Origin of the sequence: Stenotrophomonas sp. MYb238 (genome assembly GCF_009496535.1) — a bacterium.
GTDB lineage: Bacteria > Pseudomonadota > Gammaproteobacteria > Xanthomonadales > Xanthomonadaceae > Stenotrophomonas.
In genome coordinates, this window is the sequence record NZ_WIDL01000018.1 from 1 (window position 1) to 57,126 (window position 57,126).

Annotated in this window: 50 protein-coding genes, 1 other RNA gene and 1 riboswitch (1 of these 52 only partly in view); of the genes, 40 read left to right on the forward strand and 11 right to left on the reverse strand. The window is 70.6% G+C overall.

Going from position 1 to position 57,126, the window contains the following annotated elements; translation table 11 throughout:
- Positions 1-181: 181 nt before the first annotated feature.
- The 12 genes from pncB to CQ393_RS12675 all read left to right on the forward strand — a co-directional run bounded on the left by pncB (position 182) and on the right by CQ393_RS12675 (position 17,428).
- On the forward strand, positions 182-1,369 hold the full coding sequence (gene pncB, locus CQ393_RS12620; RefSeq protein WP_153191911.1) for a nicotinate phosphoribosyltransferase: 1,188 nt from the start codon (positions 182-184) through the stop codon (positions 1,367-1,369).
- Between the two features lie 353 nt (positions 1,370-1,722).
- On the forward strand, positions 1,723-2,910 hold the full coding sequence (wecB, locus tag CQ393_RS12625; protein ID WP_343199957.1) for a UDP-N-acetylglucosamine 2-epimerase (non-hydrolyzing): 1,188 nt from the start codon (positions 1,723-1,725) through the stop codon (positions 2,908-2,910).
- A complete protein-coding gene (locus CQ393_RS12630; protein ID WP_153191913.1) occupies positions 2,907-5,108 on the forward strand; it encodes a hypothetical protein in 2,202 nt (733 codons plus the stop codon). Before wecB ends, CQ393_RS12630 begins: the two co-directional genes overlap by 4 nt.
- Positions 5,109-5,114: 6 nt before the next feature.
- The gene (locus CQ393_RS12635) at positions 5,115-7,262 is read left to right on the forward strand and encodes a glycosyl transferase family protein (protein WP_343199958.1); all 2,148 of its coding nucleotides are present in this window, start codon (positions 5,115-5,117) and stop codon (positions 7,260-7,262) included.
- A complete protein-coding gene (locus CQ393_RS12640; protein WP_153191914.1) occupies positions 7,259-10,081 on the forward strand; it encodes a hypothetical protein in 2,823 nt (940 codons plus the stop codon). The genes CQ393_RS12635 and CQ393_RS12640 overlap by 4 nt, the downstream gene beginning before the upstream one ends.
- A gap of 21 nt (positions 10,082-10,102) precedes the next feature.
- Positions 10,103-11,131: a twin-arginine translocation pathway signal gene (locus CQ393_RS12645; protein WP_153191915.1), complete on the forward strand. Its 1,029-nt coding sequence runs from the start codon at positions 10,103-10,105 to the stop codon at positions 11,129-11,131.
- Positions 11,132-11,135: 4 nt separating this feature from the next.
- Positions 11,136-12,260: a cell division protein FtsQ gene (locus CQ393_RS12650; protein WP_228114521.1), complete on the forward strand. Its 1,125-nt coding sequence runs from the start codon at positions 11,136-11,138 to the stop codon at positions 12,258-12,260.
- Between the two features lie 13 nt (positions 12,261-12,273).
- On the forward strand, positions 12,274-13,854 hold the full coding sequence (locus tag CQ393_RS12655) for an MBOAT family O-acyltransferase (protein WP_153191916.1): 1,581 nt from the start codon (positions 12,274-12,276) through the stop codon (positions 13,852-13,854).
- 16 nt (positions 13,855-13,870) lie between these two features.
- Positions 13,871-14,104, forward strand: coding sequence for a phosphopantetheine-binding protein (locus tag CQ393_RS12660; protein ID WP_153191917.1), 234 nt, complete (start codon positions 13,871-13,873; stop codon positions 14,102-14,104).
- Between the two features lie 27 nt (positions 14,105-14,131).
- Positions 14,132-15,610 (forward strand): AMP-binding protein, encoded by a 1,479-nt coding sequence (locus CQ393_RS12665; RefSeq protein ID WP_153191918.1) that lies wholly within the window; start codon positions 14,132-14,134, stop codon positions 15,608-15,610.
- Positions 15,607-16,290, forward strand: coding sequence for an alginate O-acetyltransferase AlgF (locus tag CQ393_RS12670; protein WP_153191919.1), 684 nt, complete (start codon positions 15,607-15,609; stop codon positions 16,288-16,290). The genes CQ393_RS12665 and CQ393_RS12670 overlap by 4 nt, the downstream gene beginning before the upstream one ends.
- A gap of 4 nt (positions 16,291-16,294) precedes the next feature.
- A complete protein-coding gene (locus CQ393_RS12675; protein ID WP_153191920.1) occupies positions 16,295-17,428 on the forward strand; it encodes an acyl-CoA dehydrogenase family protein in 1,134 nt (377 codons plus the stop codon).
- Between the two features lie 6 nt (positions 17,429-17,434).
- On the opposite strand, the gene CQ393_RS12680 is transcribed toward CQ393_RS12675, so the two are convergent.
- From CQ393_RS12680 to ettA, 3 genes are all read right to left on the reverse strand, one after another.
- On the reverse strand, positions 17,435-18,433 hold the full coding sequence (locus tag CQ393_RS12680) for a DUF4434 domain-containing protein (RefSeq protein ID WP_153191921.1): 999 nt from the start codon (positions 18,431-18,433) through the stop codon (positions 17,435-17,437).
- A gap of 55 nt (positions 18,434-18,488) precedes the next feature.
- On the reverse strand, positions 18,489-19,805 hold the full coding sequence (locus CQ393_RS12685) for an NCS2 family permease (protein WP_153191922.1): 1,317 nt from the start codon (positions 19,803-19,805) through the stop codon (positions 18,489-18,491).
- A gap of 373 nt (positions 19,806-20,178) precedes the next feature.
- A complete protein-coding gene (gene ettA / locus CQ393_RS12690) occupies positions 20,179-21,843 on the reverse strand; it encodes an energy-dependent translational throttle protein EttA (protein ID WP_153191923.1) in 1,665 nt (554 codons plus the stop codon).
- Between the two features lie 216 nt (positions 21,844-22,059).
- Here ettA and CQ393_RS12695 point away from each other — a divergent pair, with 216 nt between their 5' ends.
- From CQ393_RS12695 to thiL, 11 genes are all read left to right on the forward strand, one after another.
- Positions 22,060-22,539, forward strand: a complete 480-nt coding sequence (locus CQ393_RS12695) for an RcnB family protein (protein ID WP_153191924.1) — start codon at positions 22,060-22,062, stop codon at positions 22,537-22,539.
- 140 nt (positions 22,540-22,679) lie between these two features.
- Positions 22,680-23,933: a serine hydroxymethyltransferase gene (gene glyA / locus CQ393_RS12700; RefSeq protein ID WP_153191925.1), complete on the forward strand. Its 1,254-nt coding sequence runs from the start codon at positions 22,680-22,682 to the stop codon at positions 23,931-23,933.
- A gap of 93 nt (positions 23,934-24,026) precedes the next feature.
- Positions 24,027-24,446 carry a four helix bundle protein gene (locus CQ393_RS12705; protein ID WP_153191926.1) on the forward strand — a complete coding sequence of 140 codons (420 nt, stop codon included), beginning with the start codon at positions 24,027-24,029 and terminating at the stop codon, positions 24,444-24,446.
- Positions 24,446-24,970: a transcriptional regulator NrdR gene (nrdR, locus tag CQ393_RS12710; protein ID WP_153191927.1), complete on the forward strand. Its 525-nt coding sequence runs from the start codon at positions 24,446-24,448 to the stop codon at positions 24,968-24,970. Before CQ393_RS12705 ends, nrdR begins: the two co-directional genes overlap by 1 nt.
- Positions 24,971-25,011: 41 nt before the next feature.
- Positions 25,012-25,443, forward strand: coding sequence for a GNAT family N-acetyltransferase (locus CQ393_RS12715; protein WP_343199962.1), 432 nt, complete (start codon positions 25,012-25,014; stop codon positions 25,441-25,443).
- A gap of 34 nt (positions 25,444-25,477) precedes the next feature.
- Entirely contained in the window at positions 25,478-26,572 is a 1,095-nt protein-coding gene (gene ribD, locus CQ393_RS12720; protein WP_153191928.1) for a bifunctional diaminohydroxyphosphoribosylaminopyrimidine deaminase/5-amino-6-(5-phosphoribosylamino)uracil reductase RibD, read from the forward strand.
- A 231-nt stretch (positions 26,573-26,803) separates the two neighbouring features.
- A riboswitch (FMN riboswitch) is annotated at positions 26,804-27,035 on the forward strand.
- A gap of 135 nt (positions 27,036-27,170) precedes the next feature.
- Entirely contained in the window at positions 27,171-27,773 is a 603-nt protein-coding gene (locus CQ393_RS12725; RefSeq protein WP_153191929.1) for a riboflavin synthase, read from the forward strand.
- Positions 27,770-28,870, forward strand: coding sequence for a 3,4-dihydroxy-2-butanone-4-phosphate synthase (gene ribB, locus CQ393_RS12730; RefSeq protein ID WP_153191930.1), 1,101 nt, complete (start codon positions 27,770-27,772; stop codon positions 28,868-28,870). The genes CQ393_RS12725 and ribB overlap by 4 nt, the downstream gene beginning before the upstream one ends.
- A 172-nt stretch (positions 28,871-29,042) precedes the next feature.
- Complete coding sequence (ribH, locus tag CQ393_RS12735) at positions 29,043-29,510, forward strand: 6,7-dimethyl-8-ribityllumazine synthase (protein WP_153191931.1); 468 nt, start codon at positions 29,043-29,045, stop codon at positions 29,508-29,510.
- Positions 29,507-29,986 carry a transcription antitermination factor NusB gene (gene nusB, locus CQ393_RS12740; protein WP_153191932.1) on the forward strand — a complete coding sequence of 160 codons (480 nt, stop codon included), beginning with the start codon at positions 29,507-29,509 and terminating at the stop codon, positions 29,984-29,986. The genes ribH and nusB overlap by 4 nt, the downstream gene beginning before the upstream one ends.
- Before the next feature lie 97 nt (positions 29,987-30,083).
- A complete protein-coding gene (gene thiL / locus CQ393_RS12745; protein WP_153191933.1) occupies positions 30,084-31,058 on the forward strand; it encodes a thiamine-phosphate kinase in 975 nt (324 codons plus the stop codon).
- A gap of 37 nt (positions 31,059-31,095) precedes the next feature.
- Here thiL and CQ393_RS12750 read toward each other — a convergent pair whose 3' ends face one another.
- The 5 genes from CQ393_RS12750 to CQ393_RS12770 form a co-directional block, all read right to left on the reverse strand.
- Positions 31,096-31,473 (reverse strand): nuclear transport factor 2 family protein, encoded by a 378-nt coding sequence (locus CQ393_RS12750; RefSeq protein ID WP_153191934.1) that lies wholly within the window; start codon positions 31,471-31,473, stop codon positions 31,096-31,098.
- A gap of 169 nt (positions 31,474-31,642) precedes the next feature.
- Complete coding sequence (locus CQ393_RS12755) at positions 31,643-33,022, reverse strand: FAD-linked oxidase C-terminal domain-containing protein (protein ID WP_153191935.1); 1,380 nt, start codon at positions 33,020-33,022, stop codon at positions 31,643-31,645.
- Positions 33,019-33,561, reverse strand: coding sequence for a metal-dependent hydrolase (locus CQ393_RS12760; protein ID WP_153191936.1), 543 nt, complete (start codon positions 33,559-33,561; stop codon positions 33,019-33,021). Before CQ393_RS12760 ends, CQ393_RS12755 begins: the two co-directional genes overlap by 4 nt.
- Positions 33,561-33,935: a YraN family protein gene (locus tag CQ393_RS12765; RefSeq protein ID WP_153191937.1), complete on the reverse strand. Its 375-nt coding sequence runs from the start codon at positions 33,933-33,935 to the stop codon at positions 33,561-33,563. The genes CQ393_RS12760 and CQ393_RS12765 overlap by 1 nt, the downstream gene beginning before the upstream one ends.
- Positions 33,925-35,652 carry a penicillin-binding protein activator gene (locus CQ393_RS12770; RefSeq protein WP_153191938.1) on the reverse strand — a complete coding sequence of 576 codons (1,728 nt, stop codon included), beginning with the start codon at positions 35,650-35,652 and terminating at the stop codon, positions 33,925-33,927. Before CQ393_RS12770 ends, CQ393_RS12765 begins: the two co-directional genes overlap by 11 nt.
- Before the next feature lie 81 nt (positions 35,653-35,733).
- Here CQ393_RS12770 and rsmI point away from each other — a divergent pair, with 81 nt between their 5' ends.
- On the forward strand, positions 35,734-36,558 hold the full coding sequence (gene rsmI, locus CQ393_RS12775; protein WP_153191939.1) for a 16S rRNA (cytidine(1402)-2'-O)-methyltransferase: 825 nt from the start codon (positions 35,734-35,736) through the stop codon (positions 36,556-36,558).
- A 248-nt stretch (positions 36,559-36,806) separates the two neighbouring features.
- Positions 36,807-37,238, forward strand: an RNA gene (gene rnpB, locus CQ393_RS12780) — RNase P RNA component class A.
- Between the two features lie 224 nt (positions 37,239-37,462).
- Here the strand turns inward: rnpB and tet are convergent.
- A complete protein-coding gene (tet, locus tag CQ393_RS12785) occupies positions 37,463-38,701 on the reverse strand; it encodes a Tet(A)/Tet(B)/Tet(C) family tetracycline efflux MFS transporter (RefSeq protein WP_153191940.1) in 1,239 nt (412 codons plus the stop codon).
- An 84-nt stretch (positions 38,702-38,785) separates the two neighbouring features.
- The gene (locus CQ393_RS12790) at positions 38,786-39,544 is read right to left on the reverse strand and encodes an NRDE family protein (protein ID WP_153191941.1); all 759 of its coding nucleotides are present in this window, start codon (positions 39,542-39,544) and stop codon (positions 38,786-38,788) included.
- A gap of 329 nt (positions 39,545-39,873) precedes the next feature.
- Here CQ393_RS12790 and mraZ point away from each other — a divergent pair, with 329 nt between their 5' ends.
- The 14 genes from mraZ to lpxC all read left to right on the forward strand — a co-directional run bounded on the left by mraZ (position 39,874) and on the right by lpxC (position 56,305).
- A complete protein-coding gene (mraZ, locus tag CQ393_RS12795; protein ID WP_343199959.1) occupies positions 39,874-40,320 on the forward strand; it encodes a division/cell wall cluster transcriptional repressor MraZ in 447 nt (148 codons plus the stop codon).
- 14 nt (positions 40,321-40,334) lie between these two features.
- Entirely contained in the window at positions 40,335-41,366 is a 1,032-nt protein-coding gene (gene rsmH / locus CQ393_RS12800) for a 16S rRNA (cytosine(1402)-N(4))-methyltransferase RsmH (protein ID WP_343199963.1), read from the forward strand.
- A complete protein-coding gene (gene ftsL / locus CQ393_RS12805) occupies positions 41,363-41,626 on the forward strand; it encodes a cell division protein FtsL (RefSeq protein ID WP_054667605.1) in 264 nt (87 codons plus the stop codon). The genes rsmH and ftsL overlap by 4 nt, the downstream gene beginning before the upstream one ends.
- A complete protein-coding gene (locus tag CQ393_RS12810; protein WP_153191943.1) occupies positions 41,623-43,482 on the forward strand; it encodes a penicillin-binding protein 2 in 1,860 nt (619 codons plus the stop codon). Before ftsL ends, CQ393_RS12810 begins: the two co-directional genes overlap by 4 nt.
- On the forward strand, positions 43,479-44,966 hold the full coding sequence (locus tag CQ393_RS12815; RefSeq protein ID WP_343199960.1) for a UDP-N-acetylmuramoyl-L-alanyl-D-glutamate--2,6-diaminopimelate ligase: 1,488 nt from the start codon (positions 43,479-43,481) through the stop codon (positions 44,964-44,966). The genes CQ393_RS12810 and CQ393_RS12815 overlap by 4 nt, the downstream gene beginning before the upstream one ends.
- Positions 44,963-46,402, forward strand: coding sequence for a UDP-N-acetylmuramoyl-tripeptide--D-alanyl-D-alanine ligase (gene murF, locus CQ393_RS12820; protein ID WP_153191944.1), 1,440 nt, complete (start codon positions 44,963-44,965; stop codon positions 46,400-46,402). The genes CQ393_RS12815 and murF overlap by 4 nt, the downstream gene beginning before the upstream one ends.
- Positions 46,392-47,477, forward strand: coding sequence for a phospho-N-acetylmuramoyl-pentapeptide-transferase (mraY, locus tag CQ393_RS12825; protein ID WP_057640648.1), 1,086 nt, complete (start codon positions 46,392-46,394; stop codon positions 47,475-47,477). Before murF ends, mraY begins: the two co-directional genes overlap by 11 nt.
- Positions 47,477-48,784, forward strand: a complete 1,308-nt coding sequence (gene ftsW / locus CQ393_RS12830; protein WP_153191945.1) for a putative lipid II flippase FtsW — start codon at positions 47,477-47,479, stop codon at positions 48,782-48,784. The genes mraY and ftsW overlap by 1 nt, the downstream gene beginning before the upstream one ends.
- A gap of 89 nt (positions 48,785-48,873) precedes the next feature.
- Positions 48,874-50,094, forward strand: a complete 1,221-nt coding sequence (murG, locus tag CQ393_RS12835; protein ID WP_228114524.1) for an undecaprenyldiphospho-muramoylpentapeptide beta-N-acetylglucosaminyltransferase — start codon at positions 48,874-48,876, stop codon at positions 50,092-50,094.
- Positions 50,091-51,527, forward strand: a complete 1,437-nt coding sequence (gene murC / locus CQ393_RS12840) for a UDP-N-acetylmuramate--L-alanine ligase (protein ID WP_153191946.1) — start codon at positions 50,091-50,093, stop codon at positions 51,525-51,527. The genes murG and murC overlap by 4 nt, the downstream gene beginning before the upstream one ends.
- Positions 51,528-51,627: 100 nt before the next feature.
- The gene (locus tag CQ393_RS12845) at positions 51,628-52,356 is read left to right on the forward strand and encodes a cell division protein FtsQ/DivIB (protein ID WP_153191947.1); all 729 of its coding nucleotides are present in this window, start codon (positions 51,628-51,630) and stop codon (positions 52,354-52,356) included.
- On the forward strand, positions 52,353-53,588 hold the full coding sequence (gene ftsA, locus CQ393_RS12850; protein WP_054667596.1) for a cell division protein FtsA: 1,236 nt from the start codon (positions 52,353-52,355) through the stop codon (positions 53,586-53,588). The genes CQ393_RS12845 and ftsA overlap by 4 nt, the downstream gene beginning before the upstream one ends.
- 176 nt (positions 53,589-53,764) lie before the next feature.
- Entirely contained in the window at positions 53,765-54,994 is a 1,230-nt protein-coding gene (gene ftsZ, locus CQ393_RS12855; protein WP_153191948.1) for a cell division protein FtsZ, read from the forward strand.
- Positions 54,995-55,393: 399 nt separating this feature from the next.
- On the forward strand, positions 55,394-56,305 hold the full coding sequence (lpxC, locus tag CQ393_RS12860) for a UDP-3-O-acyl-N-acetylglucosamine deacetylase (RefSeq protein ID WP_153191949.1): 912 nt from the start codon (positions 55,394-55,396) through the stop codon (positions 56,303-56,305).
- A gap of 181 nt (positions 56,306-56,486) precedes the next feature.
- On the opposite strand, the gene CQ393_RS12865 is transcribed toward lpxC, so the two are convergent.
- A complete protein-coding gene (locus tag CQ393_RS12865) occupies positions 56,487-56,924 on the reverse strand; it encodes a DciA family protein (protein ID WP_153191950.1) in 438 nt (145 codons plus the stop codon).
- Positions 56,925-56,936: 12 nt separating this feature from the next.
- Between CQ393_RS12865 and CQ393_RS12870 the strand changes: the two genes are divergently transcribed.
- Positions 56,937-57,126, forward strand: the beginning of a protein-coding gene (locus CQ393_RS12870; RefSeq protein WP_153191951.1) for a M23 family metallopeptidase. The gene runs 761 nt beyond the window's last position; 190 of the gene's 951 nt are visible here — the first part of the coding sequence; its start codon is at positions 56,937-56,939; the stop codon falls past the right edge of the window.

A 57,126-nucleotide genomic window follows, 5' to 3' on the forward strand; every position in this document is an offset into this window, starting at 1 on the left:
CGGGGCGAAGGGGCGGCAAGACGGGCCGCCGCAGCCCGGCGAGGGTCGACGGGCGCCGCGGCCGGGCCGCGCGCCGGCATTCGAGCCGCAGGTCCGTCGGCGCTTACCGCCCCGATACGTGCAGTGCCTGGCGGCATCCGCCTGCACACGCCCGCCGGGACCGCCGGCGCATAATGCCGGCATGATCATCCAGTCCCTGCTCGATACCGATCTCTACAAATTCACGATGATGCAGGCGGTGCTGCACCAGCACCCCGGGGCGATCGTGCAGTACCGCTTCAAGTGCCGCACGCCGGGCATCGACCTGGCCCGTTACATCGACCAGATCGATGCCGAGATCGACCACCTGTGCAGCCTGCGCTTCGGCGCGGACGAGTTGGACTACATGCGCGGGCTGCGCTTCGTGAAGCCGGACTTCGCCGATTTCCTCGGCCTGTTCCACCTGGACCGCAAGTACATCGACCTGCGTGCCTCGGCCACCGTGCCGGGCGAGATCGAACTGGACATCTCCGGCCCGTGGCTGCACACCATCCTGTTCGAGGTGCCGCTGCTGGCGATCATCAACGAGGTCTGGTTCCGCAATACCAGCACCGCGGATTTCGCCGAGGGTGAACGCCGCCTGCGCGCCAAGACCGCGCTGCTGCGCGATACCCCGGGCTTCGGCGACTGCCGCATCGCCGACTACGGCACCCGCCGCCGTTACTCGCACGATTGGCACGCGCACATGCTGCCGCTGCTGCGCGACGCGCTGGGCACGCAGTACGTCGGCACCAGCAACGTGTATTTCGCGCGCCGGTACGGCATGACCCCGCATGGCACGATGGCGCACGAATACCTGCAGGCATTCCAGGCGCTGGGCCCGCGCCTGCGCGATTCGCAGGTGGCCGCGCTCGAGTCCTGGGCGCGCGAGTACCGCGGCGACCTGGGCATCGCCCTGTCCGACGTGGTCGGGCTGGATGCCTTCCTGCGCGATTTCGACATGTATTTCTGCAAGCTGTTCGACGGCGTGCGCCACGACTCGGGCGATCCGTTCGTGTGGGGCGACCGCATGCTGGCGCACTTCAAGGCCAACCGCGCCGATCCCTCCAGCAAGATCCTGGTGTTCAGCGACGGCCTGAACATCGAGAAGGTGATGCGCCTGTACGACTATTTCCGCGGCCGCTGCCAGGTGGCCTTCGGCGTGGGCACCCACCTGACCAACGACCTGGGGCCGACCCCGCTGAACATCGTCATCAAGATGGTGCGCTGCAATGGACAACCGGTGGCCAAGCTCAGCGATTCGCCGGGCAAGAGCATGTGTGACGATCCGGGTTATCTGGCTTACCTGCGGCAGGTATTCCAGGTGAACGCCCCTCCTGCGGCGGACTGAGGGGCCGGGGAAAAGAGCGTGGGTGAGCGAGTGTCATCCCCTCTCTTACGATGATGGAATAGGATCGGCGCCGCCCGGGAGGACCGGGCGGGGCCGAGCCTGCCTCTGTCCGTACCTGACGTGAGCGTCCGCGATCCGCGGCGATGATCCCCCGCAGGGTTCTGTTCATGCTCTGAACGAGTGCCGGTGCCGGGGTGCCGTGGACGGGCGCGCGCTACGTACTGCAAGTGACGATTTACGTCACACCGTCCTCCGGATCGGGCCTGCATCCTCCCGATGTGGTGCCTGTTACGGTACTTGGCCTAGAATTTGCGTGACGGATGTCACATTAATCAACCGCATGGAGTTGGCTGGTGAAGGTTCTTTCCGTTTTTGGTACCCGCCCTGAAGCGATCAAGATGGGACCACTGGTCCGGGCGCTGGGGCAGGCACCGGGCATCGAATCGATCGTATGCACCACCGGCCAGCACCGGGCGATGCTGGACCAGGTGATGGCGCTGTTCGACATCGTTCCGGATCACGACCTGGACGTCATGGTCGCCGACCAGACCCTCAACGGCCTGTGCGCGCGCCTCTTCGAGCGCCTGGACGCGCTCTACGCACAGGTACAGCCGGACCGCGTGCTGGTGCATGGCGATACCTCCACCGCGATGACCGCCGCCGTGGCCGCTTTCCAGCGCCGCATTCCGGTCGGCCATGTCGAGGCCGGCCTGCGCACCGGCGACCTGCAGCGTCCCTGGCCGGAGGAAATGAACCGGCGGGTGATCGACGTGGTCGCGGACCATCTGTTCGCGCCGACCGCCAGTTCGCGCGCCAACCTGGAACGCGAGCATCTGGCCGGGCGGACGGTGGTGACTGGCAATACCGTCATCGATGCCCTGCAGCAGACCGTGGCGCGGCTGGACCAGGACCGCGCCCTGCGCCAGGCGGTGGATGCGCCGCTGCACATGCTCGATCCGCATCGCCGCCTGCTGCTGGTGACCGGGCACCGCCGCGAGAGTTTCGGTTCCGGTTTCGAGAACATCTGCCGTGCGCTGGCCGAGCTGGCCAGGCGCCCGGACCTGCAGATCGTCTATCCGGTGCACCTCAATCCCAACGTGCAGGGGCCGGTCAACGCGCACCTGGGCGGGCTGGACAACGTCCACCTGATGCCGCCGCAGGACTACCTGAGCTTCGTGCGCCTGATGCAGCGCGCCGACGTGATCCTCACCGACTCCGGCGGCGTGCAGGAGGAGGCGCCGGCGCTGGGCAAGCCGGTGCTGGTGATGCGCGACGTCACCGAGCGGCCCGAAGCGGTGGAAGCCGGCGTGGTGCGCCTGGTCGGCACCGAGCCCAAGCGCATCGTCGATGCGGTGGCGGCCGCCTGCGCCGCGCCGCACGCGGCCGCCGGGTTCAACCCGGACGCCAGCCCCTATGGCGACGGCCGCGCCAGCGAGCGCATCGTGGCCGCGCTGCTGGGCCAGCCCTTCCAAGAGTTCCGGCCCGCGCAGTGCGCCGTTGCCGATCGTCGATCCCTTTCCCTGCAAGAAGTGACGCCATGACCCCGAACGGCCGACATTTCCTCCTTTCCCTCCTCGCCACGCCGCTGCTGGCCACCGCGCCGGCCGGCTTCGCCGCCGACAGCGCGGCCGGGCAGTTCGGCGAGTGGGCCGGCGATGCCATGGTGACCCGGCAGATGACCCTGCGCGACCTGGGGTTCCGCCAGCCGTTGACGCTCAGCGGCCAGGAGGACCGGCGCGAGATCTACCTGCCGGTGCCCGCAGGCGTGCCGACCCGCGATGCGCAGCTGCAGCTGGACGGGCGTTACGTGCGCGGCCACACCGGCCGCACCTCGGGGCTGTGGTCGGTTGATGGCGACCCCATGGCCGCGCGCACGATCACCGATGCGCAGGGCGATGCCAGCCAGCTGCTGGGCATCGACGGTTCGCCGCGCGAGAACGGCTTCGTCCGCGTCGGCGTGGGCTGGTGGTCGGTGGTGTCCGACTACCGTTGCGCCGACCAGAGTGCGCCGGCCAACGTGCTGCGGCTGTCGCCCGATTCGCGTTTCACCTACCGCTTCGACAGCCGCGCCGTGGATACCGTGGCCAAGGCATGGGGAGCGCTGCCGCCGCGCGTACGCGTGCTGGTGGAGGGCAAGGCCATGCCGGCGCCCGCTTACGACGCGGCCTGGCGCGTGGGCACCGCGCTGCGCAACGGCGGCAAGCGCGTGGACGTGGTGGCGTTGCCGGCGGTCGGCGCCAGCGTGGACCTGGGCGGCGTGGCGATCCCCGCCAGCCTGCGCGGCATTCCCGCGTATGCCGCCCTCGCCGGCGCCGAACGCAACCACCGCATCGCCGACCTGGCCGAAGTCGGCGCGCTGCTGTCGCTGCGCGACAGCGGTCCGCTGGCGGCGGACGTGGTGATCGACAGCGAGCCGTTGCGCGCGGCCGTGCGCAACGCGCTGGATGCGCTGGCCGCGCAGGCCACCGCCGCGGGCAGCGACACCGCCGCCGCGTTCGCGGCCTGGCGCGCGGCGTCCATGGCGCCGCTGGAAAAGGGCCTGGGCAAGGACTCGGTCGGCGTCGCGCCGGTCGCCGGCAGGCCGGTCCTGCTGGTGGCCCCGGCCGCCGGCGCCAAGGTGGCCGGCCTGCTGGGCGAGCAGTGGCGCAGCTATGCGCTGGGCCGCACGCTGCAGGTCGAGCAGGCCTCGACGCCGCCGGTATCGGAGGACACCGTCCTGCTCAGCCGCCTGGGCAACATGTCCGGGACGCTGGACATCGTCGTGCGCGGCGACCGCACCGCCGCCTTCGAACTGGGCGCGCTGTCGGCCGACGGGCGCCTCCCCGAGCAGGTGGTGATCGACGTCTCGGCCGCGCCCAACGCGGCCGGCCAGGGCGCGGTGGCGACGATCTACTTCAACGATTTCCTGCTTGGCGCGAAGATCCTGAGCGCCGATGGCAAGCCGCAGCGGCTGGTGGCGCAGGTGCCGGCCTACGCGCTGGCCGCGCGCAACGAGGTGCGGGTGAGTTTCCTGCGCCAGCCGGCGCGCCCGTACTGCCACGACCCGGCCACCGCCTTCCCGGTCTCGATCCTGCCCAGCAGCCACCTCAAGCTGGCCAGGCGCAGCCTGGGCACCAGTTTCGTCGCCGCCGCGAGCCAGCTGGCGCACGCCAACGATGTGTTCGTGCCCGGAACCTGGCTGCAGGACGCGCCGGCCTCGCTGGCCAAGGTGATCGCCGTCGCCAGCGCGGTGGGCGCCTCGCCCGAAGCCGCGCGCCTGCAGGTGGTCGATGCCGGCAAGGCGGTCGCTCCGGGCAATCCCTTCCTGGCGTTCGCGCTGGCGCCGTCGGGCGTGACGCCGGCCGCGCTCAAGGACGGCCGCCTGGTGGTGGCCGGCAAGCCGCAGCCGCTGCTGGACGTGAGCGGCCTGGATCGCGCCGCCGCCGTGCAGGTGGTGGATGCCGGCGGCCATGTCGGCGTGCTGTACAACGATCTGGGCGCCCATGCGCCCACCCTGGATGAACCGTTCCGGCTGGTGCGCGGCGACCTTGCGGTGCTCGACGGCCGCGGCGTGGTCACCGATTTCGACAGCCGCGATCCCTACGGCGCGCGCGTGGCCGCCGAAGGCAACCCGCAGCCGTGGTGGCGCCAGCACATGGTGTGGCTGCTGCTGCTGGTCGGCGTGGTCGTGTTCATGCTGCTGGCCGCACGCGTGGCCCAGGTCCGCCGCCGCCGCGCGACCGCCGCACAGGGACACTGACCGGCAGTGGACGGCCTGTTCTGGAACGTCTGGCTGGGCAACTACTACGCCGTCCTCGAGTCGGTGGCGGTGGCCGTTGCCGTGCTGATCCTGATTTCCAGCCTCGATGACCTGTTCATCGACGCCTGGTACTGGATCCGCGAGACGTGGCGGACCCTGACCATCAAGAAGCGGGCGGGTTACCGCCCGCTGACCCAGCAGGACCTGCTGCAGCGGGCCGAACAGCCGCTGGCGATCATGGTGCCGGCGTGGATGGAGTACGACGTCATCGCGCAGATGGTCGAGAACATGATCGACGTGCTCGACTACCAGGACTATGTCGTCTTCGTGGGTACCTATCCCAACGACGCGCAGACCATCGGCGAGGTCGAACGCATGCAGCGGCGTTACCGCCGCCTGCAGCGGGTGGAAGTGCCGCATGCCGGGCCCACGAGCAAGGCGGACTGCCTCAACTGGCTGGTCCTGTCGATCTTCGACTACGAGCAGCGCCACGGCATCGAGTTCGCCGGCGTGATCCTGCACGACAGCGAGGACGTGCTGCATCCGATGGAGTTGAAGTTCTTCAACTACCTGCTGCCGCGCAAGGACATGATCCAGCTGCCGGTGACCTCGCTGGACCGCGAGTGGTACGAACTGGTGGCCGGCGTGTACATGGACGAGTTCGCCGAGTGGCATGCCAAGGACCTGGTGGTGCGCGAGAGCGTGTCGGGCATGGTGCCGTCGGCCGGCGTGGGTACCTGCTTCTCGCGCCGCGCGCTGCTGGCGCTGAGCGAGCAGACCGACAACCAGCCGTTCAACACCGACAGCCTGACCGAGGACTACGACGTCGGCGCGCGCCTGGCGGCGATGGGCATGCAGTCGATCTTCGCCCGCTTCCCGGTGCAGTTCCGCGTGCGCCGCCCGTCGTGGTTCGGCTGGGGACCGGTGCGCGAACGCACGGTGAGCATGGCGCTGTGCGTGCGCGAGTATTTCCCGGACAACTTCCGCGCCTCCTACCGACAGAAGGCGCGCTGGGTGCTGGGCATCGGCCTGCAGAGCTGGGAGTCGCTGGGCTGGCGTGGTTCACTGGCGACCAAGTACCTGCTGGCGCGCGACCGCAAGGGCATCGTCACCTCGTTCGTGAGCATCGTGGCCTATGTGATCTTCCTGCAGCTGCTGTTGTTCTGGGTGCTGCGCGCCACCGGCCTGTGGAGCCTGCAGTTCCCGACCGTGTTCCAGGCCGGCACCTGGCAGATGAACATCGCCCTGTTCACCACGGCAGCGCTGGCCATGCGCGTCGTGCAGCGCTTCTATTTCGTCAACCGGCTGTACGGCTGGGAACACGCGCTGATGTCGATCCCGCGCATGGTGGTCGGCAACGTGGTCAATTTCATGGCCACCGCCCGCGCCTGGCGCATGTTCCTGCTGTATCTGCTGTTCGGCAAACGCATGGTGTGGGACAAGACCATGCACGATTTTCCCGACGCCACCCAGCTGGTGCATACGCGCAGGCGCCTGGGCGAACTGCTGACCACCTGGCAGGCGGTCGAGCCCGAGCGCGTCGAACAGGCGCTGCAGCAACAGCAGCGGGGGCGCCAGCAGCCGCTGGGGAGGATCCTGGTGTCGCAGGGCTGGCTGGACGACGAGACCCTGGCCGAGGCCATCGCCTTCCAGGGCGACATGCAGCGCGCGGCGATCGACGTAGATTACCTGCGCGCGGGCGTGTTCCCGGTCAGCATCGACGCCTGCGTGCAATGGCGCATGTTGCCGCTGCCGCCGCTGCAGGAGGGCACCTTGCGCCTGGCCGTGGCCAATCCGCTTTCCGACGCCGCCCTGGCCCTGCTCCAGCAGGAAACGGGCAGCGCGCACATCGAGCAGGACATCGCGCGCGAAAGCGAGATCAATGCGGGCCTGCGCATGATCGGCGGCGCCGAACAGTGGCGCGTTGACACCGTGCCGCTGCTGGGCGACCTGCTGGTGGAGATGCACCTGATCGACCATGCGCGCTTCGAGATCGCGCTGGACGAATACCGCCCGCAGCGCGATGGCCGCATCGGCGATTACCTGGTGAGGAAGGGCATCGCCACCGAGGCCGCCATCGCCCAGGCCATGCAGGAGCAGCGCCAGCGCGCGGCAACGCTGCAGTCGCCGTCCGCCGGAGCCGTACCTGCATGAAGACCGTGCTGCTGTCCACCGTCATCGCCGCCGTCCTGGCAGTGGCCGCCGCGCCGGCGCAGGCGCAGGCCGATGCGCCGCTGCCGCTGTCCGGCCCGGCTTACCGGCTGGCCGAGCAGGCGTTCGCCGCCTACGACCGTGGCGACTACGCGGCGGCTTACCGGCAGGCCGGCGAAGCGGCGCGCCTGCGCCCGGACGTGGTGCGCCTGCGCCTGCTGCAGATCTATGCGCTGCAGAAGCTCGGCCGTGGCGAGGAAGCGCGCAGCCAGGCCCGTCGCGCACTGGATGCGGGGTTGAAGGACCCGGCGCTGCCGGGGCTTGCCGCCGCGGCAGTCACCGCTGGTGCGGGTCGCCGCGCTGCGCGTCCGGCGCCGGCCGCGCCGCAGACGCCGGCCGAACGTGCCTACGCGCAGGCATTCGCCTTGGCCACCGAGGCCTATGCCGCCTTCAACGACGACCGGATGGACGTTGCCGCCAGCAAGGCCGAACAGGCCTTCCGCCAGCAGCCGCAGCAGGGCGCCTGGGCGATGCTGTGGGTGGCTGCGCTGGAGGTACAGCAGAAACTGGAACAGGCCGACGCCGCGGCAGCCACCGCCCTGCAGCTTGGCGCGCCGAACGTCGCCGACCTGCGCGCCAAGCGCGTGGCGCTGGGCCGCGCGCGCGCGGTCAAGCCCGCCCAGGACGGCTACCAGGCGTTGATCGCGCAGGACTTCGGCGCGGCCACAGGCTTCGCCCGCGACGCCGTGGCGCGCGCGCCGGATGTCGCCTCGCACCGCTTGCTGCTGCTGACCGCGCAGATGCTCGACGGCCAGCTCCAGGACGCCGAACACACCGCCGACCAGGCGCTGGACAACGATCCGGAAGACACCGTCGCCCTGGTCATGCGCGCCTACCTGCGCCAGCGCCAGGGCGATACAGCGGGGGCCAACGCCGATTTCGACATGGCCCTGAAGCAGGATTGGCTGGACGCCCAGCAGCAGCGGAACGTACGCCTGCTGGCGGTGGACGCGGCCATCGCCGTCGGCGATCGCGAGCGCGCCGCCGCGTTGCTGGCGCCGCTGCAGGCCGATCCGCTGGACGACGAGGAAGAGAAGGCGCGGCAGGGCATCCGCCAGGCCGTGGCAGAGCGCGCCAAGGCGATCCATGGCGCGCGCGCCGGCCAGACGCTGACCCTGCAGTCCTATCCGGCACCGTTCCAGCAGTGCCGCGACACGCCCTATGGCACGCAGTGCGAACTGATGCCGGCCGACCTGCAGGGCGACGGCGGTGCCGCACAGCGCGCTTACGCCGCCTATGGGCGGCAGGACTACCAGCAGGCGATCGCCCAGGCGCGCCAGGCCGTGCAGGAGAACCCGGACAACGCGACCCTGCAGGGGCTGTTGACCACGACCCTGGCCGCCGGCAACCGCAGCCAGCAGGAAGAGGCGCGGCAGCGCCTGGACGGCGCCTTGGCCGCGCACCCCGATGACGCCGGCCTGCTGATGCAGCGCGGCTACCTCAACCAGCGCGCCGGCGAGCCCGCGCAGGCGCTGGCGGATTTCCGCGCCGCAGAAGCTACCGGCAAGGCGCCCAGGACGGTGGTGATGGACCAGGCCTACGCCAGCGCCGCCAACGGCGACCACCGGCAGGCGGTCGCCCTGCTGCGTACCGCCATCGACCGGGCCGACGCGGGCCAGTTGCCGCTGGACAAGGCGCAGCGCTTCAACACGCGCAGCGCCATCGCCGGTTACGCGCGCGAATGGGGCGCTAGCGTTTCGGCCGGCTACCGCGGCGCGCGCCAGGCGGCGACCAACCTCGGCGGCGCGGCGATCAGCACGCCCGGCGATTCGGTGTTCGGCACGCTGGAGGCGTTCTGGCGCCCGCAGGCCACCAACAACCGGCATGGCACGCTGGAAGCCTATGCGCGCATCGCCAACACCCTGTACGACGAGGGCGGCACCTACGAGTCGATCCTCGCCGTCGATCCCTGCACCGGCGAAAGCAGGCCCGATCTGCGCGACCGCGTCGAACGCCTGAGCCACTCGCGTTCGGTGGCCGGCTGGCCGTCCACCATCGGCTCGCTCGGCGTGCGCTACGCATTCGGCCAGACCGGCCTCAGCGTCGGCCTGGAGCGCCGCCAGTTCCTCGGTTCGGCCACCCGCCGCGGCGGCGTCTACGCCGACTCGGCGGCCGAGCGCTGCCGGATCCAGCTCGAGTCCGAACGTCCGCTGCAGGTCAACGCGCTGGCGCGCTACCGGCTGGGCGACAACGCCGGCGGCTGGATGGGCTACGCCACCTACGGGTTCTACAAGGGCACCGGCGTGCGTACCGACGTCGGCCAATGGTGGACGCTCAGCGGCTACGCGCAGGCCGGTTTCAGCTGGGACGACAACCGCGCCCGCTTCAGCGTCGATGCGCTCGACGCCAACGGCGACCCCGGCCAGCGCCTGGTCGATTCCAGCGGGCGCCTGCGCCGCCAGCAGGTGTTCGCCGCGGCCGAACTGCGGCTGGGCCGCAGTTACCGCTTCGGCGCCGACCAGACCCGCTGGGTGGTGACGCCCTCCGTGGTGGTCGGCGTGGACTGGCTGGACCAGCGCTCGCGGGTACGCGGCATCGAGTACCCGAACATCGGCGCGCAGTCGTTCCTGCTGTCCGACACCAACCGCGGCTGGTCCCTCGGCGCCGGCCCCGGCGTGGGCCTGCGTTACTGGTTCCGCGAGGACCACTACAACGCCACGCGTTCCTACCTGGACCTGGCCGTGCAGTACCGCTTCGCGTTCGGCGGCGGCGATACCCAGCGCGCCAAGGGCCTGTTCGCCACCGCCACCCTGTACTACTGATCCCGCATGAAGGATTCGCCCATGACGCCTGTTTCCCTTCCCCGTCCCGCGCGGCGCCCGCGCGCGTTGCTGCTGGCCGCGCTGTGCGCGCTGGCGGTGGGCGGCCCCGCGTGGGCGCAGGCGCCCGCGGCCCCCGCTGCGCCGGCGGCCCAGGATTCCTCGATCGTGCTGGTCGGCCGGGACGGCTGGCTGTTCCCGGCCTGGGGCAGCCTGACCGAGGTGGATACCGCCGCGGTGGCGCGCAACACCGAACTGATCGCCGATGCGCAGCGTGCCCTGGCGGCCGCCGGGATCGCGCTGCAGGTGCTGGTGCTGCCGGACAAGGCGTTGTTCTACGAGGACCGCTTGCCCGACGGCAAGCGGCTGGGCGATCCGGTGCGCGGCCGCTACGCGCTGGAGGTCGACGGCCTGGGCAAGGCGCAGGTGCCCGCGATCGACGCGCTGCAGGTGCTGCGCCAGGTCAGGCAGGGCGGGCAGGACGTGTTCTACCGCAGCGACCAGCACTGGACCCAGCCGGCCGCCGACGCGGTGGCCACCGCCGTGGCGGCGAAGGTGAAGGAGCAGGTGCCGGTTCTGGCCGGCCAGGCCGGCAGCGGCATGGTGCTTGGCAGCGAGGTCAAGGAGCGCCGCTTCGGCGACCTGGCCGAACTGTTCCTCACCGACGAACAGCGCAAGGCGATCGGGCGCGACACCTTCACCGTGCGCCGCCAGGCGGAACAGCAGTCGCTGCTGGACGACGCGCCGGCGCCGGTGCACGTCACCGGCCACAGCATGGTGCAGCCGTACTTCGGCTTCCCGCAGAAGCTGTCCAACCTGCTGGACCGGCCGGTATCGGTGAACTGGAAGCCGGGCAACGTCGGCCACTGGGTGATGCTGCTGGAATACCTGGAATCGGCCGAATTCAAGCAGAACAAGCCGCAGGTGCTGGTCTGGCAGATGTTCGAGCCCTCCTACCCGCAGGGCCCGGATGCGCGCGGGCAGTGGGACAACGCCTCGATCATGACGCCCGAGCAGTGGAAGGCGCGCCTGCACAAGGCGCTGGGGCAGTAATCCGATGAATGCCCGTCCCGGGGCGCCCGCGCCCCTGCCTCCTGCTGCCCCGCCGCGCGCCCATCGGCTGACCGCCATGGTGGTGTCGGCGCTGTTGCTGATCGGCGCGTGCGCCGGCGGCTGGATGCTGGCCAACGCCAGGCTGCCGGCGGAAAAGCTGCTGCCTTCCAAATGGGCCGACGGCGAAGCCGGCCAGGCCATCAACCAGGCGCTGCGCCTGCCGATCCAGAACGAAGGCGACCTGGTCGGTGCCGCGCTGCGGTACCGCCTGCTCGGCGACACCGGCGAGCAGGTGGCACTGGGCTGCCCCGACTGGCTGTTCTACCGCGATGGCCTGCGCCCGCAGCCCGGCGCCGCGGCCACGGTGTTCAACGACCGCGTGCGCCTGATGCGGCACTGGTCGCAGCAGCTGCAGGCCCGGGGCGTGCAACTGCTGGTGGTGGTGGTGCCGGACAAGTCGCGCATCGAACAGGCGCATACCTGCGGCCTGCGCTATTCCGAGCCGATGCGCGCCCGTTACGGGCAGTGGCAGCAGGCCTTGGCCGACGCGGGCGTGCCCGGCGTCGATCTGCTGCCGGTGCTGTCCGGGCAGGATTCGCCGGTGTTCTTCCGCACCGACGTGCACATGAACCGGATCGGCGCGCAGCGCGCGGCCGATGCCGTCGCCGCCGCGGCGCTGCCGCTGCTGGGCGGGCAGGGCGGCCAGGCCTTCGAGGTCGGCCCACTGGGCGCGCCGAAGCCGCGCATGGGCGACCTGATCGTGCTGGCCGGGCTGGAACACGCGCCGCCGGGCTGGCGGCCGTCGCTGGACCAGGAGCCGGAGCAGTCGATCGCGCCGGTCCGCAGCGGCGGCCTGCTCGACGACACGCCGCCGGTGGAAGTGGCGCTGCTGGGCAGCTCCAACGGCCGCCGCAGCCTGTTCGCCGAACGCCTGGGCCACGGCCTGGGGCGCGAGGTATGGAACCAGAGCATGGACGGGGGCCAGTTCTCCGGCGCGCTGCTGGCGGCGCTGCCGCAGCAGGCGACGTGGCCGCCGACCCTGAAACTGGTGATCTGGGAATTCTCCGAAATGGCCCTGTCCCTGCCGCTGACCGAAGGCGAGCAGAAGGCATTGGCCGGCACCGACTGAGCGCCGACCGACCATGCTGTTCAACTCCTTCCTGTTCCTGCTGGCCTTCCTGCCGATCGCGCTGGGCGTGCACTACCTGCTGGGCGCGTTGCAGCCACGGCTGGCCGCGCTGTGGCTGTGCGTGGCCTCCATCGTGTTCTACGGCTGGTGGAACCCGCAGTTCGTGATCCTGCTGGCCGGCTCGATCGTCTTCAACTACCTGGTCAGCCTGGCGATCCTGGCGCTGGCCGGACGGCCGCGCCTGCAGCTGCTGGCCACCGCCTTCGGCGTGGCCGCCGACATCCTGCTGCTGGTGCACTACAAGTACTTCGCGGCGATGGTGAACTTCGTCCACGACCTCGGCTTCGCCGTCGGCCCGATGGACACGCTGATCCTGCCGCTGGGCATCTCGTTCTTCACCTTCACCCAGATCGGCTACCTGCTGGATTGCCGCGCCGGCGTGGTCAACGACCGCAGTCCGCTGAGCTACGTGCTGTTCGTGACCTTCTTCCCGCACCTGATCGCCGGCCCGATCCTGCACCACAAGGAGATGATGCCGCAGTTCAGCAAGCGCGAGACCTACCGGTTCCAGGCCGAGAACCTGTCCATCGGCGGCATGCTGTTCGTGATTGGCCTGGCCAAGAAGGTGCTGCTGGCCGACACTCTCGCGCCTTACGCCGACGCCGGTTTCGCCTCCACCGGCCAGGTGCAGTTCTGGGGAGCGTGGGCCACCGCGCTGAGCTACGCGCTGCAGCTGTACTTCGACTTCTCCGGCTATTCGGACATGGCGCTGGGCCTGGCGCGCATGTTCGGCATCCGCTTCCCGCTGAACTTCAATTCGCCCTACAAGGCCACCAGCATCATCGATTTCTGGGCGCGCTGGCACATGACCCTGACCCGCTACATCACCGCCTACCTGTACTACCCGGTGGCGATGGCGGTGACCCGCTGGCGCCCCCGCCACGGCCGGCCCACGGGACCGACCGCGGTGGCCTCGGCCGGCGGCTTCTTCTCGATGATCGTGGTGCCCACGGTGTGGGCGATGGGCCTGGCCGGCATCTGGCACGGCGCCGGCCTGCAGTTCCTGATCTTCGGCCTGCTGCATGCGGGCTACCTGGCGATCAACCATGCCTGGCGCGTGTTCGTCGGCGGCCGCAAGCCGGTGGCGATGCGCACGCTCAACCCTTTCCAGCACGCCGGCTACCTGCTGCTGACCTTCGCCGCGGTACTGGTGGCGCAGGCGTTCTTCCGCGCCGATGGCGTGCACGATGCCTGGCAGCTGGTGCAGGGCATGGCCGGCGTGCGCGGCTGGGAGAGCCTGGAGAACCTGGCGCATGTCGGCGGCCTTCGCTTCGCCGATGGCATGCGCCTGCTGCTCGGCCACCACCTGCAGCTGCTATACATCCTGGCGGCGCTGGCCATCGTCTGGCTGGCGCCGAACGCGCACCAGATCATGGGCGTGTACTCGCCGGCGCTGGCCAAGCCCAATCCCGCGCCGCGCCCGTGGATGCGCTGGCAGCCGAGCCTGGCGTGGCTGCTGCTGATGATGGTTCTGCTGGCGCTGTGCCTGCTCAACCTGCACAAAGAAACGCGTTTCCTCTACTTCCAGTTCTGACAAGGTGGATTCCAACATGGACAAGCAGACGATCCAGAACCAGCTGATCGACATCGTCGAAGCGGTGATCGGCACCCGCGTGCAGCCGGACGAATACATGGAGTCGCTGTTCGACTCGATGTCCAAGGTGCAGCTGATGGTCGAGGTCAAGGACCGCCTCGGCGTCACCCTGCCGGTGGACGAGATAGACGCCCTGGTCGATTCGGTGCAGGTGCTGGCCGACTACGTGGCCGCACACGGTTCCCGCTGAGCGCGCGGAAACGCCGGAGGTAGCGCGATGTACTTCGATTTCGACCAATGCCGCTTCACCGACCTGGAGGTCGCGCCGCACGCGCCCGCGCTGCACGCCGCCGACGGGATGATGGACTGGGCCGGCCTGCACCGCGCCACCGGCGCATGGATCGAGCGCGCGCGCGGCGCTGGACTGTCGCCGGGCGACGCGCTGGCGATTTCAGGGCACAAGGAATCGGCCTTCGTGGTCGCCATGCTCGGCTGCCTGTGCATGGGCGCGACCTACGTGCCGGTGGACAACATCAACCCGCCGGCGCGCCTGCGGCGCATCGCCACCCTGGTGCACGCGCGCGCGGTCTACGACGCCGCGGCCGACGCCTTCCTGCCCGGCGCCGACGCGCCGCGCCCGCTGGCGGTGCCGGACCTGGCCTACATCATGTTCACCTCCGGCAGCACCGGAGACCCGAAGGGCGTGCAGATCGGCCGCGACAGCGTGGCGCTGTTCGCCGGCTGGATCCGCGACTGCCTGGGCCTGGGCCCGGCGCCGGCCTTCATGAACCAGATGCTGTTCAGCTTCGACTTCTCGCTGTTCGACCTGTGCGGCGCGCTGGGCCTGGGCGGCTGTTGCGTGCTGTGCCCGCGCGAGGTGATCGCCAGCAGCGAGCGCTTCATCGACCACCTGCGCGATTCGCACGTGGCGGTGTGGGCGTCGACGCCGTCGTTCGTGCGCCAGCAGATGCTCAACCCGCGCTTCGACGCCGCCCATCTGCCGGACCTGCGCGTGTTCGTGTTCGGCGCCGAATCGCTCACCCCGCGCGTGGCCGAGGAGCTGTGGGCGCGCTTCCCGCAGGTGCGCATCGTCAATTCCTATGGCCCGACCGAAGCGACCTGCTCGACCACCTGGGTGGAGATCGATCCGGCGCTGCGCGCCGCCGCGCCCAATCCGTTCCCGATCGGCATCGGCAAGCCGTATGCGGAGGTGTTCCTGGACGACGGCGAGATCTGCATGGCCGGCGACCACGTGATGCGCGGCTACCTGGAGCGTCCCGACCTGGATGCCGGCGTGCTGTTCGAGCACAACGGCAAGCGCGCCTACCGCAGCGGCGACCTGGGCGACATGGACGCGCAGGGGCGGTTCTATTTCCGCGGCCGCCGCGACGACCAGATCAAGCTCAACGGCTACCGCATCGAACTGGCCGAGGTCGATGTCGGCCTGGCCCGCCTGCCGGGCGTGGTCGCCGGCGCCGCGGTGGTCCTGCGGCGGCCCGACGGCAGCCTGGCGCGCATGATCGGTTTCGTCGAGACCGCCCAGCCGCAACCGGGCGAACTGCAGCGCGTGCCCGCGGCGCTGGGCGACTGGAAGGAGCAGCTCGAGCGCCACATGCCCCCCTATATGATTCCTTCGGAGCTGTTCGCCGTGGACGCGTTGCCGCAGACGATCAGCAACAAGGTCGACCGCAAGCAACTGGAGCAGCGCTACCAGACCCTGGCGCGCACGCTCCGCACCACGGAGAAAACCGCATGAACACCATGATGAAATCGCTGGCCGTCGCCGCGTTGGCGCTGTCGCCCGGCGTGTCCTTCGCCCAGCAGGGGACGGAGGGCCGCCTGGCGCAACTGTACGCGCCGCGTCCGCCGGCCGGTTCGGCCTTCGTGCGCGTGCTCAATCCCGGCAGCGCCGTGTTGAAGGCCAGCGTCGGCAACGGCGCCGAGCAGAACCTCGGCCCGGCCACGCGCGCCACCCGCTACGCGATCGTCGAGGGCGGCAAGCCCTTCACGGTGCGCGTGGCCGGCAAGCCCCGCACGCAGCCGGCGGTGGCCGCCGGCAGCTTCACCACGCTGGTGCTCGACGCCGGTGCGCCGGCCAGGCCGCTGGCGGTGCTCGAGGACGGCGGCGGCAGCAGCGATGCGCTCAAGGCCGAGATCCGCTTCTACAACCTGGCCGCCGGCTGCGCCCAGGGCAGGCTGGCGATGGCGGACAACGGCCCGGTGGTCTTTCCCGCGGTGGCCAACGGCCGCAGCGCCGCACGCGGCATCAATCCGGTCAAGGCGCGCCTGGTGGCCGGATGCGGAGGCAGGGACAGCGCTGCAGTCGAATTGCCGGCGCTGCAGCCGGGCGACCACTACAGCCTGTTCCTGACCGGCGCCGCCGGCGCGCCGGTGCTGCAGGGCCAGCTCAGCGGCACCGATGCGGTGGGTCGCTGAAGCGATGACGGAACGACCGGTTTTCCGCGAGGACCACGCCCTTTTCCGCGAACAGGTCCGCCGCTTCATCGCCGAGCGCATCGCGCCGCACTACCCGCAGTGGGAACGCGCGGGCATCACCCCGCGCGCGCTGTGGCGGGAGGCGGGCGAGGCCGGCCTGCTCAACTGCCAGTTGCCCGAGCCCTACGGGCTGGGAGGAGACTACGGGCACGCCGCCTGCGTGATCGAGGAACTGGCGCGCGCCAACTTCCTCGGGATCGGCTTCTCGATCCACTCGGACATGGTCGCGCCCTACCTGATGCAGTACGCCACGCACGCCGTGCGTGACGCCTGGCTGCCGAAAATGGCGCGTGGCGAGGCGATCGGCGCGATCGCCATGACCGAGCCCGGTGCCGGCAGCGACCTGAAGGCGATCCGCACCCGCGCGGACGCCGTCGACGGCGGCTACCGGCTGAACGGACAGAAGACCTGGATCACCAACGGCGTCAACGCCGACGTGGCCGTGGTGGTGGCCACCGTCGCTCCCGAGCTGGGAGCCGGCGGCCTGAGCCTGTTCTGCGTCGACCTGCGCCAGCCGGGGGTCAGCCGCGGCGCGCCGATGGCCAAGATCGGGCAGCACGCCCAGGACACTGCCGAACTGTTCTTCGAGAACGTGCATCTGCCGGCCGATTGCCTGCTGGGCGAAGCGCGCCGCGGTTTCGCCTACCTGGAGGAGCAGCTGGCCGCCGAGCGGTTGGCCATCGCCCTGCGCGCGGGCGCCTCGGCCGAGGGCATGCTCGGGGAGAGCGTGGCCTACGTGCGCCAGCGCAAGGCGTTCGGACGCACGCTGATCGACCACCAGAACACCCGTTTCGTGCTCGCCAGCGCCGCCGCCCGGCTGGCCATGCTGCGCTGTTTCCTCGACCAGTGCCTGGGCTGGCAGATGCAGGGCCGGCTGGACGCGACCACCGCGGCGATGGCGAAGCTCAACGCCACCGAGATCCAGGGACAGGTACTGGACGACCTGCTGCAGCTGCACGGCGGCTACGGCTACAGCAGCGAGTACGGTATCGGCCGCGCCTGGACCGACGCGCGCGCGCTGCGCATCTTCGGCGGCACCAGCGAGATCCTGCGCGACATCATCGGCCGCGCGCTCTAGCCGCGGCTACAGGCCCCAGCGCCGCCGCAGCGCTTCGGCCTGCGGCGTGTCCTGCGACAGCCACGGGTCCACGGCATAGACCAGCACGTTGTCCGCGCCGCTGCCGCGGGCCCACTGCAGCTGCTGGCGGATGCGCGCGAAGTCCGCGCTCTCGCCTTCGAAGCGGCTGCCATCCGGCGCCGAGCCGGGCAGTTCGCGGAACAGTTCGACGATGGCATCGAAGGACGTGCCCCGGCGCGCGAACACCTGCAACAGCGGCTGCAGCTGCCGCAGGTTGTCCAGGCCGGCGACGCCGACCCCGTCCTGCACCATCGGCCGCAGCGGCACCTGCGCCAGCAGTGTTTCCCACAGCGCTGCCAGATCGCCCTGGGTGGGCAGGCGGCTGAAGTAGGTGGACACCGCGCAGTCGCCGCCCTGCGCGGCGGCGGCCTGCTGCAGGCCGTGCAGCCAGCGCGCCAGCCATTGCTGCCGCGTGGGGTCGGCCCAGTGGTACTGCTCCAGTTCGTAGGGCAGGTACCAGCCGCCGAAGGCCGGCGATCGCGGCCACGGAGCCGATGCCAGCCATTGGCGCGCGCGTTCGAGGCTGTCGGCGAAGAATGCCTGCAGCGTCGCATCGTCGCCGCCCATCGCCCGCCACCAGCGCTGCTCGAACGGCAGGCCGACGCGCACGCGCACGCCCGCGTCGCCGGCGGCGTCGAACAGCATGCGCAGGCTGGTTTCAGGCAGCTCCCAGTCGCCATCGTCGCCGCCGAGGATTCCGCTCCATTGCAGCACCAGTTGCCGGCACCCCAGCCTGCGCGCCAGCTGCACGCTGCGTTGCCAGTCGGCCGGGGACCACTGCAGGTGGCTGCGCCATGGCTGCAGGAAGCTGCCGTCCACCCGTTCCGGCGGCGAGCAGCCGGGCAGGCTGGCGATGGCCGCCGCCGCAGGCAGCAGGAGCGCGGCGCGCAGCATCCTGCGGCGGCAGGGGGAAAGCAGGTCTGGATCGTCGCGGTTCGATGGCATGGCGGCCATCATCCCAGAGTCGGCGGCTGGCGGGAGCATGCACGGACCTGCGCGCTCACTCCAGCGCAAAGCGCAGCACGAACAGCCCGGCCACCAGCCACAGCGCCGGCCGCGCCTCGCGCCAGCGACCGGTGCCGGCCTTGAGCGCGGCGTAGGCGATGAAGCCGAACGCCAGGCCGTTGGCGATGGAGTAGGTGAAGGGCATCGCCAGCGCGCACAACGCGGCGGGCACCGATTCGGTCAGGTCGCCCCATTCCACGTTGACCAGCTCGCGCAGCATCAGCCCGGCCACGAACAGCAGCGCCGGCGCGGTGGCGTAGGCCGGCACCATCGCCGCCAGCGGCGAGAACAGCAGCGCGGCCAGGAACAGCGCGGCCACCACCAGCGCGGTCAGCCCGGTGCGGCCGCCGACCTGCACGCCCGAGGCGCTTTCGGCGAACGCGGTGGTGGAACTGGTGCCCAGCAGCGAGCCGGCGACAATGGCGCTGCTGTCGGCCAGCAGCGCGCGGCCGAAGCGCTTCCTGCCATCGGCCAGGTCCAGCAGGCCGGCGCGGCCGACCACGCCGTACAGCGTGCCGGTGGCGTCGAACACTTCCACCAGCACGAACACCAGCACCACCTGCAGCAGCACGGCCAGCGGCGCGCCGCCGTCGTGGTGCAGCAGGCCGGGCAGGTCCAGTTGCAGGAAGGTAGGCGCCAGGCTCGGCGGCAGCGACACCAGGCCCTGGTACTGCACGTCGCCCACCAGCCAGCCGGCGGCGGTGACGGCGAGGATGCCGATCAGGATGGCGCCGCGCACGCGCCGCGCCTCCAGCACCGCGATCAGCAGGAAGCCGGCCAGCGCCAGCAGCGGTGGCACCGTGTTCAGCGGCCCCAGCGCCAGCATCGTGTCCTCGTTGGCGACGATCACGTTCGACTTCTGCAACGCGATGATCGCCAGGAACAGGCCGATGCCGGCGACGATGGCCGAGCGCAGCGACGCCGGGATGCCGGCCACCAGCCAGGCACGGATGCCGCTCAGCGACAGCGCCAGGAACACCATGCCGGAAATGAACACCGCCGCCAGCGCCTGCTGCCACGGCAGCCCGGCCGAACCGACCACGGTGAAGGCGAAGAACGCGTTCAGGCCCATGCCCGGCGCCATGCCGACCGGGAAGTTCGCCGCCAGCGCCATCACCGCCGAACCGATCGCCGCGGCCAGGCAGGTGGCCACGAACACCGCACCCGGGTCCATGCCGGTGGTGCCGAGGATGTCGGGGTTGACGAAGACGATGTAGGACATCGTCAGGAAGGTGGTCAGCCCGGCCAGCACCTCGGTGCGGACGTTGCTGCCGTGCTGGCGGAGCTTGAACAGGCGGTCGAGGAAGGGCATGGGGGCGATTCGGGAGGTGGCGGAAGGAGTCCTTCTCTCCGGGAGACGACTGGCAGGATCGCCAGTGCGCAGGGCGACGTCGCCCGAAAGGAGGGCACGGGGAGCTGTCGGATGCAGGCGCCCCGAAGGAGCAGGCGAGGGCACCACGTGGATAGTGCAGCCGATGCAATGACGAACGCGTCGCCTCGCGCCGGCACGGTCGAACCATGGCAAAGCGGAGCTGCGCCTATCCGCCGCCCGGGTGCATGGCGGGAAACGACCCGCTCCTGCGGGGCCGCTCTCCGCGATCCTTCCCTCAAGGGGCGGAAGGTCTTCAACGGAGAGGCAGCTTGAAAAGCAGACGGCCGCATCGCTGCGGCCGTCCGGGTGCTGCTTACTTCAGCGCCTTGAAGCGCAGGCGCTTGGGACCGGCGTCGTCGCCGAGGCGACGCTTCTTGTCCTCCTCGTACTCGCGGTAGTTGCCCTGGAAGAACTCCACGTGCGAGTCGCCCTCGAAGGCGATGATGTGCGTGGCGATGCGGTCCAGGAACCAGCGGTCGTGCGAGATGACGAAGGTGTTGCCCGGGAACTCCAGCAGCGCATCTTCCAGCGCGCGCAGGGTCTCGATGTCCAGGTCGTTGGACGGTTCGTCGAGCAGCAGCACGTTGCCGCCCTGCAGCAGGGTCTTGGCCATGTGCAGGCGGCCGCGCTCACCGCCGGACAGCGAACCAACCATCTTCTGCTGGTCCTGGCCCTTGAAGTTGAAGCGGCCGATGTAGGCGCGCGACTGGATCTCGATGCCGTTGATGTTGAGGATGTCCAGGCCGCCCGCGATTTCCTGGAACACGTTGTGGTTGCCGGTCAGCGCATCGCGGCTCTGGTCCACATAGGACAGCTTGACGGTCGGGCCGACCACGATCTCGCCCGAATCGGGCTTCTCCTGGCCGGTGATCATCTTGAACAGGGTCGACTTGCCGGCGCCGTTCGGGCCGATGATGCCGACGATGGCGCCCGGCGGGATGATCATCGACAGGTTGTCGATCAGCAGGCGGTCGCCGAACTTCTTGGAGACGTTCCTGAACTCCATCACCGAGTTGCCCAGGCGCTCGCCCGGCGGGATGAAGATCTCGTTGGTCTCGTTGCGCTTCTGGTAATCGACCGACTGCAGCTCTTCCAGGCGGGCCAGGCGGGCCTTGCCCTTGGTGCGGCCACCCTTGGCATTCTGCCGCGACCACTCCAGTTCCTTCTGGATCGCCTTCTGGCGGGCCTTCTCCTGGTTGTCTTCCTGCTTCAGGCGCTCGTCCTTCTGCATCAGCCATTCGGTGTAGTTGCCCTTCCACGGAATGCCGCGGCCGCGGTCCAGTTCCAGGATCCACTCGGCGGCGTTGTCCAGGAAGTAGCGGTCATGGGTGACGGCCACCACGGTGCCGGTGTAGCGCGCCAGGAACTGCTCCAGCCATTCCACCGACTCGGCGTCCAGGTGGTTGGTCGGTTCGTCGAGCAGCAGCATGTCCGGCTTCTGCAGCAGCAGGCGGCACAGTGCGACGCGGCGCTTTTCGCCACCGGACAGCTTGCCGATCACCGCGTCCCACGGCGGCAGGCGCAGCGCGTCGGCGGCCACGTCCAGCTGGTTCTCCAGCGTGTGCGCATCGCCGGCGGCCAGGATCGCTTCCAGCCGCTCCTGTTCCTTCGCCAGTGCGTCGAAGTCGGCGCCTTCCTCGGCATAGGCGGCGTAGACGGCTTCCAGCGCGGCCTGCGCCTGCAGCACTTCGCCCACGCCTTCCTCGACCGCTTCGCGCACGGTCTGGGCCGGGTCCAGGCGCGGTTCCTGCTCCAGGTAGCCGACCTTGATGCCGGCCTGCGGGCGGGCCTCGCCCTCGAAATCGGTGTCCACGCCGGCCATGATCTTGAGCACGGTGGACTTGCCGGCGCCGTTCAGGCCCAGCAGGCCGATCTTGGCGCCCGGGAAGAACGACAGCGAGATGTCCTTGATGATCTGCCGCTTGGGCGGGACCACCTTGCTGACGCGGTTCATGGTGTAGATGTATTGCGAGGACATGACGTCTCCGTAGCGCACGCCCGCGCCCGGTCCGCAAGGCGGACGAGCCCGAGGCAAAAGGGAATGGGCGATTATAGCGGGAACCCGCCGCGCTCCGGCGGCCGCGGCGCGGCTGGCCGGTCGATGAATGGCGCCGGCGGTAACCGTTTCCAGCCGGAAACCGTTCAGATCGCGTGAGCATGATGGAAAGCGTCCATCAACACCGCGAGGGCCACCATGAAGATGCACCGACTTGCAGTCGCCGCGATGACCACCCTGCTGGCCTTCGGCGCCATCGCCCCGGCCTTGGCCGCCGGCGACCGCGACCATGACCGCGGCCGCCACGGCTGGGACGACCGCGGCCGCGGGCCCGGCCCCGGCCATGATCGCCACGACCGTCGCGACTGGCGCAATGACCGGCGCGACGACCGCCGCCACTACAGCGCCGGTTACCGCGAGGGCTACCGCGACGCGCGCCACACCGACCGCCGCTACTACGCCCCGCCGCCGCGCGTGGTCTACCGCCCGTACGGTTTCGAGCGCGGTTACCGCTACAGCAACTACTACGGCGGCCCGGTCTACGTGGTCAGCGACTACGGCCGCTACCACCTGCGCCGTCCGCCGCACGGCCACCGCTGGATCCGCGACGACCGCGGCAACCTGCTGATGGTGGCCATCGCCACCGGCATCATCGCCGACATCGTGTTCAACCGCTGAGCCGGCTGCGGTTCGGAAAGACGGGGCGCCCACCGGGCGCCCTTGACTTTTTCCGGGCGTGGCACGGGACGGCCGGGGTGGGGCGGTGAAGGAAGCGTTACAATCGGCCCTTCCCCCCGCCCACCCTCCCAGGAGCCGAGATGTTCCCGCGCGACGCCCGTATCGAGTCCTACGACCCCGAGTTGGCCCAGGCCATTGCTGCCGAGTGCCAGCGCCAGGAAGACCATGTCGAGCTGATCGCCAGCGAGAACTACGCCAGCCCGCGCGTGATGGAGGCCCAGGGCAGCCAGCTGACCAACAAGTACGCCGAAGGCTATCCGGGCAAGCGCTACTACGGCGGCTGCGAATACGTGGACGTGGCCGAGAAGCTGGCCATCGACCGCCTCAAGCAGCTGTTCGGCGCCGACTACGCCAACGTGCAGCCGCACAGCGGCTCGCAGGCCAACCAGGCCGTCTACTTCGCGCTGTTGCAGCCGGGCGACACCATCCTCGGCATGTCGCTGGCGCATGGCGGCCACCTGACCCACGGCGCCAAGGTCAATGCCTCGGGCAAGATCTTCAACGCCGTCCAGTACGGCGTGGACGAGCAGGGCCTGATCGATTACGACGAAGTCGAGCGCCTGGCGCTGGAACACAAGCCGAAGATGGTCGTGGCCGGTTTCTCCGCCTATTCGCAGATCGTGGACTGGGCGCGTTTCCGCGCCATCGCCGACAAGGTCGGCGCCTACCTGTTCGTGGACATGGCGCACGTGGCCGGCCTGGTCGCCGCCGGCGTGTACCCCAACCCGATCGAGCACGCCCATGTGGTCACCTCGACCACCCACAAGACCCTGCGCGGCCCGCGCGGCGGCATCATCATCGCCAAGGGCGCCGGCGAGGAGATCGAGAAGAAGCTGCAGTCGATCGTGTTCCCGGGCATCCAGGGCGGTCCGCTGATGCACGTCATCGCCGCCAAGGCGGTGGCCTTCAAGGAAGCGCTGGAGCCGGAATTCAAGGCCTACCAGCAGCAGGTGGTGAAGAACGCGCAGGCGATGGCCGACACGCTGATCGCGCGCGGCTACAAGATCGTTTCCGGCGGTACCCAGAACCACCTGATGCTGGTGGACATGATCGGCAAGGACGTGTCCGGCAAGGAAGCGGAAGCCGCGCTGGGCAAGGCGCACATCACCGTGAACAAGAACTCGGTGCCGAACGACCCGCGCTCGCCGTTCGTGACCTCGGGTCTGCGCCTGGGCACCCCGGCCATCACCACCCGCGGCTACCGGGAGCCGGACTGCGTGGCGCTGGCCAACTGGATCGCCGACGTGCTGGACAACCCGAACGACGACAACGTCATCGCCGGCGTGCGCGAGAACGTCACCCTGCAGTGCAGGCAGTTCCCGGTTTACGGCTGAAGAGCCGGGGACGGGGGAAGAGCCGGGGACGGGGGAAGTGGGAACAGGGAATGACAGGCCGTTGCGGCCTGTCGATGGCGACAGGGAGTTGTCATGGCGGCGGATTTCCGTGAATTGAGGGTCTGGGAAGAAGCGATGGTGATGGTCGAGAAGGTCTACGAGCTTGCCTCCGCATTCCCGGTCGAGGAGCGATTCGGTCTGGGCAGCCAGATCAAGCGTGCGGCCATCTCTGTTCCTTCCTGCATTGCCGAAGGCAATGCGAGGTATTCCACCCGTGATTACCTGCGTTTCCTCTCGATGGCCTCCGGTTCGCTGGCGGAGGTGTTGACCCAGGTGCTGCTGGCCGCGCGGCTGGGCTTCGTGCGCCAGATTGCGGTCGACGCGTTCCTGGCGCAGCATCGGGCCGTCTCCCTGCAGTTGCAGGCATTGAGGAAGTCGCTGCAACGCAGGAATGCACGTAGCGCGGGGGACTTGCATTCCCCGTTCCCCGTTCCCTTCTCCCCGCTCCGCTGATGCACTGTCCCTTCTGCCAGCACACCGACACCCGCGTGATCGATTCGCGCGTTTCCGAGGATGGGGCGACCATCCGCCGCCGGCGCGGCTGCGAGGCCTGCGGCGAGCGCTTTTCCACGCTGGAGACCATCGAGCTCAAGCTGCCGGTCATCGTCAAGAGCGATGGCGGGCGCGAGGCGTTCGACGCGCGCAAGCTGCGGGTCGGCTTCGACCGCGCGCTGCAGAAGCGGCCGGTGGCCGAGGAGCGGATCGAGGCGGCGGTGCGCGCGGTGGTGCACCAGCTGCGCATGAGCGGCGAGCGCGAGGTGCCGTCGATCCGCGTCGGCCAGTTCGTGATGGACGAACTGCGCAAGCTCGATCACGTCGCCTACGTGCGTTTCGCCTCGGTCTACCGCAGCTTCGAGGACGTGGCCGATTTCCGCGACGAGATCGAGAAGCTGGAGCGCGACCACCCGGCCGGCGACGGCCAGCTGTCGCTGCTCGACGCCGCTGCCGCGCGCCGCGAGCGCAAGGCGCCGCGCTGACGCCGCCGCGCATCGTCGGCCTGCAGGCGCGGCCGGCATGGATTCCCGCGGTGGCGCGGGCGCATGTGCAGGCGTTCGGCGCGCTGCTGCCGGAGTGGACCGTCGATCAGGCCGAAACCGAGCTGCGCGTGCAGCGGGACGATGCCATTCCCTGTACATGGCTGGCGGAGGACGACGCGGGCTGGCTGGGATCGGTCAGCCTGCTGCACGACGACCACGAGCAGATCCGCGGCTGGTCGCCGTGGCTGGCCTCGCTGTACGTATGCCCGGAAGGCCGCGGCCACGGCGTGGGCGCGCGCCTGGCCGGGCATTGCGTGGCGCATGCCGCGCGGCTGGGCGTGCGGCGCCTGTATCTTTACTGTGAAGCGGCGATGGTGCCGTGGTACCGCGCGCTGGGCTGGGAAGAGCACGTCCGGCTGCAGCTTGGGCCGCTGGCCGTCACCGTGATGCGGATCGATCCGCCGCTGTCCTGAGGGGCCTGCGGCACCCGTCTTCCACGAGGTACCCATGCAGGATTTCACCGCTACCGACCACCAGATGATGGCGCGCGCGCTGCGCCTGGCCGAACGCGGGGCATGGACCACGCGGCCCAATCCGATGGTCGGCTGCGTCGTCGCCCACGGCGGCGAGGTCGTCGGCGAAGGTTTCCACCAGCGCGCTGGCGGCCCGCATGCGGAAGTGTTCGCGCTGCGCCAAGCGGGGTCGCGCGCGCGCGGCGCCACCGCCTACGTCACCCTGGAGCCGTGCGCGCATTACGGGCGCACGCCGCCCTGCGCGCTGGCGCTGGTCGAGGCCGGCGTGGCGCGGGTGGTGGCGGCGATGGGCGATCCGTTCCCCGATGTCGACGGCGGCGGTTTCGCGCTGCTGCGGCAGGCCGGTATCGAGGTGGCGGTGGGGCTGATGGCGGACAGGGCGCGCGAACTCAACCTCGGCTTCCTGTCGCGGGTCGAGCGCGGCCGGCCGTTCGTGCGGGTCAAGCTCGCCGCCAGCCTGGACGGGCGCACGGCGATGGCCAGCGGCGAATCGAAATGGATCACCGGGGCGGCCGCACGCGCCGACGTGCAGCGCTGGCGTGCGCGCGCCGGCGCGATCCTGACCGGCGCGGCGACGGTACTGGCCGACGACCCGGCGCTGACCGCGCGCCCGGAGGCTGGCGACTTCCTGCCGCCGCTGCGGGTGGTGCTCGACGCGCGGCTGCGCACGCTGGCCTGCGCGCGGGTGCGCGAAGGCGATGCGCCCACGCTGTACCTGCACGATCCGGCGCTGGCGCCGCCGGCGCTGGAAGGAACGCAGTTCGCCTCCGCGCCGCTGCACGCCGATGGCCGCTTCGACCTGGCGGCGGTGATGGCGCTGCTGGGCGGGCGCGGCATCAACGAGGTCCACGTCGAGGCCGGGCCGACCCTGTGCGGGGCGCTGCTGCGCGCCGGGCTGGCCGACGAACTGCTGCTGTACATGGCGCCGCTGCTGATGGGCGAGGGCGCCCGCCCGCTGCTGGCCGGGCTGGGCATCGGCACGATGGCGCAGGCGCGGCCGCTGGAGGTGCATGACCTGCGCAGCGTCGGCAAGGACCTGCGCCTGCGCCTGCGGCCAGGCTCTCCGTAGGTCGGGCCATGCCCCGACGCTTCGCGCGTGGCGCCGAGGCAGGGCCCCGCATCCCCGTAGGAGCGCACCTTGGTGCGCGAGGGGTTTCACCTGGAAGGCCCCATCGCGCACCAAGGTGCGCTCCTACGAGCGAGGGGCGCGAGCCACTGCTGCAACACTGTCATCCATCCGCCAGACAGGTCGGCCGGGGACGGGCTGGTACAATGCGCCGGCCGGTTCGCCGGCAACCACGAACGTCTTCAGGGCGGGGTGTAATTCCCCACCGGCGGTAGGTGCGCGGCTTTCTTCGGGAGCTTGCACGAGCCCGCGAGCGCCGAGGCCGGCACGCGAGTCCGCTCGCGGGAATGCGCAGCATGCGGGTTCCACCGGCCGAGGGTCAGCAGATCCGGTCCGATGCCGGAGCCGACGGTTGGCGATGCCGCGAACGCGGTGCCGCCTAGAGTCCGGATGAAAGAAGACGGCCAGCGCGCGGCCACGCCGTGCGTGCGCCTGTTTGCCTTGTGGCGTTTTTCGCTCTCCAACCGCGGGAAACGTTCATGAAAACCCCCTGCATCATCCTTCCGGTCTCCCGGCCCCTCTCCACCACGGAGGTGCGCTGATGTTCACCGGCATCATCGAAGGCGTCGGCCGCCTGGCCGCGCATGAGCCCGTCGGCGGCGATGTCCGCTTTACCTTCGAGGTCGGCAGCCTGCCGTTCGACAACGTGCAGCTGGGCGAGAGCATCGCGGTCAACGGCGTGTGCCTGACCGTGATCGCGTTCGACGCCAGCTCGTTCCAGGCCGACGCCTCGACCGAAACCCTGGGCCTGACCACGCTCGGCCAGCTCGCCGCGGGCGCGACGATCAACCTCGAGCGCGCCATGCGCCCGACCGACCGTCTCGGCGGCCATCTGGTCAGCGGCCATGTCGACGGCATCGGCCAGGTGCTGTCGATCGTTGATGACGCCCGCGCGCAGCGCTGGCGCTTCGCCGCGCCGGCGCCGCTGCTCAAGTACATAGCCAAGAAGGGCTCGATCTGCGTCGACGGCGTCAGCCTCACCGTCAACGAGGCCGACGACGCCGGCTTCGAGGTGGCGCTGATCCCGCACACCGTCGCCCATACCCGTTTCGCCCACACCGGCGTCGGCGACGCCGTCAATCTGGAAATCGACCTGGTGGCGCGCTATGTCGAGCGCCTGCTGGGCCAGGGAGCCACCGCATGAACTTCGCCCCCGTCCCCGAACTGCTGGAAGAGATCCGCGCCGGCCGCATGGTCGTCATCGTCGACGACGAGGACCGCGAGAACGAAGGCGACCTGATCATGGCCGCCGAGCTGGTCAAGCCGTCGGACATCAACTTCATGGTCACCCACGGCCGCGGCCTGGTGTGCCTGCCGCTGACCCGCACGCGCGCGGCCGACCTCGGCCTGGCGCCGATGGTGCAGGCCAATACCGCGCAGTTCCAGACCAACTTCACGGTCAGCATCGAGGCCGCCGAGGGCGTCACCACCGGCATCTCCGCGCACGACCGCGCCCATACCATCCGTACCGCGGTCAAGCCGAACGCCAGGCCGTCGGACCTGCACCAGCCGGGCCACATCTTCCCGCTGATCGCCCAGCCCGGCGGCGTGCTGACCCGCGCCGGCCATACCGAGGCCGGCGTGGACCTGGCCATGCTGGCCGGGCTGGAACCGGCCGGCGTGCTGGTGGAGATCCTCAACCCCGACGGCAGCATGGCGCGCCGCCCGGAGCTGGAAGTGTTCGCGCGCGAGCATGGGCTGAAGATGGGCTCCATCGCCGACCTGATCGCCTGGCGGCTGGCCACCGAGCACACCGTCGAGCGGGTGGACGAGCGCGAGATCGACACCGAGTTCGGTGCGTTCCGGCTGGTCACCTACCGCGACCGCATCGCCAACGACCTGCATTTCGCGCTGGTCCGCGGCACCCCGGACAGGGACACCCCGACGCTGGTGCGGGTGCAGGTGGAAAACCCGCTGGCCGACCTGCTGCACTGGCGCCGCGACGACTTCGGCGTGGCCGCCACCGACGCCCTGCGCGCCATCGCCGCCGAAGGCCAGGGCGTGATGGTGGTGCTCTCGGCTCCGCGCGATTCCGATGCGCTGCTGGCGCGCCTGCGCCGCGAGCCGGAACTGCGCCCGGCCGGCAAGGACAAGGACGTGGGCCAGTGGCGCCGCAACGGCGCCGGCGCGCAGATCCTGGCCGACCTGGGCCTGGGCCGGCTGCGCGTGCTCGGCACCCCGCGCCGCCAGGTCGGCCTGGCCGGCTACGGCCTGGAGATCGTCGAGACCGTCCAGCCCTGACGACCCGCCGTAGGAGCGGCTTCAGCCGCGATGGAGCTTTCCCGAAAACCCACACCCCGCGCCACCACAGGCACGGGGACGTGGCCGCGAAGGCCCCGTCGCGGCTGAAGCCGCTCCTACGGGATGGCGACCTACACGGTAAACTGACCCACCTTTTGCATCGCTACGCCCCATGAGCCACTACGAAGGCGACCTCCGCCCGGCCGGATCGGCCCGTTTCGTCATCATCGCCAGCCGCTGGAACGCCCGCATCACCGACGTGCTGGTGGCCGGCGCGCGGCAGAGCCTGGCCGGCAACGGCATCGGCGAGGACGCCGTCGACGTGGTGCGCGTGCCCGGCGCCTGGGAGATCCCGCTGGTCGCCACCCGCCTGGCCGCCGCCGGCCGGCACGCGGCCATCATCACCCTGGGCTGCGTGATCCGCGGCGACACCCGCCACTACGAGCACGTGGCCGACCGCTGCGCCGAAGGCCTGATGCGCGCGCAGCTGGATTTCGGCGTGCCGGTGCTCAACGGCGTGCTCGCGGTCGAGCGCGTGGAGGATGCCGAGGCCCGCGCCGGCGGCAGCCACGGCAACAAGGGCGAGGAAGCCGCGCTGGCGGCATTGGAAATGGTCAATCTTCTGGAGCAGCTGCCATGAGCAACAAGAACCACGGCAAGCCTGCCGGCAAGCCCTTCCGCCGCGACGGCGTCGACCCGGTGCTGCGCTCGCGCGCGCGCCGCCGCGCGCTGCAGGCGATCTACGCCTGGCAGATCTCCGGTGGGAACGCCGAGTCGCTGCTGGCCCAGTTCGCCCATGAGCAGGCGCACGAAGTGGCCGACCTGGCGTATTTCGAGGACCTGCTGCGCGGCGTGCTCGACCACCGCCGCGAACTGGACGAGGCGCTGGTGCCGTTCCTCGACCGTCCGGTCGAGGAAGTCGACGCGATCGAGCGCGCGGTGCTGCGCGTGGCCGCCTACGAACTGCGCCACCGCGTGGACGTGCCGTACCGCGTGGTGATCAACGAGGCCATCGAGACCGCCAAGCGGTTCGGCTCCGAGCATGGCCACACCTACGTCAACGGCGTGCTGGACCGCGCCGCCGTGGAATGGCGCAAGGTCGAATCGGGCCAGTGATGCCGCCGCCGGCGCGCGACCGCGCCGGCCGCTTCCGCCACGACGCCGGGGCCGGCAGCATCGGCACCGGCGTTTTTCGTTCCTGGAATGCCTGTCCATGAGCCTTGACGAGTTCGCATTGATCGACCGCATCGCGCGCCGCACCCATGCGCGGGCCGACATCGCGCTGGGCATCGGCGACGACGCGGCCCTGCTGCGGCCCGCCCTGGACCAGCAGCTGGCGGTCACCGCCGACACGCTCAACGCCGGCGTGCATTTCCCCGCCGAGAGCGCGCCGGCCGACATCGGCTGGAAGGCGCTGGCGGTCAATCTTTCCGACCTGGCGGCGATGGGCGCCGCGCCGGCGTGGTGCACGCTGTCGCTGTCCCTGCCGCAGGCCGAGGCCGGCTGGCTGGAGGCGTTCGCCGACGGGCTGTTCGCGCTGGCCGACGCCAGCGGCATCGCCGTGGTCGGCGGCGACACCACGCGCGGGCCGCTGTCGATCTCGATCACCGCGATGGGACAGGTGCCGGCCGGAAAGGCGCTGCGTCGCGATGGCGCGCAGGTGGGCGACGACATCTGGGTCAGCGGCCATCCCGGTGAAGCCGCCGGCGCACTGCGGTTCTGGCAGCAGGGCCGGCTGGACGTGCGCACCGTGGTGGCCGACGCCGATCACGAGCGACTGCGCCAGCGCCTGCAGCGGCCGACGCCGCGGCTGCAGCTGGGGCTGGCCCTGCGCGGACTGGCGCACGCGGCGGCCGATGTGTCCGACGGCCTGCTGGCCGACCTCGGCCACATCGCCACGCGCAGCGGCGTGGCGGCGGTGGTGCAGGCCGACGCCGTGCCGTTGTCGCCTGCGCTGCGCGCCGCGCTCGGCGTCGATGCCGCCTTGGACTGCGCGCTGCGCGGCGGCGACGACTACGAGCTGTGCTTCACCGCTCCGCCGGAGCAGCGCGGGGCGCTGGGTGCGTTGTCATCCAGCCTCGCGCTGCCGTTGACGCGCATCGGCACGATCGCCAGGGGCAGCGGCGTCCGCTGCGAGGGCGATGCCGGCGGCGAGCGCGCCGGCGGCTATCGCCACTTCGCGGAGTAGGGCGGTCGTCGTGCTTCGGCGCGCGCGGCCGTGCCGGTCAGCGCGCGCCGGTGGGGTTGGACGCGTCGACCGGATAGGTGCCATGGCCCTCGATCACCCGGTCGCCTGAAAAGCGCAGCACCTCGCTCACCCGCACGCCTTTCTGGTTGCTGTAGGCGATGACGAGGGTATCGATGCCGGCGAACACCGCCTCGACGTGGAAATGCAGGTCGGGGATGCGCGCCAGTCCCGCGCTCCAGTAGGCGCGGATGGCGGCCTTGCCGCGCAGCACGCCGCCGGTTTCCGGCAGGAGCTGGCGGGCGAAGGGCGAAGCGAACACCGCGTCGTCGTGGAAATGCGCGAGCACCGCCTCCACGTCGTGCGCGTTCCACGCCGCGGCCCAGCGCGCGGCGAACTGCGAGGGGTCGATGTCCATGGTCCTTGCTCGTCTCGTTGCGGGATCGGCCTTGTTCGGCAGTTGCGCAGGTCGGGGGGCTCCGACACCCGCTGATGCAGAAGCTGCGCGCCGGCAGGCGTAGCCCGGATCTGCCGCGGCCGGGAACAATCGCGGGCAGGTTCGCTGCTGCGGCGTCACCGGCACGTCGTCACCCGGGCGGCAGCACCTTGCCCGGATTGAGGATGCCGTCCGGGTCCAGCGCCTGCTTGATCGCGCGCATCGCCGCCAGCGTGGCGGGGGTGAAGGCCTGCGCCATGAAGTCGCGCTTGGCCAGGCCGATGCCGTGCTCGCCGGACAGCGTGCCGCCCAGCGCGAGCGTCAGTGCGAACACTTCCGGCAACGCGGCATGCGCGCGCGCGTTCTCGCCGGCGTCGTCGGGGTGGTAGAGGATGTTGACGTGCAGGTTGCCGTTGCCGGCATGGCCGAAGGTGACGATGGGCAGCGCGAAGCGCGCCGACAGCGCCTGCACGCCGGCCACCAGGTCGGGAATGCGCGAGACCGGCACCACCACGTCCTCATTGATCTTGCCCGGCGCGATGCTCTTCAGCGCCGGCGACAAGGCGCGCCGCGCCGCCCACAGCTGCTCGCGCGCGCTGCCGTCCATCGCCACGTCCAGCGCCAGCAGGCCGTCGCCCTCGGCGGCCTGGGCCAGCGCATGCAGCACGTTGGGCAGAGTGTCGTCGTCGCCATCGGCGTCGATCAGCAGCATCGCCCCGGCTTCGGGCACCTGCGCGCCATTGCGGCGCAGCAGCTCCAGGCTGCGCGCGTCCATGAATTCCAGCGTGGTCGGCGTGGCCGGCTGCGTCATCACCCGCGACACCGCGGCCGCGGCGCTCTCCGCGTCGCGGTACAGCACGCGCAGCCCGGCCTGCGCGCGCGGGCGCGGCGCGAGTTTCAACGTGGCCTCGACGATCAGCGCCAGCGTGCCCTCGCTGCCGACGATCAGGTGGGTGAGGTCGTAGCCGGTGGCGTCCTTGGTCCATGGGCCGCCGCATTCGATGATCTCGCCGGCGCCGGTCACCGCCACCAGCCCGAGCACGTTGTCGCGGGTGGTGCCGTACTTCACCGCGCGCGGGCCGCCGGCGTTGGTGGCCAGGTTGCCGCCGATGCTGCAGATCTCGAAGCTGGACGGGTCCGGCGGCCAGAACAGGCCGTGCGGCTGCAGCGCCTGCTGCAGGTCGCCGTTGAGCACGCCCGGTTCGACCACCGCGCAGCGGTCGCCGGGGCGCAGCGCGAGGATGCGGTCCATGCGCGCGAACGACAGCACGATGCCGCCGGCGGTGGGCACCGCCGCGCCGGTGGTGCCGGTGCCGGCGCCGCGCCCGACCAGCGCCACCCCATGCGCGCGGCACGCCCGCACGATGGCCTGCACCTGCCCGCGGTTTTCCGGCAGTGCCACGCCCAGCGGCAACGCGTGCCGCCAGGAGTTGTCCTGCGCGTGCGCGGCCAATGCGGCGGCGTCGGTGCGCCAGTGCGTGCCCAGCAGGTCGGAAAGCGTCTGGTCGAAAGCGGCGGGCAGGGACGTCATGGGATGCGGGAACCGGCAGGGGAACGGTATTGGATCAGGCGCCAGCCCAGCACAGCCAGCGCCAGCGGCAGCCACACCCAGCGCAGCTCGGACAGCACGGTCTGCAGGCCGCGCACGCTGAAGAAGGCGTTGGCGAAGGGCGAAACGCGGATCGGCCGCCACGGCGCGAACAGGCGCGCGTCGCTCCACGGCCACCACAGCGCCACGCCGAGGCCGCCGGAGGTAAGGGCGTCGAGCAGCGGATGCGAGAGCGCGCAGGCGAAGACGAAGGCCAGCGCCTGCAGTCTTCCCGCGTGCAGCGGCCGGTGCAGCAGCAGGGCCAGTACCGCCAGCAGGCCGGCGAACAGCAGCGAATGGCTGGCGCCGCGATGGCCGAAGGCATCGGCGTAGGGAACATGCAGGGCGAAGGCCAGCACGTCGGCGTCGGGCAGCATCGCGGCGGCGACGCCGGCGCCGAGCAGGCGCGCGGAGACGCGCCCGCGTTCGCTGGCGCACCACAGCGCCAGCGGGACGGCGGCGTGGGTGAAGACGCTGGGCATCAGCAGTCGTCGGCGCGGAAGGCGTCGCGCAGCCAGCGCAGCCGCGGCGGTTCGCCGCTGGCCTCGACCACGTCGAAACGGCAGGGCGCCTGCGCCTGGGCGGGATGGGCGGAAAGATAGAGCTGCGCGGCCAGCAGCAGGCGGCGGCGCTTGCCGGCATCGACCGAGGCGGCGCCGCCGCCGAACGCGCCGCTGCGGCGGTAGCGCACTTCCACGAAGACGACGCTGCCGGCGGCCGGGTCGAACATCACCAGGTCGAGTTCGCCGCCGCGGTAGCGCACGTTGCCGGCGAGCCAGCGCAGGCCGGCGTCTTCCAGGTGGCGGCGCGCGGCGGCTTCCACCGCCGCGCCGCGTGCGGCCTTGTCAGCGGCCATCACCGATCGGCACCGGCTGGCCACCGCTGAAGGTGGACCACGCCGGCGTGCGCAGCACGTTGCCGAAGCCGTCCAGGTGCAGGGTGCCGGTGGCGCCGGCCAGGCCGCCCTGGGCGCTGTTGGCCAGCTTTTCCAGGTAGGCGGTGATCTTCCAGGCGTCGAAGCCGAAGGCGAACAGGCGTGCGGCCGCGCCGCGCGCGGTCGGCAGGGTCGCGGACAGTTCGCTGGCCGCCGGCAGGCCCGGCGCGCCGCGCACGGTCCAGGCCTCGCTCGGGAAGGCGATGCCGTCCAGCGCCATGTCCTCGTCGGCCTTGCCGGTGCCCGACACCAGCTGCGAGGTGCCCACGCGCGTGGCGCCGCCCATGCCCGCCAGCGCCAGCTGCGGCGCCAGCACGCGCGCCTGCGACCCCTTGACCGCCAGGAACACCGCATCGACCGGGCCGGCCTGGCGCAGGCGTGCGCTCACGTCGCCCGGCGCGTCGGCGACGCCGAGGCTGGCGGCGACCTTGCCGCCGCGTTCGGCGAAACGCTCGCGGAAGGCGGCGGTGGCGCGGCGGCCGTTGTCGTCGTTGCTGCCGATCACCAGCACGTTGCCGCGCTCGCGCGCCAGCAGGTATTCGGCGGCCATGATGCCGTCGTCTTCCGGCGCCAGCGAAAAGCCGGCGCTGCCGGCCGGCGGGGTGTCCTTGCCACGGTTGAGCGCCAGCAGCGGCACCTGCAGCTGCTGGCGGCCGAACAGGGCGTCGACCTCGTCACGGCCGAGCGGCCCGACCACGAAATCGGCACCGCCGGCCACGGCCTTGTCGTAGGCGGCGATGGCGCCGGCCGGGGTGCCGCGGGTATCGATGAAATCGACCTGCGGGCGGCGGCGGTATTCGGCGTAGTAGCCGGCGAGCAGGCCGTCGCGCACCGGCGCGGCGGCGGTGGCCAGGTTGCCGGACAGGGGCAGCAGCACCGCCATCTTCACCGGCGGCCGGTAACCGTCGGCTTCGGCCGGCGGCCGCTTGCCGGTATCCAGCTGCCAGGCGGCGTCGCGGTCGAACGGACGCGGCAGCGGCAGGCCGCGGCCGATCAGGGCGCGGCCTGCGTGGTTGTAGAGCGGGTCGCCGGCCGGCAGCGCGGCGCTGCGGCTGGCGAGGGTGGCGTCGTCCAGCCCGGCCAGCAGCCGGGTGATGGCGCGCTGGTTGTCGCTGCGGGCGCTGCCGGCCAGCAGCACGCCGGCGCGGGCGCGGGCGCCCGCCGCGGCGAAGGCGTCGCCGCCGGCTTCCAGCGCCTGGCCGCGGGCCAGGTGCCAGCGCGCCTGCTGGGCGGCGGGCAGCAGGTCCGGCTGCAGCGTGCCCAGGGCCTGCAGCACGGCGGCCGGCTGTTTGTCGGCCAGCGCCAGTTCCGCGGCCAGCAGCGCATGGCGCTGGCGGCTGGCGCCGGCGAGCTGGCGCACCTGCACCTGCGGCAGCAGCATGCGCGCGCGCGCATCGTCGCCGGCCTCGTGCCAGGCGAAGGCGGCATCGGCCAGCAACTGTGACTTGGCCGCGCCGCGCGCCAGCGCGGCTTCGGCTTCCAGCTGCTGCGCGGCTTCGCGCGGCTTGCCCTGCTCGAGCAGGGCGATGGCGGCCTGCTGTCCGGGCGAGGCGGTCGGCGCCACGCCGGTGGTGGCGCAGCCGGCGAACAGCAGGAACGACAGGGACAGGACGGTGATCCGTGCGGCAGGCTTGTTCATTCGGGATCCGTTCAACGGCATGCGGCGGCGCCGGGTGGGGGACACGGTAGGATTCTAACCTTGCCCATGGAAAAGCCGATGATGCCCGCTGCCCCCGCCACCCTGTACGTCGTCGCCACGCCGATCGGCAACCTGGCCGACCTGAGCCCGCGCGCGCAGGAGGTGCTGCGCTCGGTGGCGGCGATCTGCGCCGAGGACACGCGCCACACCGGGCAGCTGCTGTCGCATTTCGGCATCGGCAAGCCGCTGGTGGCGCTGCACGACCACAACGAGGAGGCGATGGCGCAGCGCGTGGTGGCGCGGCTGCTGGGCGGCGAGTCGATGGCGGTGGTGAGCGATGCCGGCACGCCGCTGGTCAGCGACCCCGGCTTCCGGCTGGTGCGCGCCGCGCGCGCGGCGGGGGTGAAGGTGAGCCCGGTGCCGGGCGCCTGCGCGGCGATCGCCGCGCTGAGCGTGGCCGGCCTGCCCAGCGACCGTTTCGTATTCGAGGGCTTCCTGCCGGCCAAGGGCGCGGCGCGGCGCGAGCGCCTGCAGCGACTGGCCGGCGAGACCGGCACGCTGGTGTTCTACGAATCCTCGCACCGCATTGTCGAATCGCTGGCCGACATGGCCGCCGCCTTCGGCGACGAACGCCCGGCGGTGGTCGCGCGCGAACTGACCAAGCTGTTCGAGACCGTGCTCGACGGAACGCTGGCGCAGCTGCGCGCGGCGGTCGAGGCCGACGACAACCAGCGCAAGGGCGAGTTCGTGGTGATGGTGCAGGGCGCCGGCGACGACGGGGAGGCGAAGATCGCCGAGGGCCGCCGCCTGTACGCCAGGCTCAATGAACACCTGCCGCCCTCGACCGCCGCCAAGCTGGCGGCCGAACTGAGCGGCGCGCCGCGCAAGGCGCTGTACGGCGGTTGAGGCCAGGCCGCGAAACATGGGGGGCAACTCAGGTGAAGAGCCCCTTCTATCTATTAAAGGCGCGCGGCGACAGCCGCAGGGGGGAGGGCGGCCTGCCTGCGCGGCATTGCCGCGCAGCGCAACCGAACGCCCGGCGTTGCTGCGCCGGGCCGGGGAGGGCGAGGCAGAAGCCGGAGCCTGAAGTTCGCGCAGCAAACTTTGGGACCAGTACCCGCAAGGCGGGCGCTACCCCGTACAATGCGCGCGGCGGAGTCGGCCGGACAGTCGCGTCGTTCCTTCGGGAACGACGAGGAAAGTCCGGGCTCCACAGGGCAAGGTGCCAGGTAACGCCTGGGCGGCGCGAGCCGACGGAAAGTGCAACAGAAAGATACCGCCTAAGTTCCTCGTCACCCCATTGCGGCCCATGGATGGCCGCTGGCGATGCGAAGCATCGCCCAAGTCTTCTGGACAGGCCGCAATGGGGTGGCGAGGGACCGGTAAGGGTGAAATGGTGCGGTAAGAGCGCACCGCGAGTCCGGCAACGGACCGGCACGGCAAACCCCACCTGGAGCAAGACCAAATAGGGACCTAATGGCGTGGCCCGCGTCGGGTCCGGGTAGGTTGCTCGAGCGCCACGGCGACGTGGCGCCTAGAAGAATGACTGTCCACGACAGAACCCGGCTTACAGGCCGGCTCCGCCGCTTTTCCCGCCTGCTGGGCGGGAAAAGCCCCATTGTTTTGTACCGCTGAGGCGGTACAAAACAATGGGCCCCGGGCCTCTTGCCTTCCACAACCCCGCGCCTGTCGGCGCGCCCCCTTTACTAAAGGGGGCTGTTCTCCAGATGGATGGCTTGGCTCGCTTCGCGTCGCGCTTTGGGATGGGGTGGCGCTGCGCGTGTTTGCCGTAATTCTCAGGCCGTACTTCTCAGGGTGCCTGTTTTTCTGCGTTGTCCTGTGCGGTGCTCGAAACGGCTGATGCGGCTGTCGATGTCTCCTTGCGCCTGCTTCCGGACAGCAGCGGCAGGACCAGCAGATTGGTGGCGGCGCCCACCGCCCAGACCAGGCCGGGCCAAAGGCCTTGGCCTAGGGCATAGAGGGTGGTCACCAGCAACGGGCCGGCGATGCCGATCAGGCTGGTGATGCTGGTCAGCGTTCCCTGCAGTTCGCCTTGCTGGTGGGCGTCGATCCGGCGCGTGAGCATCGACTGCAGGGCCGGGGCGGCCAGGCCGCCGGCGGCGAACAGCGGCAGCAGCAGGAACGGTACCCAGCCGGACAGGGCGATGGACAGCAGCGCCAGTCCCAGCGAATCGCCGGCCAGGCCCAGCAGCAGCGCGCGGCGTTCGCCCAGGCGCGACACCAGCGGGGCGATGGCGAAGGCCTGGGTCAGGGCGTGGCACAGGCCATAGCCGGCCAGCGACAGGCCGCCGATCCACATGCTCCAGCCGAAGCGCTCCTGGCCGTAGAGGATCCACAGCGTTGCCGGCCATTGCCCGACGAGGGTGACGATGGCGTACACCGCCACCAGCGGCAGCAGGCCGGCCTTGCCGTGCAGCCGGTGCAGGGCGGCGAAGGCGTTCAGGCTGACCCTGCGGCGCTCGTCGCGCCGCGCCGGGCGCGATTCGGGAAGCAGGCGCCAGGCCAGCAGCAGGTTGAGGCCATTGAGCAGCGCGGCCAGCATGAATGGCGCGCGCAGTAGCCATTCGCCGAGCAGGCCGCCCAGCACCGGGCCGGCGATGAAGCCGATGCCGATCGCCGCGCCCATCTGCCCGAAACGGGCGGCACGCTGGTCCTCGGGCGTGATGTCGGTGAGGTAGGCCGCGGCCACCGCCATGTTGGCGCCGGTGACGCCGGCCAGCGCGCGGCCCAGGTACAGCCAGGGCAGGGTCGGGGCGAACGCCATCAGCAGGTAGTCCAGCGCCGCGCCCGCGAGCGAGACAAGCAGCACGCGGCGGCGCCCGAGGCGGTCACTCAGCGCGCCCAGCACGGGGGCGCACAGGAACTGCATCAGCGCGTACACCGACAGCAGGGCGCCGTAGTGGAAGCTGTTGGCGGCGCGGTCGCCGGTCAGGCTCTGCAGCAGCCCCGGCAGGATCGGCATGATCAGGCCGAAGCCGATGGTGTCGATCAGCAGGATCGCGAGCAGGACGAACAACGGTTTGCGCATGGCCTGCCCTGGCTTCCCTGTCGGCGGCGGAGAGGGGCGGATTCTTCCACAGACCGGCCCCGTCCTCGACCGGCGCCCTGCGCGTCAGACGTCCACGCGGCTCTGCCCCAGGAAAACGCCCTGCGGGCCGAAACGGCGTTCGGCGATGAAGCCGCGGCCGTCGTGGCCGATCGCCACCAGGGTGCTGGCGCGGGTGCCGTAGTCCTCGCCGCGGATGAAGGCGGCCGACAGATGACGTTCCAGCGGCAGCGCGATGCCGGTTGCCGGCAGGTCGGCGTCGGCCGGTCGCCAATCGTCGGCCAGGGCCGTCCACAGGCCGTCGAGTGGCGGGTCGTCCTGCGCCAGCCAGCCTTCCAGTGCCGCCATCAGCCGCCGCGTCTTCGGCCACGGCGCATCGAGGGCGCCGTTGGACATGCCGTGCACGCCCGGTAGCAGCGCCTGCCGCGCAAGGGGGCGATTGCCCAGGTAATGGCAGCCGTCGGCATCGGCCAGCAGCAGGTTGAACGGCGCGTAGTCGCCGGCAGCGGCGGCCAACCGGTCGATCCGTTCCGCCGCGGAGTGTCCGGCGCCGGCCAGGTAGTCCGCGACCAGGGCGCCGCGCGAAGGGCCGCCGCTGGCGGCGGTGGGGTCGCGCACGTTGGTGACCACCGCGGCGCGTCCCTGGCCGTCGATCCCCATCCAGGTGCCGCCGGACCGCAGGTCGCGGCCGGCGATCACGCCGTCCTGCGGCGCGGACCAGCGGCCCAGCGCGGCGGTGGGGCGGGCGTGGAACTCGTCGCGGTTTCCCGCCATGAACAGGCGCCAGCGGGGGTGGGATTTCCAGGCGAGAGCGACCAGGCACATGCCGCCAGTGTGCCTTTCCGCGCGCCCGTCGGCGATGGACGCCTGAATGGCGGTCGAGCGGGAGCGGCGTTTTCACGCGCCCTCTACACGACTGAATTTCATTGAAATCTCAAAATTTGAGACGAAACAGCAACTTGTGGATAAAGCTTGAACAAGTCTCTAAAGATCGGTGCAAGCCATTGATGTGAATGACGATTTTGCCCGCGAAAAGTTGTTGACAACCCTTCGCCCGCTGCTAAGGTGGTCATCCGAGGGAAAACCGGGTTTTTTGTGGTTTTCCGTGGTTCAATGACCGCCCAGCGACATCAGGCACTGACAGGTAGGACGGCGTGTTTCAAGGCGAGACGGCCATCACGGTTGACGACAAGGGACGCATGGCGGTGCCCACCGCCTATCGCGACCTGGTCGCGCGTGCGAGCGGCAATCGCCTGGTGCTGACCTACAACCCGTTCGAAGCCGGGTGCCTGTGGCTGTACGCCGAGAAGGAATGGGAGCGGGTGCGCGAGGACGTGATGGCCAAGCCCAACACCCAGCGCGTGGTGCGCACCCTGCAGCAGAAACTCGTCGGCTCGGCCGCCCACCTGGAACTGGATGGCAACGGCCGCATCAGCCTGCCGTCCAGCCACCGCAACGCGGTCGGCATCGAGAAGAAGGCGGTGCTGATGGGCATGGGCGACAAGTTCGAACTATGGAGCGAGCAAGCGCATCGCGCACTGATCCAGCAGACGTTGTCTGACGAGGATCTGGGCGATGGGCTGCTCGATCTGAAGTTGTGAGCCGGGGTGCCCGGGTGCGCGGTCAAGCGCAGGCCGGTCACCCTCCGGTGTCGCAGCCGCCGGCGGCTCACCTGCCGGTGCTGTACGCCCAGGTCCTTGACGGCCTGAGGGTGATCGAAAACGGAACGTATCTGGACGGCACGTTCGGCCGCGGCGGCCACGCCGGCGGCGTGCTGCGCCAGCTCGGCGCGGACGGCCGCCTGCTGGTGATGGACAAGGACCCGGAAGCCATCGCCGTGGCGCAGCGCGACTTCGCGCCCGATGGCCGCGTGTCCATCTACCGCGGCAGCTTCGCCGACCTGCTGGACTGGCGCGAAACCGCCGCCGGCCTGGACGGCGTGCTGTTCGACCTGGGCGTGTCCTCGCCGCAGCTGGACGTGGCCGAGCGCGGTTTCAGCTTCGGCAAGGACGGTCCGCTGGACATGCGCATGGACCCGGATTCGGGCGAAAGCGCGGCGCAGTGGCTCAACCGCGCCGAGGAGCGCGAGATCGCCGACGTACTGTGGACCTACGGCGAGGAGCGCCAGAGCCGCCGCATCGCCCGCGCCATCGTGGCACGTCGTGCGAACCAGCCGTTTTCCCGCACCGCCGAACTGGCCGAGCTGATCGCCTCGGTGATGCCGCGCGGGAAAGACAAGATCCACCCGGCCACGCGCAGCTTCCAGGCCATCCGCATCCACATCAACCGCGAACTGGCCGACCTCGAGGCCGGGCTGGACGCGGCGATGGCGCGTCTGAAGCCCGGTGGCCGGCTGGCGGTCATCAGCTTCCACTCGCTGGAAGACCGCATCGTCAAGCAGTTCATGAACCGCCATGCCAAGGCGCCGCCGAGCAACCGCCGGCTGCCGGAAGTGCAGGCCTTCGTGCCGACGCTGGACCTGGTCGGCGGCGCCATCAAGGCCGAGGACGACGAACTGGCGGTCAATCCGCGTTCGCGCAGCGCGGTGCTGCGGGTGGCCGAGAAGCGGGGAAGCGGGAACGGGGAGGCGGGAGTGAAGCTATCCCGCGATCCGTCATTCTCCGCCTCCACGAGGGGCACCCCATGAGCCGCCTGCTGCTGGTGGTGCTGCTGGCCTGCACGATCGCTTCGGCGATCGGCGTGGTGTTCATGCGCCACCGCCATCGCCAGCTGTTCGTCGAGCTGTCGCGGCTGGAGCACGCGCGCGACGAACTGAACATCGAATTCGGCCGGCTGCAGCTGGAACAGGCCACGCTGGCCCAGGCCACGCGCGTGGACCAGGAAGCGCGCGGCCGCCTGGGCATGAAGTTCCCGGAAGCCGGCGACATCGTGGTGGTGCGGCCATGAATGCGCCCCGCCGCAACCGCAACCGCAGCCAGTTCAACCTGCGCAACCGCATGCTGATGGTCGGCGCGGGCCTGGGCCTGTGCGCGGTGACCCTGGTCGGCCGCGCCGCCTACGTGCAGCTGGTCAACAGCGATTTCTACCAGCGCCAGGGCGAGGCGCGCTACCTGCGCGAAGTGCCCATCGCCACCTCCCGCGGCATGATCACCGACCGCAACGGCGAACCGGTGGCCGTGTCCACGCCGGTGGCCTCGATCTGGGTCAACCCGCAGGAACTGCTGCGCGCGCCCGGGCGCATTCCCGAACTGGCGCAGGCGCTGTCGCTGCCGGTGGACGAGCTGACCGCCAAGCTGACGCAGAAGGCCGACAAGGAGTTCATGTACCTGCGCCGGCGCATGAACCCGGACGTGGCCGAGCAGATCGTCGGACTGAAGATTCCCGGCGTGTTCGCGCAGCGCGAGTTCCGTCGCTATTACCCGCAGGGCGAGGCGATGGCGCACGTGCTGGGCTTCACCAACATCGATGACCACGGCCAGGAAGGCCTGGAGCTGGCCTTCGACGAATGGCTGCGCGGCAAGCCCGGCGCCAAGAAGGTGATCCGCGACCGCAAGGGCGCGATCGTGGAGAGCATCGACCTGGTGCGTCCGGCCGAACCGGGCAAGGACCTGACCCTGAGCGTCGACCGTCGCATCCAGTTCCTGGCCATGCGCGAGCTGCGCAACGCGGTGGTCGAGAACAAGGCCGCCGGCGGTTCGGTGGTGATCATGGACGTAGCCACCGGCGAGATCCTGGCCATGGCCAACCTGCCGACCTACAACCCGAACGCGATCAGCGGCGCCACCCCGGACACGCGCCGCAACCGCGCCGTGACCGACCTGGTCGAGCCGGGCTCGACGATGAAGCCGTTGACCATCGCCACCGCGCTGCAGAACCACGTGGTCACCCCGGATACCGTCATCGACACCAATCCCGGCTACCTGACGCTGGGCCGCTACACCATCCGCGACGTGCCGCGGAACAACGGCGTGCTCGACGTCACCGGCGTGATCACCCGCAGCTCCAACATCGGCGCGGCCAAGATCGTGGCGCGCCTGCCGGACCAGACCTTCTACAACTCGGTGCGCGCCTTCGGCTATGGCGTCGCCCCGCACAGCGGCTTCCCGGGCGAATCGGTGGGCGTGGTGCCGTCGCCGGGCAGCCCGGGCTGGTACGGCACCACCAAGACCACCATGTCCTACGGCTACGGCCTGTCGGTGACGCCGCTGCAGATCGCGCAGGCGTACTCGGCGCTGGCCAACGGCGGGCGCGTGATCCAGCCGACCTTCGTCAAGGGCCAGCACAACGAGGCGCGCCAGGTCATCGACCCGGCGGTCGCGCGGGAAGTGGTGCGCATGATGGAGACGGTGGTGACCCAGGGCGGCGCCAAGCAGGCGGCGATCCTGGGCTACCACGTCGCCGGCAAGACCGGCACCGCGCGCAAGAACGGTCCCAGCGGCTACGAGCGCGGCCACTACAACCTGCTGTTCGCCGGCGTGGTGCCGGCCACCAACCCGCGTTTCGCCGCGGTGATCGTGGTCAACGATCCGCGCGGCGCGCTGCAGTACGGCGGCCTGGTGTCCGCGCCGGTGTTCCACCACGTGATGGAAGGCACCCTGCGGCTGATGGACGTGCCGCCGGACGACATCCAGTCGTGGCTGGCAGCGCAGGCGGCCGGCAAGGTCGGCGGCAACCCGGTCAACAACCCCGCGGTGCTGCCGGTGCCGCAGGACCCGGCCGAGCCCAACATCGACGCCGAATTCGACGCCGCCATGCCGACCGCCATCGCGCCGCAGCCGGCCGCGCCGGAGGTGCGCCAGTGAGCCGCACGATGCAACTGTCGCAGCTGCTGCCGGACGTGGCGCTTGCGCACGATCCGCAGATCGCCGGGCTGGTGCTGGATTCACGCCAGGTGCGCCCGGGCGATGCCTTCGTCGCCATCGCCGGTTTCGGCGCGCACGGGCTGGGCTTCGTCGAACAGGCAAGGGCAGCCGGCGCCAGCGCCATCCTGTTCGAGCCGCCGGCCCCGGCGCAGCTGCCGGCGCCGGCCGATGCCATCGCCGTGCCCGGCCTGCGCCAGCGCATGGGTGCGATGGCCGACCGCTTCCACGGCCACCCCTCGCGCGCGATGACGATGGTCGGCGTGACCGGCACCAACGGCAAGACCTCGACCGTGCAGCTGCTGGCCCAGGCCTGGCACCTGCTAGGCATCCGCAGCGGCAGCATCGGCACGCTGGGCGTCGGTCTGTACGGCGACGTGGTGCCGACCGGCTTCACCACGCCGCTGGTGCTGCAGATGCATGAAGTGCTGGCGCAGCTGCGCGATGCGGGCGCGCAGGCGGTGGCGATGGAAGTCAGCTCGCATGCGCTGGACCAGGGCCGCGTGGATGCCGTGCACTACGACGTGGCGGTGTTCACCAATCTCACCCGCGACCATCTGGACTACCACGGCGACATGGCCAGCTACGGCGCGGCCAAGGCGCGCCTGTTCCACCGCGACGGCCTGAAGGCGGCGGTGGTCAACCTGGACGACGCGTTCGGCCGCGAACTGATCGGCACCCTGGCCGCGGACGTGCAGGCGATCGGCCTGAGCTCGACCGGACAGGCCGGCGCCGCGGTGCGTGCCGATGCGCTGGTACTGGACGGGCAGGGCATCGGCTTCGACCTGGTGATCGGCGACGAACGCCACCCGCTGCGCTCGCCGCTGCTGGGCCGCTTCAACGTCGACAACCTGCTGGCCGTGGCCGGCGCACTGCATGCGCTGGGCCAGCCGGCGCCGGCCATCGCCGAGGCGCTGGGCCGACTGCAGCCGATCCGCGGCCGCATGAACCGCCTCGGCGGCCAGGGCGAGCCGACCGTGGTGATCGATTACGCGCACACCCCCGACGCGCTGGAGCAGGCGCTGCGCAGCCTGCACGGCCATCTCGACGGGCGCCTGCTGTGCGTGTTCGGCTGCGGCGGCGAACGCGACACCGGCAAGCGCCCGCAGATGGCCGCCATCGCCGAGAAACATGCCGACGTGGTGTTCGTCACCGACGACAACCCGCGCGGTGAGGATGGCGACACGATCGTCGCCGACATCATGGCCGGCTTCGCCGAGCCGTCGCGGGTGAACGTGCAGCGCGACCGCGCGCGCGCCATCGGCGCGGCCGTCGCGCAGGCCGGCCCCGGCGACATCGTGCTGGTCGCCGGCAAGGGCCACGAGCCTTACCAGGAGATCGCAGGCATCAGGCACCCCTTCGACGACACCGACGTGGCCTCGCGCGCGCTGCAGGCACGCGCGGCGAATGGAAAGGTGACCGCATGAAGCGCACTCCGCTGTCGCTGATCGCGCACTGGGCCGGTGGCCAGATCCACGGCGACGACGTGGCCATCGACGCCATCGGCAACGATACCCGCACGCTGGCGCCCGGCAGCCTGTACGTGGCCCTGCGCGGCGAGCGCTTCGACGGCCACGACTTCGCCGCCGGCGCGGTGGAGAACGGCGCCAGCGCGCTGCTGGTGGAGCGACTGCTGCCGCTGGACGTGCCGCAGGTGGTGGTCGCCGACGCCGAACGGGCGCTGGCCAGGATCGCCACCGCCATGCAGCAGGGCCGCGCCACGCGCGTGTTCGCCATCACCGGCAGCAACGGCAAGACCAGCGTCAAGACGCTGCTGCTGGCGATCCTGCAGCACGTGGCGGTGGTCGAGGGTCGCCAGGTCTACGCCACGCCGGGCAACCGCAACAACGAGATCGGCATGCCGCTGGCGGTGATCGACGCGCCGGAAGACGCCGACTTCGCCATCTACGAAATGGGCACCGGCAAGCCGGGCGACATCGCCTACCTGACCGCCATCGCCGCGCCGGACGTGGCGCTGGTCAACAACGTCGCGCCGGCGCACCTGGAGCGCATGGGCAGCCTGCTGGAGATCGCCAACACCAAGGCGGCGGTCTACGACGACCTGCGCGAAGGCGGCGTGGCGGTGGTCAACGCCGACGACGCGTTCGCGCCGTACTTCGCCGCGCGCGCCGGTTCCCACCGCGTGATCCGCTTCGGCCTGGAAGCCAGCGCCGAGGTCACCGCCACCGGCATCGCGCTGGCCGAAGCCGGCTCGCGCTTCCAACTGGGTACGCCGCAGGGCGAGGCCGAGGTGGCGCTGCAGCTGCCCGGCCGCCACAACGTGCTCAACGCGCTGGCCGCCGCATCGCTGGCGCTGGCCGCCGGTATCGCATTGCCGCGGGTCGCCGAGGGCCTGGCGCAGGCGCGCCCGGTCGCCGGCCGCCAGGTCGCGCACGTGCTGCCCAGCGGTGCGGTGCTGGTCGACGACAGCTACAACGCCAATCCGGGTTCGCTGGCCGCGGCGATCGCCGCGCTGGCCGCGGGCAAGGAGGAAGGCTGGCTGGTGCTGGGCGACATGCGCGAGCTCGGTCCCGACGCGCAGGCGCTGCATGCGCAGGCCGGCGTGCGTGCGCGCGAGGCCGGCCTGAAGCGCCTTTACACGCTGGGGCCGCTGAGCCAGGCCGCGGCACAGGCCTTCGGCGAAGGCGCGCGGCACTTCGAATCGCATGCCGCCCTGGCCGCGGCGTTGATGGCCGATCTCTCCGCCGTGGGCGCGGCCGCGCCGTCGCCCGAGAACGGCCAATCCCCAATCCCCGTTCCCCGTTCCCCGCGCGTCCTGGTCAAGGGCTCGCGCGGCAGCGCCATGGACAAGATCGTGACCGCGCTGCTCAAGCGCGGCGAGGACACACCGCATGTTGCTTGAACTGGCCCGTTGGTTGCAGCAGCTGGACGACCTGTTCCGGCTGTTCAACTACCTCACCTTCCGCGGCATCCTCGCGGCGCTGACCGCGCTGGGCCTGTCGCTGTGGCTGGGGCCGGCCGCGATCCGCCGCCTGGCCCAGCTCAAGGGCGGCCAGCCGATCCGCAAGGACGGCCCGCAGTCGCACTTCTCCAAGGCCGGCACCCCGACCATGGGCGGCGGCCTGATCCTGCTGTCGGTGCTGATGGCGGTGCTGCTGTGGGGCGACCTGCGCAACCGCTATGTGTGGCTGGTGATGGCGGTGATGCTGTGCTTCGGCGCCATCGGCTGGTACGACGACTGGATCAAGATCGCAAAACGCGACCCCAACGGCCTGAAGTCGCGCTGGAAGTACCTGCTGCAGTCGATCTTCGGCCTCGGCGCCGGCCTGTTCCTGTTCTATACCGCCGACGTGCCGGCGGCGCTGACCCTGTACATCCCGATGTTCAAGGCCATCGCGCTGCCGCTGGCCGGGATCAGCTTCGTGGCCATCGCCTACTTCTGGATCGTCGGCTTCTCCAACGCGGTCAACCTGACCGACGGCCTGGACGGCCTGGCGATCATGCCGACCGTGCTGGTCGCCTGCGCGCTGGGCGTGTTCGCCTACGCCTCGGGCAACGCGGTGTTCTCCAGCTACCTGCAGATCCCGCAGATTCCCGGCGCGGGCGAACTGGTCATCATCTGCGCGGCGATCGCCGGCGCCGGCCTGGGCTTTCTGTGGTTCAACACCTACCCGGCGATGGTGTTCATGGGCGACGTCGGCGCGCTGGCGTTGGGCGCGGTGCTGGGCACCATCGCGGTGATCGTGCGCCAGGAACTGGTGCTGGTGGTGATGGGCGGCGTGTTCGTGATCGAGACGCTGTCGGTGATGATCCAGGTGGCCAGCTTCAAGCTGACCGGCAAGCGCGTGTTCCGCATGGCGCCGATCCACCACCACTTCGAACTCAAGGGCTGGCCCGAGCCGCGGGTGATCGTGCGTTTCTGGATCATCTCGGTGGTGCTGGTGCTGATCGGCCTGGCGACGCTGAAGGTGCGCTGATGGACGAGACCGCGCGCCAGGCAACCCGGCTCGAAGCGATCGGCGGCCACTACGACAAGTGGCTGCTGGGCGCGGCCGTGGCGCTGGCGTCGCTGGGCATCGTGATGGTGGCGTCCAGCTCCATCGCGCTGACCCAGAGCCCGTTCTACTACCTGACCCGCCACCTGGTGTTCATCGGCATCGGCCTGGCGCTGGCGGCGGTGGCCATGCGCGTGGAACTGCGCGAGGTCGAGAAGTACAACCACCTGCTGCTGCTGGGCTGCTTCGCGCTGCTGGTGGTGGTGTTCGTGCCCGGCCTGGGCAGCACCGTCAACGGCGCGCGCCGCTGGATCAACCTGGGCGTGGCCAAGTTCCAGACGGTCGAAGCGGTGAAGGTGCTGTACATCGTCTGGCTGTCCAGCTACCTGGTGCGCTTCCGCGACGAGGTCAACGCCACCTGGCAGGCGATGCTCAAGCCGGTGGGCGTGGTCGGCGTACTGGTCGTCCTGTTGCTGCTGCAGCCGGACTTCGGTTCGTCGATGCTGCTGCTGGGCATCACCACCTGCATGCTGGTGCTGGGCGGCGCGCAGCTCAAGCGCATCATCCTGCCGGTGCTGCTGATGCTGCCGGCGCTGGTGCTGCTGGTGATCTTCGAGCCGTACCGCATGCGCCGCGTCACCTCGTTCATGGACCCGTGGGAAGACCAGCTGGGCTCGGGCTACCAGCTGTCCAACGCGCTGATGGCGATCGGCCGCGGCGAATGGACCGGCGTGGGCCTGGGCGCATCGATCCAGAAGCTCAACTACCTGCCCGAGTCGCATACCGACTTCATCTTCTCGGTGATCGCCGAGGAGCTGGGTTTCGCCGGCGTGTGCACCATCATCGCGCTGTATGCGCTGCTGGTCGGGCGCGCGTTCTGGCTGGGCATGCGCTGCATCGAGATGCGCCGCCATTTCTCCGGCTACATCGCCTTCGGCGTCGGCCTGTGGATCGGCCTGCAGACCTTCGTCTCGATCGGCGTGAACCTGGGCATGCTGCCGACCAAGGGGCTGACCCTGCCGCTGATTTCCTCGGGCGGCTCCAGCGTGATGATGACCTGCGTGGCGATCGGCGTGCTGCTGCGCGTGTCGTGGGAATACAACCGCGCGGTGCGCCGCCAGGAAGTGCGCGAGGACGCCGACGTGGCCGATGCGCCGGCCGTCGATGCGGCGCAGCCGGTCGAGCCGGCCACCGCCACCGCGATCGCCGCGGCCATGCGGACCGGCGCCGCGCGCGGCACCAGCCGCATGCAGCAGCGGGTCGAGCCCACCTTCGGGAGGATCGCATGATGGCGACTCCCTCGCAGAAGCCGGTACATCCCCACGCTGGGACGCAACAGGAAAGCGCCGCCAGGCCGGACGGCGACGCGCGCCCGGTGCTGATCATGGCCGGCGGCACCGGCGGCCACATCTTCCCGGGGCTGGCGGTGGCCAGGGTGCTGCGCGCGCGTGGCATCCCGGTGACCTGGCTCGGCGCCGACGGCGCGATGGAAACCCGGCTGGTGCCGCAGCACGGCATCCACATCGACACGCTGGCCATCTCCGGACTGCGCGGCAAGGGCAAGCTGGCGTTGCTGGGCGCGCCGCTGCGGGTGCTGCGCGCGATCCGCGCGGCCGGCTTCATCCTGCGCGAGCGCAACCCGCGCGCGGTGGTGGCCTTCGGCGGCTTCGCCTCCGGTCCCGGTGGCATGGCCGCGCGCCTGCACGGTTTCCCGCTGCTGGTGCACGAACAGAACCGCGCCCCGGGCATGACCAACCGCATCCTGTCGCACTTCGCGCGGCGCCTGCTGACCGGTTTCCCGGGCAGCTTCGCCGACGCCCGCGAAGAGGCGGTCGGCAACCCGGTGCGCGCCGAGATCGCCGCGCTGCCGGCGCCGGAACAGCGCCTGGCCGGCCGCGATGGCCCGATGCGGCTGCTGGTGCTGGGCGGCAGCCAGGGCGCACGCGCGCTCAACAACGCCGTGCCCCGGGCGCTGGCCGCGCTGGGCGGCGGCGTCGCCATCGAGGTCTGGCACCAGTGCGGCGAGAAGCTGCAGGACGAAGCGCGGCAGGCCTACCGCGAGGCCGGCGTCGAAGGCCGCGTCGACGCCTTCATCCAGGACATGGCCGCGGCCTATGCCTGGGCCGATCTGGTGGTATGTCGCTCCGGCGCCTCCACCCTGGCCGAACTGTGCGCGGTGGGCATCGGCAGCGTGCTGGTGCCGTTCGCCGCGGCGGTGGACGACCACCAGACCCGCAACGCCGACTACTTGGTCGAGCGCGGCGCCGCCGAACTGCTCAGGCAGGACGACGCGCTGGCCACCAACCTGGAAGGCGTGCTGCGCGCGCTCGCCCACGCTCCGGCCCGACGCATGCAGATGGCGCAGGCCGCGCGTGCGCTGGCCAGGGTCGATGCGGCCGAACGCATCGCCGACATCATCCTGGAAGAAGCGGGGAACGGGGAATCGGGAACCGGGAACGGCCGCAGACAGGACAACCAGCAGGAACACACACCGATGCATCCACAAAAGGGCGTGAACCGGATTGCCGGCGGCGCGCAGCGTTCTCCCGTTTCCGTTCCCGGCTTCCCCGTTGCCGGCTCCAGCGGAGACCGCGCATGATCCGTCGCCTCCACGACACCACCGACCTGGTCCGCGCCTTCCCGCGCGTGCATTTCGTCGGCATCGGCGGTACCGGCATGAGCGGCATCGCCGAGGTGATGCTGACCCTGGGCTACGAGGTCTCCGGCTCGGACAACGCCGACAACGCCGCCACCCGCCGCCTGGCGCGGCTGGGCGCGCGGGTGATGCGCGGGCACTCGGCCGCCAACGTGCTCGGCACCGACTGCGTGGTGGTGTCCAGCGCGATCCGCGAGGACAACCCCGAGCTGATGGAGGCGCGCAGCCAGCGCATCCCGATCATGCCGCGCGCGGCGATGCTGGCCGAGCTGATGCGCTTCCGCCGCGGCATCGCCGTGGCCGGCACGCACGGCAAGACCACCACCACCTCGCTGACCGCCGCGGTGCTCAGCGAAGGCGGGCTGGACCCGACCTTCGTGATCGGCGGGCAGCTGCTGGCCGCCGGCGCCAACGCCAAGCTCGGCGGCGGGCAGTGGCTGGTGGCCGAGGCCGACGAGAGCGACGGCAGCTTCCTGCGCCTGAACCCGCTGGTGGCGGTGATCACCAACATCGACGCCGACCACCTGGAGAACTACGGCAACGACTTCGCCCGCGTGCAGGAGGCGTTCGCCGAGTTCCTGCAGCGCCTGCCGTTCTACGGCCTGGCGGTGCTGTGCATCGACGATGCGGAAGTGGCCGCGCTGGCCACGCAGACCCCGCGCCACGTCATGACCTACGGCATGAACGGCAGCGCCGACGTGCGCGCCGAGGACGTGGAACAGGACGGCGCGCGCATGCGCTTCACCCTGCGCCTGCCCGAGGGCAGCAGCGTACCGGTGACGCTGGCGCTGCCCGGCCGCCACAACGTGCTCAACGCGCTGGCCGCCGCCGCCATCGGCTGGCAGCTGGGCGTGGCACCGGAAACGATCGCCGCCGCGCTGGAGAAGTTCGAAGGCGTGGGCCGCCGCTTCAACGATCTGGGCATCGTCACCACCGTCAAGGGCGCGAAGGTGCGGCTCATCGACGACTACGGCCACCATCCGCGCGAACTGGCCGCGGTGTTCGCCGCCGCCCGCGGCGGCTGGCCGAGCCAGCGGCTGGTGGTGGCGTTCCAGCCGCACCGCTACAGCCGCACCCGCGACCAGTTCGACGCGTTCGCCGCGGTGCTGTCGGAAGTGGACGCACTCGTGCTCAGCGAGGTCTACCCAGCCGGCGAGGCGCCGATCCCGGGTGCGGATTCGAAGTCGCTGGCGCGCGCGATCCGTGCGCGCGGCCGCAGCGAACCGGTCGTGGTCGGCCACGCCCACGACCTGGTGTCGGTGCTGCCGGACGTGCTGCGCGATGGCGACCTGCTGCTGATGATGGGCGCCGGCGACATCGGCCACGTCGCCCAGCAGATCGCCACCGGCGGCTTCCAGGAGGCGCGGGACGAATGACGGCCTGCCTGCTTCCGCTGGCGCGCACCGCGACCATGGCCGATGCCGGCCGTGGCGCGGCGCCGTGGTGCGGAGCCGGCCGGGCGCAGGGGAGGCGCGCATGAGCGCGCTGCTGCGCATCCTCGCCTGGCTGCTGGCCATCGCCCTGGTGGCGCTGCCGGTGGTGGCCGTGCTCAACGGCTGGGTCGGCGCTGAGCGCTGGCCGCTGGCCAAGCTGCGCGTGCACGGCGAGTTCAAGCGCGTGCCCGGCGAGGATCTGCGCAAGGCGCTGCTGCCGTATGCGCGCGCCGGCTACTTCGCGGTGAGGCTGCAGGACGCGCAGCACGCGGTGGAGCAGCTGCCGTGGGTGGAAAGCGCGCGGGTGCGCAAGCAGTGGCCGGACGTGCTGGAAGTCAGCGTGGTCGAGCACCGCCCGTTCGCGCGCTGGGGCAAGGACCGGCTGCTGTCCGAGCAGGGCCGCCTTTTCGCCACGCCGCACGGCCTGGAGGACGCGCCGCTGCCCGAGCTCGACGGCCCGGACAGCAAGACCGCCGAAGTGGTCGAGCTCTACAACGATTCGCGCGCGCTGTTCGCCCCGGTGGGCATGGACGTGCGCGCGCTGACGATGGACGCGCGCGGCAGCTGGTCGCTGGCGCTGGACAACGGTACCGAGGTCGTCGTCGGCCGCGACGACGCGCGCTCGCGGCTGGGCCGCTTCGTGCGCGTGCTGCCGCAGCTCACGCGCACCCAGGTGCCGATCGTGCGCGCCGACCTCCGCTACACCAACGGTTTCACGCTGAGCTGGGGAACCCCGCCGCCGGCAGCAAAGCAGACGCAGGACAGGACATGAATCGCAAGGGTGACAAATCGCTGATCGTCGGCCTCGACATCGGCACCTCCAAGGTGGTGGCGCTGGTGGGCGAGTACTCGCCGGGCAGCCCGATCGAGGTGATCGGCATCGGCTCGCACGAATCGCGCGGGCTCAAGCGCGGCGTGGTGGTGGACATCGAATCGACGGTGCAGTCGATCCAGCGCGCCATCGAGGAGGCCGAGCTGATGGCCGGCTGCGAGATCCGTTCGGTCTACGCCTCGATCTCCGGCAACCACGTGCAGTGCCGCAACTCACAGGGCATCACCCCGATCCGCGAGGGCGAGGTGACCTGGGGCGACCTGGACCGCGTGCTGGAAGCGGCCAAGGCGGTGGCGATCCCGGCCGACCAGAAGATCCTGCACGCGATCCCGCGCGAGTACGTGCTGGACGATTCGCAGGAAGGCATCCGCAACCCGGTCGGCATGACCGGCGTGCGCCTGGAGGTGCACGCGCACCTGGTGGTGTGCGCGCAGTCGGCCGCGGCCAACATCAGCAAGTGCGTGCAGCGCTGCGGCCTGCAGGTCGACGACCTGGTGCTGTCTTCGCTGGCCTCGTCGGTGGCGGTGCTGACCGCCGACGAGCGCGAGCTGGGCGTGGTGATGGTGGACATCGGCGCCGGCACCACCGACATCGCGGTGTTCGTGCAGGGCGCGATCTGCCACACCGCCTCGCTGCCGATCGCCGGCGACCACGTCACCAACGACATCGCGCACATGCTGCGCACGCCGACCCCGGAAGCCGAGCAGATCAAGGTGCGCTACGCCTGCGCGCTGGCGCAGCTGGCCACCGCCGAGGAAAGCATCCAGGTGCCGTCGGTCGGCGACCGCCCGCCGCGGCGCATGCCGCGCGCCTCGCTGGCGCAGGCGGTGCAGGGCCGCTACGAGGAAATCTTCGAGATGGTGCAGGCCGAACTGCGCCGCTCCGGCTTCGAGGAGATGGTGCGCGCCGGCATGGTGCTCACCGGCGGCGCCTCGAAGATGGAAGGCGTGGTCGAACTGGCCGAGGAAATGCTGCAGATGCCGGTGCGCGTGGGCATCCCGCAGCACGTCACCGGCCTGGGCGAGGTGGTGGGCAATCCGGTGCACGCCACCGGCGTCGGCCTGCTGCTGATGGGCAGCCAGATCGAGCATCCGCGGCGTCCGTCGCTGCCCACAGGGCGCGCCGGCACGCTGTTCAACAAATTGAAGAACTGGTTCCGCGGCGAATTCTGACGCGGGGCGGGTGGTGGCGCCGGTTCCGGCCGGCGGATTGAAGCAGAGCGGTATCTCCCGAGTGGCGTGGCCACGAAGGACTCCAACGACAACTGCCGCAACGGCGGCGCGGTACGGCAAGGGCAGGACGCCTGCGCGGCCACGCCAACGGAAGCGGTTATAACGAGGACATGGACATGGCACATTTCGAACTGATCGAGAAGATGGCACCCAACGCGGTGATCAAGGTGGTGGGCGTGGGCGGTGGCGGCGGCAACGCCGTGGCGCACATGGTCAACTCCAGCGTGGACGGCGTGGAATTCATCACCGCCAACACCGACTCGCAGGCCATCAAGAACTGCGGCGCCAAGCTGCAGTTGCAGCTGGGCACCAACGTCACCAAGGGCCTGGGCGCCGGCGCCAACCCGGAAGTCGGCCGCCAGGCCGCGCTGGAAGACCGCGAGCGCATCATGGACGCCCTGCAGGGCGCGGACATGGTGTTCATCACCGCCGGCATGGGCGGCGGCACCGGTACCGGCGCTGCGCCGGTGGTGGCGCAGCTGGCCAAGGAAATGGGCATCCTGACCGTGGCCGTGGTCACCAAGCCGTTCCCGTTCGAGGGCCGCCGCCGCATGCAGGTGGCGCTCAAGGGCATCGAGGAACTGAGCCAGCACGTCGATTCGCTGATCACCATCCCCAACGAGAAGCTGATCACCGTGCTCGGCCGCAACGCCACCATGGTGCAGGCCTTCCGCGCCGCCAACGACGTGCTGCAGGGCGCGGTGCAGGGCATCGCCGACCTGATCGTGCGCCCGGGCCTGATCAACGTCGACTTCGCCGACGTGCGCACCGTGATGTCGGAAATGGGCCTGGCGATGATGGGCACCGGCACCGCCCGCGGCGACGACCGCGCCCAGGCCGCCGCCGAGGCCGCCATCCAGAACCCGCTGCTGGACGACGTCAACCTGGCCGGCGCCAACGGCATCCTGGTCAACATCACCGCCGGCCCGGACTTCACCATGAGCGAGTTCGACGAGATCGGCCGCACCATCGACGGCTTCGCCTCCGAGGACGCCACCGTCGTGGTCGGCACCGTGCTTGATCCGGACATGCAGGACGAAGTGCGCGTGACCGTGGTCGCCACCGGCCTGAACCGCGCCGCCGCCAAGAATGCGCAGCGCCCGGGCGAGCGTGCGCCGATCAAGCTGGTGCGCAATGCCACCACCGGCCAGGCCGAGTTCGGCGGCGACTACGAGAGCCCGGCAGATGCCGTGGCCAAGGCCGTGGGCAGCTCGCTGGGCATGGGCCTGCGCCGCCCGAGTTCGGACACCGTAGCCGCTTCGGCCCCGGCGGCCGCGCCGGCCGCGGCGGAACTGCCGAGCGACTACCTGGACATCCCGGCGTTCCTCCGTCGTCAGGCCGACTGATGCCGTCCTTGGCGGAACAGTCTCCCCTGCGGACGGGCCGGCCTGGCCATCCAAGGCCAGGCGCTGCGCTGCGCGCGAAGCGATGCTTCGCAAGCGCGCAGCCCGCCCTGCGCCGCCAGGCCGACTGACCGGCCGGCCGCCGTTTCGCCGGTCGCCCTCGAACGAGGGGCTGGCGGCGGACGGCAGGCGGGAACGTCGTGAGTTGTTGTAGACGCCGGGGTTGTCCTCCCCGGTGGCGGCATCCATGTCCTTGCTGCCGGGCCAGGATCGGCCCGGCGGCATCTTCGCCTCCCCGGAGGAGGCGGAGCCGGCGCCACGCGCCAAGGCGGGATGTTGATGCGTGTTATTCTTGTTTGGCTATGGCCGCGCTCCGGGCGGGCCCCTCCTGAACCTATTTCGATGATCCAGCAGCGCACTCTCAAGAACACGATCCGCGCCACCGGCGTCGGCCTGCACAGCGGCGACAAGGTCTACATGACCCTGCGCCCGGCGCCGATCGACCATGGCATCGTGTTCCGCCGCGTGGACCTGGACCCGGTGGTGGAAGTGCCGGCGCGCGCCGACCTGGTCACCGAGGTGACCCTGTGCACCGGCCTGACCTGCGAAGGCGCCAAGATCCAGACCGTCGAACACCTGATGTCGGCCATGGCCGGCCTGGGCGTGGACAACGCCATCGTCGAGCTGTCCTCGGCCGAGCTGCCGATCATGGACGGTTCCTCCGGTCCGTTCGTGTTCCTGCTGCAGTCGGCCGGCATCGCCGAGCAGCCCGCGCCCAAGCGTTTCCTGCGCATCCTCAAGACCGTGGAAGTGCGCGACGGCGACAAGGTCGCCCGCTTCGAACCGCACGAAGGCTACCGGCTGGGCTTCACCATCCAGTTCGACCACCCGATGATCCCGGCCAAGCAGTCGCGCGTGGAGATCGATTTCTCCACCGCTGCCTACATCAAGGAAATCTCCCGCGCGCGCACCTTCGGCTTCATGCGCGACCTGGAGTATATGCGCGAGCGCAATCTCGGGCTGGGCGGCTCGATGGACAACGCCATCGTGCTGGACGAGTTCCGCGTGCTCAACGACGACGGTCTGCGCTACGCCGACGAGTTCGTGCGGCACAAGATCCTCGATGCGATCGGCGACCTGTACCTGGTCGGCGGCCCGGTGCTCGGCGCCTACGAAGGCTACAAATCCGGCCACGCGCTCAACAACAAACTGGTCCGCGCGCTGCTGGCCGACGCCAGCGCCTGGGAGTGGGCCAGCTTCGATTCCCCGGCCGCCGCCGACCCCATCACCTACGGGGCAGTCGCCTACGCCTGAATGGGCGGTTCGCGGATAGGCGTAGACAAAATGTGAATCCAGGCGCCACTTCGGCCTGAATTTAACCTTTTTTTAACAAAACACTAACTCCTGCACTGCAAGTCGCGGCTAGGATTCCTGCCGGCTTGGTGCTGGGAGTCCTTCGGGATGCCCGGACGCGGCGGAGGAACTCCCTCCGCATTCAGGAACGGGTGCCCTTCACATCCGCCAGACAAGCCAGGGCGTCGCGCAGGCCTTTATGCGTGGCGTCCGTTACTGCGTGAGTGCTGCGCTGGTCGTTGCGCACCGGGGAGGGTGCAGGCGCGGTTGCAGTCTTGACGGTCACCCGGGTGGCCGCCAGCCCGATGGATCGGGCCGCGTCGAGCAGTTGGCCCTCGGCAAGCCTGACCTTGGCATGCCAGACCGGCGACTCGACGAGAAAAACGAGGTGTTCGCCGTCCACATTGGCCAGCCGGCAACGGTTCGCCAGTGCAGGTGGCAGATGGGGGCGCAACTGCCGGTCCAGCGCGTCGAGCCAGAGGGCTCGCCGCAACGGATTTCCCGCTTTGTCCGCCATGACCGCTTCCAGCGCCTGCCTGGGCGCGGTGCGGGAACGAACGCTGGATTTCGGCTCAGACATAAGAATTCTTCGATGGCATTCAAAAAGATCGTAATCAAAACACGGGGGCAGCAGGCGAAAACGCCGTTGGCGCGCCTGCAGATGTTTTTCGAGGATAGGCCCAAGGCCCTGCTAGGCGCCGTGATGGGACTGGGCTGCCTGGTGGGCGTCGGGCTCACCCTGGGTACCGGCGCGGCGGGCGACGCGGCGCTGCGCGCCCAAG

Bases quoted from the DNA above. Each gene is read 5' to 3' on its own strand.
- tet (WP_153191940.1), bottom strand. From the start codon at position 38,701: ATGCGCAAACCGTTGTTCGTCCTGCTCGCGATCCTGCTGATCGACACC.
- CQ393_RS12705 (WP_153191926.1), top strand. From the start codon at position 24,027: ATGGCGGCGGATTTCCGTGAATTGAGGGTCTGGGAAGAAGCGATGGTG.
- ftsZ (WP_153191948.1), top strand. From the start codon at position 53,765: ATGGCACATTTCGAACTGATCGAGAAGATGGCACCCAACGCGGTGATC.
- lpxC (WP_153191949.1), top strand. From the start codon at position 55,394: ATGATCCAGCAGCGCACTCTCAAGAACACGATCCGCGCCACCGGCGTC.
- nusB (WP_153191932.1), top strand. From the start codon at position 29,507: ATGAGCAACAAGAACCACGGCAAGCCTGCCGGCAAGCCCTTCCGCCGC.
- CQ393_RS12760 (WP_153191936.1), bottom strand. From the start codon at position 33,561: ATGCCCAGCGTCTTCACCCACGCCGCCGTCCCGCTGGCGCTGTGGTGC.
- CQ393_RS12675 (WP_153191920.1), top strand. From the start codon at position 16,295: ATGACGGAACGACCGGTTTTCCGCGAGGACCACGCCCTTTTCCGCGAA.
- CQ393_RS12790 (WP_153191941.1), bottom strand. From the start codon at position 39,544: ATGTGCCTGGTCGCTCTCGCCTGGAAATCCCACCCCCGCTGGCGCCTG.
- CQ393_RS12750 (WP_153191934.1), bottom strand. From the start codon at position 31,473: ATGGACATCGACCCCTCGCAGTTCGCCGCGCGCTGGGCCGCGGCGTGG.
- CQ393_RS12640 (WP_153191914.1), top strand. From the start codon at position 7,259: ATGAAGACCGTGCTGCTGTCCACCGTCATCGCCGCCGTCCTGGCAGTG.
- glyA (WP_153191925.1), top strand. From the start codon at position 22,680: ATGTTCCCGCGCGACGCCCGTATCGAGTCCTACGACCCCGAGTTGGCC.
- CQ393_RS12695 (WP_153191924.1), top strand. From the start codon at position 22,060: ATGAAGATGCACCGACTTGCAGTCGCCGCGATGACCACCCTGCTGGCC.
- murC (WP_153191946.1), top strand. From the start codon at position 50,091: ATGATCCGTCGCCTCCACGACACCACCGACCTGGTCCGCGCCTTCCCG.
- rsmI (WP_153191939.1), top strand. From the start codon at position 35,734: ATGCCCGCTGCCCCCGCCACCCTGTACGTCGTCGCCACGCCGATCGGC.
- CQ393_RS12660 (WP_153191917.1), top strand. From the start codon at position 13,871: ATGGACAAGCAGACGATCCAGAACCAGCTGATCGACATCGTCGAAGCG.
- ribH (WP_153191931.1), top strand. From the start codon at position 29,043: ATGAGCCACTACGAAGGCGACCTCCGCCCGGCCGGATCGGCCCGTTTC.
- mraY (WP_057640648.1), top strand. From the start codon at position 46,392: ATGTTGCTTGAACTGGCCCGTTGGTTGCAGCAGCTGGACGACCTGTTC.
- ftsL (WP_054667605.1), top strand. From the start codon at position 41,363: ATGAGCCGCCTGCTGCTGGTGGTGCTGCTGGCCTGCACGATCGCTTCG.
- ettA (WP_153191923.1), bottom strand. From the start codon at position 21,843: ATGTCCTCGCAATACATCTACACCATGAACCGCGTCAGCAAGGTGGTC.
- CQ393_RS12655 (WP_153191916.1), top strand. From the start codon at position 12,274: ATGCTGTTCAACTCCTTCCTGTTCCTGCTGGCCTTCCTGCCGATCGCG.
- CQ393_RS12755 (WP_153191935.1), bottom strand. From the start codon at position 33,022: ATGACGTCCCTGCCCGCCGCTTTCGACCAGACGCTTTCCGACCTGCTG.
- CQ393_RS12725 (WP_153191929.1), top strand. From the start codon at position 27,171: ATGTTCACCGGCATCATCGAAGGCGTCGGCCGCCTGGCCGCGCATGAG.
- ribB (WP_153191930.1), top strand. From the start codon at position 27,770: ATGAACTTCGCCCCCGTCCCCGAACTGCTGGAAGAGATCCGCGCCGGC.
- CQ393_RS12665 (WP_153191918.1), top strand. From the start codon at position 14,132: ATGTACTTCGATTTCGACCAATGCCGCTTCACCGACCTGGAGGTCGCG.
- CQ393_RS12650 (WP_228114521.1), top strand. From the start codon at position 11,136: ATGAATGCCCGTCCCGGGGCGCCCGCGCCCCTGCCTCCTGCTGCCCCG.
- CQ393_RS12680 (WP_153191921.1), bottom strand. From the start codon at position 18,433: ATGCCATCGAACCGCGACGATCCAGACCTGCTTTCCCCCTGCCGCCGC.
- CQ393_RS12670 (WP_153191919.1), top strand. From the start codon at position 15,607: ATGAACACCATGATGAAATCGCTGGCCGTCGCCGCGTTGGCGCTGTCG.
- thiL (WP_153191933.1), top strand. From the start codon at position 30,084: ATGAGCCTTGACGAGTTCGCATTGATCGACCGCATCGCGCGCCGCACC.
- murF (WP_153191944.1), top strand. From the start codon at position 44,963: ATGAAGCGCACTCCGCTGTCGCTGATCGCGCACTGGGCCGGTGGCCAG.
- ftsA (WP_054667596.1), top strand. From the start codon at position 52,353: ATGAATCGCAAGGGTGACAAATCGCTGATCGTCGGCCTCGACATCGGC.
- pncB (WP_153191911.1), top strand. From the start codon at position 182: ATGATCATCCAGTCCCTGCTCGATACCGATCTCTACAAATTCACGATG.
- ribD (WP_153191928.1), top strand. From the start codon at position 25,478: ATGCAGGATTTCACCGCTACCGACCACCAGATGATGGCGCGCGCGCTG.
- CQ393_RS12630 (WP_153191913.1), top strand. From the start codon at position 2,907: ATGACCCCGAACGGCCGACATTTCCTCCTTTCCCTCCTCGCCACGCCG.
- CQ393_RS12810 (WP_153191943.1), top strand. From the start codon at position 41,623: ATGAATGCGCCCCGCCGCAACCGCAACCGCAGCCAGTTCAACCTGCGC.
- ftsW (WP_153191945.1), top strand. From the start codon at position 47,477: ATGGACGAGACCGCGCGCCAGGCAACCCGGCTCGAAGCGATCGGCGGC.
- CQ393_RS12770 (WP_153191938.1), bottom strand. From the start codon at position 35,652: ATGAACAAGCCTGCCGCACGGATCACCGTCCTGTCCCTGTCGTTCCTG.
- CQ393_RS12865 (WP_153191950.1), bottom strand. From the start codon at position 56,924: ATGTCTGAGCCGAAATCCAGCGTTCGTTCCCGCACCGCGCCCAGGCAG.
- CQ393_RS12685 (WP_153191922.1), bottom strand. From the start codon at position 19,805: ATGCCCTTCCTCGACCGCCTGTTCAAGCTCCGCCAGCACGGCAGCAAC.
- CQ393_RS12765 (WP_153191937.1), bottom strand. From the start codon at position 33,935: ATGGCCGCTGACAAGGCCGCACGCGGCGCGGCGGTGGAAGCCGCCGCG.
- CQ393_RS12645 (WP_153191915.1), top strand. From the start codon at position 10,103: ATGACGCCTGTTTCCCTTCCCCGTCCCGCGCGGCGCCCGCGCGCGTTG.
- nrdR (WP_153191927.1), top strand. From the start codon at position 24,446: ATGCACTGTCCCTTCTGCCAGCACACCGACACCCGCGTGATCGATTCG.
- CQ393_RS12845 (WP_153191947.1), top strand. From the start codon at position 51,628: ATGAGCGCGCTGCTGCGCATCCTCGCCTGGCTGCTGGCCATCGCCCTG.